Below are 45,707 nucleotides of genomic sequence, written 5' to 3' on the forward strand. Positions count from 1 at the left end.
AATCCTCTCGCCCCGACCATTTTTTTGATCAATATTGACTATTAAGCTGTGTTTTGTTAAAATTAATATCGGAGGAAGGGTGATGGATAAGAAAATAGTTGCTCAAAACAGAAGAGCTCGACACGATTATTTCATTCTTGAAACCTACGAGGCTGGTCTTGTTTTAACTGGTACGGAGATCAAGTCGATTCGTGCGGGGCGAGTTAACTTAAAAGACGGATATGCCAAGATAGAAAACGGCGAATGCTGGTTATATAATGTTCATATATCACCTTATGAAAAAGGTACCTACTACAATCACGACCCTCTGAGACCGAGAAAGTTATTACTTCATAATGACGAAATTAAAAGGCTCATCGGCAAAACTCAGCAAAAAGGCTTGACACTCGTCCCGCTTTCAATCTACTTAAAAAACGGAAAATGGGCAAAGGTCGAGTTGGCGTTAGCCCAGGGCAAGAAGGTTTACGATAAACGTCATGCCATAGCGGAAAGAGACGCCCGGCTTCAGATGGAAAGGGCACGAAAGATTACGAAAACTTAAACGGGGGCGAATGGTGTCGACGGCAGGTGGAGGGTCGTGAAGAGCGGGCCGAGGTCCCCGCAAACCTCGTTAAACAGGCGGGAAAACAATAATTGCCAACGAAAATTACGCACTGGCTGCTTAGTTAGCGGCCACGTCTTCGATGTCGCCGCCACCGCGATATCGACAGGCGTCACAATAGGTGGCTAGTTCTCAGGCAGCTCCTCCCTGTCTGAGGGGACACTTCAGGAGGATAGGCAAGCGCGATCCTGTCCCTGGGAGAGCGCTTAGCCGAAAACTAAAACAGGGACTATGCCCGTAGAACTTCACGGCTGGCCCTTGTCGGACGGGGGTTCGATTCCCCCCGCCTCCACCAGAAGACAACGAGCAGTCCCCAACTGGATATGGGGGCTGCTTTTTTGTTTGGTATGCATATGGTTTGTATATTTTGCTGTATAATACAAATTTGTTTGCCTCTAAGCGAGGCGTAAATTGCATTGGAAAGAAGGAATGGACAGAATTATGAATGATATCTCCAAGATACGCAATGTGGCCATTATAGCCCATATAGATCACGGCAAAACCACTCTACTTGATTCTATTTTTCGGGCAACGAGGCTGTTTAGGGAAAACGCGAAAGTCGAAGAGCGGGTGATGGACAACGATGAACTGGAGCGCGAACGGGGCATAACCATAAGATCCAAACATTGTTCCGTTCAGTGGAAAGATTATTTGATAAATATCATCGATACTCCCGGGCATGCAGATTTTTCGGGAGAAGTAGAGCGAGTGCTGTGTATGGTAGATTCGGTTTTGCTTTTGGTAGATGCCAACGAGGGGCCAATGCCTCAGACCAGATATGTCTTGATGCGCGCTTTGAAAGCCGGGCTTAAGCCCATCGTGGTACTAAACAAAGTGGATCGACCAAACGCAAATGTGCAAGCTGCTTTGAATGCCACCTTCGACTTATTTTTGGAATTAGGTGCCACGGACGAACAAGCGGACTTTCCCGTCCTTTATGGCTCGGGGCTTCACGGCTGGTTCGTCAAAGAGATGGAACATGAAGAGCGCGAGGGAATGGACGCTCTCTTTGAAACGATAATAAATTATGTACCCGCTCCCCTTGGCGACGTCAACAAACCATTTTTGATGCAGGCAACTACGTTGACCTGGAATAATTACATAGGAAGAGTCGGATGCGGAAGGATACTGCAAGGAAAAATAAGAAAAGGCGACACGATCGTCAGGACGAGCACCAGGTGGCAGGACAAGGATAAAGGCGAGTGGGAAATAACCGGTCGAGAATTGGCGAAAGTGAGCCATCTTTGGCTTACAAAGGGATTGAAACCAGTGGAGGTTGAGGAGGCATCTGCTGGCGATGTGGTCTGGGTTGCCGGCACTGAAGATATAATGATCGGCGACACCCTGTCCTTCGAAGAAAATGCGGATTCCGTGCTCGCTCCACTTGACATAGAAGAACCGACGGTCTCGATGTTCTTTCTCGTAAATAGCGGACCCTTTGCGGGCAAGGAGGGCAAAGCCGTCACCTTGAGACAAATGAAGGAACGGTTAATGCAAGAGGCAAGGGCAAATGTCGCCCTGAAAGTCGAGGATATCGGCAGACCTGACAGGCTGAAGGTATCGGGGAGGGGAGAGCTGCATCTCGCTATTCTGATCGAAGAGATGCGGCGCGAAGGGATGGAATTTTGCGTATCCCGACCCGAGGTAATTACTAAACACGACCATGACAACAATCTATTGGAACCTCTTGAGCAACTTATTATTGATGTGCCCGAGGAATATCAGGGAGCAGTCATAGAAAAGATCTCCAAAAGAAAGGGAGAATTCATGAGCGTTCAAAACCTTGGGACCGGTTTGCTTCGTTTGGAGTTCAACATTCCGACCAGGGGGCTTATAGGTTATCGGACTGAATTTCTTACCGATACCAGGGGTTTGGGAATAATGTCGTCCCGATTTATAGGTTACGATTTGTGGCGGGGGGAAATATCCGGTCGAAACAGAGGATCGATGGTCAGCATGGATACGGGAGAGGCTACGAGTTATCAGCTGGATAATTTACAGCACAGAGGTACGCTATTTATATCGCCTATGGATCAGGTTTATGAGGGAATGATCATCGGAGAGCATTCCAGGCCCAATGATTTGCCATGCAACCCTACAAAGAAGAAACACGTTACCAATCATCGTTCCGCATCTAAGGATACTCCGATAATTCTCGACGTCCCAAGGAAGCTTACTTTAGATGCAGCCCTTGAATGGATCGCCGAAGATGAGCTTGTCGAAGTGACCCCGCTTTCCGTAAGGGTAAGGAAGAGCATTTTACGGCAGGAGGATCGCAAAAAGGCTGCGAAGAAAGTGGCGGTAACGGTAAATTGATATTCACTTTTTAGCTGGTTCGGTAGTTTTAGTACTTGCGGCAGGTTATTTAAGTCTTATTATAAAATACTGCTTTAGATATATTGGCTTTGGGCTGGCTGAAGCAAATGAGTTGCGAGTCCTTCTTGAACTTTCATGGATAGTGGGGTATCCTTTCCAAGGAGATGACAATAAATTAAACGGGAGGGTGAGGGGTATCCATGAACATGTTCGGTAGCGCTTATAAAAAATTTATCCTACTTACATTTCTAATCGGTATTTCGTTTATGCTTTTTGCCGGTGTGGCGATTGCACAGCAGGGAGGATTTACTCTACACATACCCTTTACCGGCATCGAAATGGGTACTGAAGATGATGTCAACGTCGATGTAAATTTAAGGAACGCCACAAATAACGATGTTGAAGTAACGCTGAACCTGGAGAGAGATCCAAAGGCGAACAATTGGGACGTCAGGTTCATAAGTTCTCAATGGGGTGGTTTTGGCGTCAACAGGGTTCGTTTAGGTACTGGAGACGAAAATAGAGAAGTCGCAATTAATTTGCATATTAAGCCTGGAGAAAATGCCGAACCCGGAAATTACAAGTTCGTAGTGAAGGCTTCGGCTAACGGAATTACGAAAGAGTATCCTGTTTTTGTGCATCTAAAGGGTGGAAAAGTTGCCGTCGATTCGGGTGCGGGGAAATTGGAACTCGAAACTAAGTATCCCGTTTTAGAGGGCGCTGCAGGCAAATCTTTAAGTTTTGAGATTAAGGTGAAAAATAACTCCGATAAAGATGCGGTAGTAGATTTTGTTACTGTTGCTCCATCGGGTTGGAATGCCTATGTGACTCCCCGATGGGAGACGGAAAAGCGCGTAAATTCCATTAAAATTGCTTCAAATTCTAGCGAGACCCTGAACTTTACCGTCGTTCCTCCCATCGAATCCGAAAAAGGGGAGTATCCTTTGGAGTTTCATGCCAAGGTTGGAGACAGTGACGTTAAATTGGATTTAAAAGTTATCGTCGAGGGAACCTATAAATTGCAGATAGCACCGGAGAGCAGAAGGCTCAACTTCGATATGGTAGCTGGGAAAGAAAGCCAGCAGGTATTTTACGTCTGGAACGAAGGATCGGCACCAATAGAGAACATATCTTTCTTGGTGGCCAGTAAGCCTGAGGATTGGGAAATAACCTTTAAGCCCGATAAAATAGGCGTGCTGGAGCCCCTTGCAAAGACCGAAAAACCCGAAATAGTCGAAATCACTTTTAAAACACCTGAGAGGACGATCCCCGGGGATTATCAAGTAGTGCTTACGGCAGCAGGCGACCAAGACAGAAAGTCTATAGAACTGAGAGCCACGGTCAAAGTTCCCACTACGTGGGGATGGATAGGCGTAGGTGTTATCGTAATCGTCATCGCTTTGTTGTTTGGAATTTTTGCAAAGCTTAAGAGGCGATAAAGATGGAATTGGTGGTTGAGGCTCGGGATATCGTAAAAAAATATGGCGATTTCAAAGCGGTAGATGGCATTAGTTTTCACGTGGCTCAGAGCGAGATCTTTGGGCTTCTCGGGCCTAACGGTGCAGGAAAAACCACGACCATATTGATGCTTTTAGGAATGACAGAACCAACGGCAGGAGAAATAAAGGTTTGTGGATATGACCCAAATAAAGAGCCCCTCAAAGTCAAGCGAATTGCTGGTTATTTGCCGGAAAACGTCGGTTTCTACGAAGATATGACGGCGAGGGAAAACTTGCATTACCTTGCAAGGTTGAACGGCATCCCGGATGATGTTGCTATCAAAAAAATTGATGATATTTTAGAAACGGTGGGCCTTTCGGATGTGAGGGACAAGCTCACTGGCACATATTCCAAGGGAATGAGGCAGAGGCTGGGTCTTGCCTCTGTCCTTATCAAAGATCCCAAACTGGTTATCCTGGATGAACCCACTACAGGGATAGATCCAGAAGGAACAGAACAGGTATTAAGCCTAATTTATAAGATGAGCAAAGAAATGGGTGTCAGCATTTTGCTCAGCTCCCATCTTTTATATCAGGTTCAGCAGATTTGCGACAGGGTCGGCATAATGTTTAAGGGCAAGATGGTCGCCATGGGGAGCATAGAAGAAATAGGCCGGCAAGCCTTGGGCGAACGTGAAGGGATTATGAAGCTGTCATACGAGTATATTAACGAAGAGGCATTAGATAAACTCGACGGAATTGAAGGGATTGTAGAGAAGAGAATTGACAATCATTCGATCATCCTAAAATTTAACGAGGATAAAAAACTTGATATAGTGCGCGAAGTTGTAATGAGAGGCTTCCTACCTATCGAGGTCAAGGGGAGAGAGTATAGCTTAGAAGAGATATATATTAGATATTTTCGGGAGGAGTGATTCGGGATGGGCGGATTACTTCCCGTGTTTTTAAAAGAGCTCACGGATCAGTTTGGAAGTAAGAGGTTCATGTTGATAACCTTGATCATAGTTATCACAGGGCTCTTTTCTTCATATACAGCCTCTGAGGCGTTAAAAGAACAACAGTTTTTGAACGAGGAGTATTTATTCCTTGGTCTTTTTACTTCATCGGGTGGAGGATTGCCTTCCTTCTTGTTTTTCATCAGCTTCTTTGGGCCTTTGCTGGGCATCATTTTGGGTTTTGATGCGATTAACGGCGAACGAACAAGGGGCACCTTGAGTCTCATCCTTTCTCAGCCGATTTATCGTGATGCGATTATAAACGGAAAGTTTCTTGCCTCTTTAGCGACGGTGGCCATAATGATAGCCAGCATCATGGTCATGATTGCCGGTATCTCTATTGCGAAATTAGGAGTCGTTCCTAACGGACAAGAGGTAGTGAGGGCGATTTTGTTTTTTATTGCCTGTATTTTATATATTGCCTTTTGGATGAGTTTGGCGATACTTTTTTCCATCATTTTTGAAAAAAGTTCTACGTCTGCTTTGACCTCCATAGCCTTGTGGATTTTTCTGTCCTTCTTTGTATATATGATTGCAGGTGTTGTAGCCGATGAGATCTATCCTATCACGCAACAATCTACTCCGGAGCTTTTGGCAAAGCACGAGAGCTTGAGGACCATGTTGCTCAGGTTTTCTCCTGCCGTTCTTTTGGAAGAAATATCTGCTGCCCTTTTAAATCCTACAGTCAGAGTATTTGGTCCCATGTTTGAAACGCAGCTTAAAGGGTTGATTTTGACCCCTCTTTCGCTTGGACAGAGTGTGTTAGTGGTGTGGCCGCAATTTGTTGCGCTGATTGCTGCTTCGGTCATATGTTTTGCCGTCTCTTATTTGGCGTTTATGAGGAAAGAAATTAGATCCATATAGAGCATAGAGCATAGATTTCAAAGTGAAGTTTTATTTTTAGTTAATCATCAGATTAGATTTTTTAACTGGATTTATTGCTGTTAATATTTTAGAATGGCTTTTAAGCCATGGTCACATCTTTTCAGTCATCTCTTTATGCATGACTGAAAAGATGTTTGTGTGTCTAGCAAGTTTTTTATTAGAGATATACCCAGGGGGGTGTCTAATGAATGGTAATCTTTTTGGCTTCAGTCATTATGTATTTGTTGCTTGTTTGGTCAGGAGGGTCAATTCCCTTAAATGAAGTAGTCATCGCTATAGCCTTGGGTGGGATCATAACATATGCTTGTCGCTCTTGGAGCCCCGGGTTATACAGGATGACTGCGCTAAGGCCCGACAGATGGTTTAAATTGCTTGCCTTTATCTTTGGCCCCTTTCTCTGGGGAATGACAAAGGCAAATTTCGACGTTGCCTACAGAGTCATAACGGGGAAGATAAATCCCGGTATAGTGAGGGTTCAAACATCGTTAAAAAATGTCTACGCCATGACTATGTTGGCTAATTCAATAACCTTGACTCCAGGTACTTTAACCGTCGAAGTGGATCAGGAAAGCGGCACCTATTATATTCACTGGATCAACATTAAAAATGTTGAACCAAGCGGAAAAGATATTTATGGTTCCTTTGAAGATTGGGCTAAGAAGGTGGTTGAAGAATGAGCGTGTTTTCCTTTGCCTTTTTAATACTCAGCCTTGCTATACTCGCCATGTCGGGGCGTTTGATTATGGGCCCGACTGTTCCGGATAGGGTCGTTGCTTTAGATACGCTGAATACTTTTGTGGTTGCCACGATGGTAATTCTGGGGGCGTTGTTCGATTCAATTGTCATGGTAGACATTGCCATCGTTTATGCTGCCCTGTCCTTTGTTGGCACATTGTTCATAGCGCGCTATATCGAAGGGGGTTTCTAAAGTGGATGGCTCAACAATTTTTATAAAGATACTGTTGGGAATAGGGTTGGCTTTCAATGTCCTTGGCGTTGTTGCTCTTTATAGGTTTCCCGATGTATATACTCGTCTGCATGGAACCACGAAGTGTACTACCTTTGGTTCTATATTTACATCGGCATCGGTAGTGGTTTACTCGATATCCAAATACGTGACGACCGGAGATCCCAGGTTTATGACCTTTACCATTCACGTCATTATAGCAATATTTGCGCTTTTGATTACCAATCCTACGGCTGCCCACGCTATAGCACGTGCAGCACATAAAAGCGGGATAAAGCCAATTGGAATCGTCGATAAACTGTCGGAAGAAAAGGCGGGTGAAAAGTTCTCATGATGGATATTGCCCATATTGCTATATTGTTGATGATCGTGATATCCGCTTTTTTCGCAATCTGGTTTGATAATCTGTTGAATGCGGTGATTTCGCTTTGCGTTATGAGCCTGCTCATATCTCTGGAATTTTATATCTTGCAGGCTCCTGATGTAGCGATTGCCGAAGCGGGCATAGGAGCCGGACTTACTACAGCCATTTATATAATGGCCCTCAAAGCTTGCCGGTCATCTCGTTGGCCCGGAAAGGGGAACGATAAAAATGAAAGGTCCTAGGGTAATTTTTTTGATCTTCTTCGTCATATTTGTGGGGATTTTGTGTCAGGGGTTATATAATATCCATCCCTATGGAGAACCGCGTGTGTCGGCTATGGACGATTATTTCATAAACAATGCCCAGAGCGAACGGGCAGCCAACAATGTAGTGACGTCAATAGTGTTTGATTACAGGGGTTTCGATACTCTTGGTGAAGCGGCGGTACTTTTTACTGCGGTAATGTCTGTGGCCGCTCTCTTTCGGAAGGAGGAGTAGCAGCAATGAGGCCCTTATCAATAGTTGTTAGAACGATTTGCAATATTTTTGCCTGGTTTGTTGCAATCTTTGGAGCCTACGTCATACTGCACGGCCATCTCACGCCTGGCGGCGGTTTTCAGGGCGGAGCCATAGTGGCCACCTTTATAGCCCTTCTATTGGTTGCGCATGGAGGAAAGAGCTTCTTGGGATGGGTTAAAAAGGAAATTTTCTCCTCCTTTGAGGGCGCCGGGTTGGTTGCTTTCGTATGTGTCGGTTTTTTGGGCTTGTCTACGACCTTTCTATATAACTTTTTGGCTTTAAAAGGCGGCTTGTTCGGATCTGCCGTACCTATAGGGCCCAATGCGGGCGTTTTGAACAGCTCCGGCACCATAGCATTGGCCAATATAGCCGTAGGCCTTGAAGTCGTGGGTGGTCTTTCGGCCATTCTCATCTTTATGTTCTTAGGAATGCGTTATGTATCTGAAGGCGGCAAGGAGGGGGTAAAGGATGATAAATAACATTCCCATGTTAACAGTCGGAGCATTATTCGTCATTGGGTTATATGGAGTTTTGTTTAAGCGCAATATCATAAAAATAGCCATTGCCGTTAGTATAATAGAGTCGTCCACGAACCTTTTTTTGATAGTCCTTGGCTATCGGACGGGAGGTTCCATACCCGTTTACACATTGGCAGGCGAGTTCAAAAAAATGGTCTTGCCGACACCGCAGGCCTTGACGCTTACAGCAATAGTCATTGGTTTAGCTACTACTGCGCTTTTATTGACGTTGATCATGCTTCTTTACAAACATTACGGGACACTGGACGTCCACGAGATAAGGAGGCTTAGGGGATGAGTTGGCAGGTACACCTTCCCGCTTTGGTAGTGTCCGTCCCATTGCTTGGAGCCTTTATTTCTATTGCAATGGTAAAACCGCGCTTGCGTAATTTATGGTTTGCAACAATTTTAGTGGCTACGACAATTTTGGCCTTTCTTATGTGGAGATACGTCGCAATCAACGGTACATTGGTCTATGTAATGGGTGGCGAAAGATGGAACCTTACGCTTCCTTCGGGTATGACCTTGCCCATCAGGATAATTATGGAGGTCGATGCATTTGGGGCTTTTATGGCTCTTGCCGGGTCTATAGCCACCTTGGCCAGCGGTTTGTTCTCCGTAAGGTTCTTAGATCGTGTTAATGATGGAAATAAGTTTGTGGCCCTATTTTTCCTCCTTTTTGCCGGCATGCTGGGCCTTGAGGTGACGGGAGATTTCTTTAATTTCTTCGTCTTTCTTGAGATCGCTTCAGTGGCGTCCTTCGGGTTGATAGCCTTTTGGCGCGACAGACCCGAAGCGATAGAAGCGAGCTTTAAATATGCCGTATTGTCGACCTTTGTGGCTCTCATTTTTTTGATAGGCGTTGGTATCCTGTACGGTGTGTATGGGACGCTTAATATGGCAGCAATAGCCAAAAACATGCAGGTTGGTTTCCTGGAAAAACTTGCTCTGGTGCTTTTTATCGTTTCTTTGGCTATGAAAAGCGGGGCCGTTCCCTTGCATATGTGGGAGCCCGATGCATACGGTCAGGCGCCGGCAGGCGTTTCTTGTTTCCTCGTTGTGGTCGGACAAGCCTCGCTTTACGGGATGTTTAGAATTGCCTTTTCCGTTTACGGGCAGGCTTTTGAGGGCAACGTGCTTGCATGGGTGATAATAGTTTTGGGTTTGCTTTCCATGTTTATAGGGGTAATAATGGCAGTTATACAAAAGGAAGCGAAGCGCCTGATGGCATATCACTGCATTTCACAGACGGGTTACATGCTTATGGGCATAGGTTTGGGATTGCTCGCCCTTTCTAGTTCGCAAGCCATGAGCGAATACGGTTTTACGGCAATGAAGGGCGGTATTTTCCATATAATAAACAATGCAATGTATAAGGGATTGCTCTTTTTGACAGCGGGTTCCCTTTTTTACGCTACCGGGACGACGAATCTTAACAAGCTTGGGGGATTGGCCAGGAAAATGCCCTATACGACCTTCATGTTTGCGGTTGCGGCGGCTGCTATTGCAGGTTTGCCTCCTTTCAACGGTTTCGTCTCCAAGCTTTTGATATACGAATCCTCTTTTGTGGTTCATCCCTTTTTGGCTGTGGTCGCGATGGTAACCTCTATATTGACCCTCGCTTCTTTTGTCAAGGTCTTTCAGTCGGGCTTTTTGGGTCCGTCGAGGGATGACTTGAATAACGTCAGAGAAGTACCGTTGAGCATGGTTGTGGGTATGATGGTCCTTTGCGTCATGATAATTTCTCTTAGCATGATGCCGAATTGGGTGTTAGCTAATTTAATTGAACCTGCTGCCCGCGATTTAGTTAACCAAGCCAGTTATATTCAGGCAGTAATGGGGAGTGGTCTATAATGGTCCTCGGGACTGTATACACAGGATTTGGCTTTTGGAACGTATATGCTTGGGTTATGTTCTTTGCCCTTGGAGCTCTTATTGTTTTATTCTTGCGCTCGACAGGAAGAGGAGATTACGAGAAGGGCACATATCAGGATGAAGTATTTTACGGAGGAAATCCGGTTCCCCAAGACGGCGAGGATTTGGCCGTTCCCGCCAGTTCATCATACTGGGGTTTTACGAAAGCGCTTTCCCGTTTCTACGATGTGTTGGTGAGCATGCACACGGGAATATTGTCCGATTATATGGGGATTTTGGTCGTAACTGTTGCCGTCATTTCGATTTTGATTCTTTTATAGGAGGACGTGGATATGTTTAAGGTGGACATAAAGAAAGAACTTGGAATTTTGCCGAGGTCGATATGGGCCTTTCATTGCAACAGCGGGTCCTGTAACGGTTGCGATATAGAAATTGTTGCCCTGCTTACGCCCAGATATGACATAGAACGCTTTGGCATGAAGTTAGTAGGGACTCCAAGGCATGCCGATGCCTTATTGGTCACCGGACCGGTTACGAAATATATGACAGATAGGTTGAGGAGAGTTTATGCTCAAATGCCCAATCCTAAGGTAGTAATAGTCGTAGGAAATTGCGGTGCCTCCGGGGACGTGTTTTATAAATCCTATAACTTAGACGGTCCTGTGGATCAAATACTTCCCGTAGATGTCTATGTGCATGGCTGCCCGCCGAGGCCTGAGGCGATCATCGATGGCGTGACTAAGGCAATCGCAAAACTCGAGGAGAAAAGAAACGAGCTTCTTGGGACGGGAGGCATTGCCGATGTTTAAATACAGCCTGAACCCCCTTCCTAAAACGCCTGAGGAGATAAAAACTTTCTTGGAAGAAAAGTTAACTAATAACCTGGAAAGCTTGGAAATAAGAGAGATGGTGGCCGGAGCAGAAGAAAAGACGTCCTTTTATGACATGTGGATCACATGTGACAAAGGTGCCTTTATTGATCTTGTCGACTCCCTCTTTATGCTTGATTTCCCTATATTTCATGTGATATCCGGAGACGATGTGGGAGATTTCGTATTGCTGAATTACCATTTCTCTCTCTTTGCCAGTGCGGGACGAGGTAAAAGAGTGGGCGTTGTCGTCTCCGTAAAAGTTCAAAAGAATGATCTTACGATGCAGTCTCTTTATGATAAGATTCCGGGCATTGAATACAGCGAGCGAGAGATGCATGAGATGCTAGGCGTGTCTTTCGAGGGGTTGCCGGATCAATCGTTGGTATTTTTGCCCGAAAATTGGGATGAAAAGGTTCATCCCTGGCGGCGTGATGATTCCGGGTTATCTCCCAAACATATACGGGAACTTTCTTGAAAAGGTGATGAGCGATGGCTATTGGAGAGGGAAAAACTTATACTATTCCGATCGGTCCTGTTCATGTAGGCCTCAAGGAGCCGATTACCGCCTGGCTGCAAGTTGATGGCGAAAGAATTGTAGACGTGCGCATACGGCCTGGCGCAATACATCGAGGGATTGAATATATGGCAAGGGAAAGAAACCCCATTCAAGTCATATATCTGGCGGAAAGGATATGTGGTATCTGTTCATTTGCTCACATTATTTCCTTTGTGAGGGCTGTAGAAGATGCAGCCAGCATTCCAGTTCCTCCGAGGGCAAAGTATATACGCACTATCTTGCTGGAGCTTGAACGTATACACTCCCATATCCTCTGGGCTGGTGTGGCTTGTTATACCTTCGGATACGATTCAGCCTTCAATTTGGGTATGCTGCTTCGGGAAAAGGTCATGGACGTATTGGAGGCCATGACGGGCAATAGGGTAAATTATGGCGTCGGTACAATAGGGGGCGTTCGTCGGGATATAACTCCCCAAGTGGCTGGAGCAATAGAAGAAATGGTCGAATATTATAAGCGGGAGTTCTCGTATTTTTATAATGCCGTTACCGAGGATCCTATCGTCAAAGCCAGGATGCGAAACGTTGGCGTGCTTTCCGAAAAAGATGCCGTGAGATATTGTGCCGTTGGTCCTACGGCGCGTGCCAGCGGATTACGCGTTGACCTCAGATGGTCTTCCCCCTATGAGGCTTACGAGGATTTGAACGTAGAGCCAATTGTTCCGCAGGATTACTTCGGCAATGCTCAGGGCGATGTTTTCGACAGATTTTTCGTAAGGGTCATGGAGGTTTATCAGTCTTTGGAAATTATAGAACAGTGCATGGACGGCCTGCCGGAAGGGCCGATCATGCATGAGCCGAAACCAGCAAAACTGTTAAACCTGTTAAAGACAGCTGATGGTGTAGGTCAATCATCTATAGAAGCGCCTCGCGGAGATGATACTCATGTCATCAAACTGACTCAGGCGCAGGAAAACGTTACGTGGTGGAAGGTCAGAGCTCCAACCTATGCGAATGCTATGTCGTGGCCCATTATGTTTAAAGATCAGGAGATAGCTGATGCTCCGCTAATCATTAACAGCATAGACCCCTGCATTTCTTGTATGGAGAGGATGTTGATCGTTAATGAAAAAGGTTCATCTACTGTCGCGACCAAGGAGGAGCTGATAAGGATTTGTCGAGATAAGACGAGGAGGCTGATGCATAGATGAGCCCGCTGCTTACGAAGATTGTATCGGGTTTTGCGCTCTTTTGCCTTGTTATATTGATAGCTCTTTTGTATGAAGGAGTCGATAGGATCGTTCACGCTCGAATGCAGAGGCGCTTTGGACCGCCCTTGTTGCAGCCTTTTTATGATGTAATAAAATTGTTGGGAAAGGAGTCCATAATTCCCAGAAGGGCTGTCAGGGCCGTGTTTCAGGCATCTCCTTGGATGGCCATGACGTTGACGCTGTTGATCTTTTTATATATTCCCATCGGCTCCATACCGCCAATCTTGGCCGGAAATGGAGATATTATTTTAATACTCTACCTACTCGCAGCTTCCGCTGTGATGATGGTTATCGGAGGCTTTGCCAGCGGCTCCCCCTATGCCAACGTTGGGTCACAGCGGGAAATGGTCTTGATGATGAGCTATGAGCTTCCCTTGGCACTCGTAGTTTTGACTCTGGCATGGTTGGTATACAAGAGGGGAGTTCCGGGAGCTCCTTTTAGCTTGGAGACCTTTGTCTCCGTTCCTGTATGGAATACCGTCGGTTTGATTGGTAGCATGGGAATTTTTGCCCTTCTTCTCTCCTTGTTGGGAGTGGTTCCGGCAGAAGTGGGCAAGGTCCCGATGGATATTGCCGAGGCCAAGACGGAGATTTTGGAAGGCTTCTTGGCTGAATATTCGGGAAGGAATTTAGCGCTCTTTAAACTCACTTTTGCCCTACGATCCCTTGCTATGTCTGCATTGTTGGTACCGCTCTTCTTCCCTTTTTCGCTGGGCAAGTTGTTTGGCTTAAACGGAGCATCATTCGTGCTGGTGGATTTTATCTGGTTTTGGGTAAAGGTGTTTCTGGTTCAGATTGTGGCCATTACTGTAGTCAGAACGATGTACGGAAGGTTTAAAATATGGCAGGCCTCCCAATTTTACTGGTTTCAAATGGGAGGGTTGGCGCTGGCGGGGATGGTCCTCGTGACGCTAGATGTGATGTTTTTTTAGGAGGGACACAAAATGATAAATAAAATGTTATTTATCAACATCAAGCAATTCTTCAAAAAACCCTTTACCAATTTGTTTCCACTGGCGCACATACCGGATCACCTGTTGGCTGTCTTGAAAAGGGTTAAATCGGGCGAGGTAGAGCTTAACCCACCGGTGCCAACACCCGAGGGCTTTAGGGGAAGGATAGCATACGATAAAGATAAGTGCATTGGCTGCAGATTGTGCGTAAGGGTATGTCCCGCCAATGCTATATCCTATATAACGGAGGAAAAGAAAATTAAGGTACATGTTGACCGATGTTGTTTCTGTGCCCAATGTACCGAGATATGCCCTGTACAGTGTCTGTCGATGAGCAACGAGTTCTTGCTGGCCTCCTATAATAGAAAAGAACAGGTTGTAGTGGGGAATAATTAGAAATACGAATACAAAGAAGGGCCCGACCGGCTTATGATTAAAATGCCCGGGCCCTTTTGGAAAGTTTAATTTGAAAACTTATTCGGATACGTTGAGTATGCCCCAGTGGGAAAGCCTTTTTATCGTCTCGTCCTTTCCAAGAAGTTCGATAACTTCGAAAATTCCCGGGCTCACCTTGGTGCCCGTCAGAAGGACTCTCAACGGCATGGCTATCTTTTTTAAAGGCACTTCTCTTTTGTTGCTCCACTCTCGAGCGAAATCTTCCAAAGTCTTCGTCTCCCACTGGGATAGTTTTATCATATCCTCACAAAAGGGACCCAACACCTCCTTAGAAGTTGCAGCGTATTCCCGATCGACCCTTTCTTTGACGGGCTCGAAGGTCAAGAAATAATCAGTATATTCTGCCAGCTCCTTTAAGGTTTGTCCCCTTCCTTCCATTATCTCCAGGACCTTGGCCAGATAATCGGAGCTGTGGTTGTGATAAGGCAGTCCCAAATCTTCCCAGAATGGCTTGACGGCTTCCAGACGTTTGTCGGAATTCATTCGTTTGATATGTTCCTGATTGATGTGGCGCAATTTGTCCATATCGAATACCGCTGCCCTTTTGTTTACGTCCTTGATGTCAAACAACTCGACGGCTTCTTCTATGGTAAAGATCTCGCGGTCATCTCCCGGTGACCATCCCAGCAAAGTAAGGAAGTTGAATAACGCTTCTGGCAAAAAGCCCATATCTTTATATTCAAGCACGTTGGTGGCTCCGTGCCTTTTAGAAAGTTTCTTCTTGTCTTTACCAAGAATCATTGGCAGATGTGCAAATTGTGGGAGCTCGAAACCCAGGGCCTTATAAAGCAATATTTGCTTAGGTGTATTGGCGATGTGGTCCTCTCCTCTTATGACGTGGGTTATGGACATAGTGTAATCGTCTATGACAACGGCATAATTATAAGTTGGCATTCCGTCGCTTTTTATCATTACTATGTCCTTTAAGGTCTCGCTTTTAACCTCAATATGTCCGTAAACTATATCATCGAAAGACACTATCTCGCCGGGAACTACCCTGAATATAATGGCTTCGCCTTCACGATAGGCGAGCCCCTTATCCACCAGCTTGCCGGCATATTCCCTATATATCTCAAGCCTTTCGGATTGACGGTAGGGACCATAAGGACCACCGGCTCTGGGGCCTTCGTCCCACAGCAAGCCAAGCCATTCAAGGCCGGAATATATGCTTTCCTCATATTCCAGGGTTGACCTTTCTCTGTCCGAATCTTCTATGCGAAGCACAAATTTACCGCCCATGTGCCTTGCCCAAAGCCAATTGAAAAGTGCCGTATGGGCACCTCCAATGTGAAGATTTCCCGTCGGACTCGGGGCGAAGCGAACTCTGACTTCGTTCATGAATAATACCTCCTAATCAAGAGTAACGAGTAATGTGATATTGTAGCATTTAATAAACATTATGGCATTTTTAGACTTTATGATGGTACAAAAATCTGCCTTTGTCATCGGCTGTTGCATATATTACAATTGTATCAAAAACTAAAAGGGAGATGTCGCCTTTTGAAGGAAGAAAGGATACTTTTAGTGGATGGACATGCCTTGGCCTTCAGAGCATTCTATGCCTTGCCGGAACTTAACGCGCCCGATGGGATGCCCACCAATGCAATATTAGGATTTTTAAATATGCTGCTTAAGGTAATAAACGATGAAAACCCAGATCAAGTCATTGTCTTTTTCGATGCCAAAGGCGAGACATTCAGGCATGAAGCATACAAAGAATACAAAGAAGGAAGGCCTCCGACTCCTGAGGAGTTTAAGCCGCAATTGCTCCTCATAAAGGAGATAATGAAATACCTAGGTTATCCCGTCATAGAGATTGAGGGCGTTGAGGCAGACGATGCAATAGCCTCTGTCGTTCGTATTTTGGAGGGAAAGGGCAGCGCTTTAGTGTTGACGGCCGATAAGGACATGCTCCAGTTGATAAGGGCTGATGTCAAAGTCATGAGACCCATAAAGGGCGTTTCTACTTTCAAGGTATATGATGAAAAAACCTTTGAAGAGGAGTTTGGTTTTCCTCCCTCTTCCTTTCCCGATTATCTTTCTTTGATAGGAGATAAAGTGGATAACATTCCCGGCATTCCCGGCATTGGGCCCAAAAAGGCCTCGGCATTAATACAACAATATGGCAGTTTGGAAAATTTATATGAGCACATAAACGAACTGCCCCAAAAAATTGCATCGAGCCTGAAGGATAAAAAGGACGAACTATTCCAATGGAGAGAGCTCATTCGCCTGCGTGATACCTTGTGCATAAGCCCCGATGAATTTAAAGGCGGAGGAGAAAGAGACAAAGAAGCACTGATTGATATATTTCAAAGGCTTGGCTTTAAGCAGATACCCGAAAGGCTTGGCCTGAGAGTAAAGGATGTCGATTCCAGGGAAACTCGCTCTAAAGCGGGAGAGGACGAAGAGACACCCAACACTGAGGAAAACCAAGATTGGAGTAAAATCGTAGCCTTAGCCTTTGAAGGCAGGGGCCGTTATCCTCAGTCCTTTGCCCTTTCACGATGCGTCTTAGCCGAAAGGGAAGGGTCTTTTTATCTGTTAGAGCCCAAGGGCGATGACGATTACGATGCTTTGGTCGAAAAATTAAGGGAAAAAGAAATCCTGATCTGGGGGTTCAAGGAGTTTACAACTGCAATAAAGAAAGCACCCTTTAAAAAGGACAAGGTATGGGACGGCAAAATAGCTTATTATTTGCTTCATCCCGATAAATCGTCATCCAAAGAAGGTTTGGCCGAAATAAAAAAGATGCTGAAAAGCGAAGAAGGCCTGGATAAAGAGGCTTTGTCCCTTTTTGACCTGTACGGGAAGATATCTTCAGAGATGGACGAAGCATTGCATGGCCTCATGTATCGAATCGATATACCTCTGTCGGTTGTCCTTTCAAAGATGGAAAGAAAGGGAATACGCCTCGACCTGGACCATCTTTGGAAGGTAAAGCAAGAGCTGGAGAGAACACTCGATGACGTAAAGGCCTCCATAGACATGGCGGCCGGTTCCAAGGTAAACCTAAACTCGCCTAAGCAGGTAGGCTGGCTGCTTTTCGATCACCTGGGACTACCTGTCATAAAGAAGACTAAAACGGGATATTCTACCGATGTTACCGTTCTTGAGGAGTTAAGTCGATTGGATAGGCCCGAGGCATTGGTGGCAAAACTTCTCCTGGATCACAGGGAGCTTACTAAAATGCTTACCGGATTTGTACAGCCCTTGATCGACGCCATCGATCCCAAGACCGGCAAGGTGCATACCACATTTGAACATACGAGCACCGGTACCGGGCGGTTGAGCAGCCGAGATCCAAACCTTCAAAACCTCCCTGCCTACGGTGACTGGGCAACGAAACTAAAGGAGGCGTTTATCCCGGATCGAAGGGACGGCATATTTATTGCTGCCGATTATTCACAGATAGAGTTGCGCGTTCTGGCGCACATTTCAGGAGACAAAAAGCTATGCGAAGCCTTTGAGAAGGGTAGGGATATTCATGCAGAGACGGCAGCATGGATATTTGGTGTGGATACGGAAAAGGTTTCCCCAGAACTTAGGAGAATGGCGAAAATGATAAACTTCGGATTACTGTACGGAATGACTCCCTATGGCCTTGCATCTAGGTTAAATATAGGCAGAGAAGAGGCCAAAACAATTATAGATAGGTATTTTTCTGCCTTTCCTAAAGTGGGAGATTACATTGAAAAAAGCTATGAGGAGGCAAGAAAGAGAGGTTATACCCTATCGCTTTTTGGAAGAAGAAGACCATTGAACGAGGTTACTACAGTAGTGGGAAACAGCACGGCAGCTTTGAAAAGGGTCGCTATTAATACCCCAATTCAAAGCACGGCCGCCGACATAACGAAGATCGCCATGATACGCTTGGACGAAGCCCTACAAAGAGAAAATATTGATGCTGCGCTAATATTGCAAATTCATGACTCACTCATTTGTGAATGTTCCGCAAAGGACGAGGAGGTCGTTTCCGGGATCCTAAAAGAGAGCATGGAAAGCGCCGTAGAGCTTTCGGTGCCTCTGGAGGTTAACCTAAAGAGCGGCCGCACTTTGGCCGAAGTGTGAAGCGCAGCCGCTACCTTCTGACGAGAATAAGAGAGGCAAACAGCCACAGGGCAAACCAATATGGGTGAGCGCCCTGTGGTAAAGCCATGAAGCCGATGCCGAAAATCGACAGCAAGAAGGCCATGCCCAAAGCTGATGTATCGCTTCTTTTCTCCTGCTGTTTTCTGCTCGTTGATGTTGTGGTCATGGAAATGTCGAACAGGGCTTGTTTTACTTTTTCCTTCCCAAGCTCCATGAAGAGTATTGGCTGAAGGTGAAGTATGGAGGTAACTTCCTGGAAACTTTCGTTTAAAAGCTCCTCGAAGCCAATTTCGGGATCCAGCGTGTGGAGAGTGCCCTCAAGCATCGATAGGGCCTTGACCTGATATAACAAGGGCTTCGGTATCTTTATGCCCCAGATAGGGCTTTGGGCTATCATGTCTTTTAGCATGTCGGGCAAGGAAAGCTGTCCTAAGGGCCTGTGCAGGTAGTCCTCGAGAAAGTCGTATATTTCGTTTTCAATGGCCAAAGGATCCGATTGACCCTGAATTACTCCCAGGGACGCGAGGCTGCTGTAGACAAGGCTGATATCCCTGCGCAGCAACCCCCAAAAGAGCAACATGGATTTATGCCTTATCTTCTCAGATAAAAAGGTAGTGGCGCCGTAATCCAAAAGCACCAGATGCTCGTCTTCGTCCACCAATATGTTTCCAAAATGAGGATCCGTATGAACGAGCCCCTCTTTTAGAAATTTATATAAGTAGGTCTTTGCCAGAGAAAGAGCCATATGGTGACGCCTGAAACGTGACAAATGAGGCACGGCCCTGTCGAGTCTCTGGCCGTTGTGAAACGACATGGTGAGTATATGTTTGGTGCATAACCCGGGGTATCCCTTTGGGACTTTTACTTCCCATTCGGCAGGCAGTCCTTCGCCGTATTTTCTCATGCATGCCAGTTCCCTGAGAAGGTCCAGTTCCTTGATGATGTTGCTGGAGAATTCATCAACTGTATCCTTCAGATCGATGGGGAATGATTGAGAGTCGGGGAGTCTCTTGACCAAAAAGCGCATTATTTTTATATCTTCTTCGATGCGCTGCTCGACATCTGGTCTTAAGATCTTCATCGCGGCAACCCGCCCGTCTTTGAGATCGCATTTATGAACCTGTGCCAAGCTGGCAGCACCAATGGGCTGGGGATCCCAAAAGGATATCTCATCCAACTTGTCTCCCAGCTCGTCCTGGATAAGCTTAAACACCTTTGGCGGAGGAGAGGGGGGTAACTCGTCCAACAGATGGGATAAAGCTTCTGCTATAATGGGCGGCAGCACGTCGTAATGACAGCTCAACATTTGGCCGAGCTTGATGAACGAAGGCCCCAGATGTTCAAATCTGTTTTTTATATCGGAGACCTCGTCCTCAGGTATGGTTTTATAACTCCTTAAACTGAGCCTGCGAAGCTTGATGAATAGCGGTATCGCATTTAGCGTCAGCTCGCTACCTCTCGTTAAAATGCTCAAAAAGTATCACCCCTTTGCCCGTTGCCTCTATTATATACGGAGATATACTGATTTTGTTAAAATAACTGTTGTGATATATACTATGTGCTGTTATGTGTATAGAAAATATGTGAATGATTTTCGGGAACCATAATGAAAGGGGAAGGTTGTAATGATTTTAAAGGCGCTTCGAACGAGAACTAAGGTAATCATGATCGCAGTCGCAGTAGCATTCGTTATTTCCATATTTGCAGGGTATGGCATTTACTCCAGAAGAGAAGGTTCTTCCGCCACTACGGAGAAGGATAAAGTGGTGGCCAAAGCCAATGGAACCAACATCATGCTTTCTCAGATAGATATGGGTGTCAGGCAATTAATGGACCAGATGGGGATAAGCAACTTACCTCAGAGTCAGTATTATATTTTGAGAAAACACGTTTTGGACCAAATAGTCTTAGATATGGAGTTGGATAAGGAAGTCAAGGATAACAAGATCGAAGTCACAGATGATGAGATAAACGTGGCCATGGATAGGATAATTTCCCAGTTCCCGACAAAGGAAGCCTACCAGGATTATTTAAGCGCATATAACATCAAAGAGGAAGATCTTAAAAAAGAACTAAGAAGGCAGCTGGCTCAGCAGAAGCTATTGCAGACGGCGGTGAAAACGGACGATACGGTTACCGAGGAAGAAATGCAGGAGTTTTATGAGGCTAGAGGCAACGACTACTTCGTGCGCCCCGAAGGACTGTGGGTGAACTTTGCTGTTTTTTCTGACGAAAAAACAGCTCAAGAAGTCAGGGATATCCTTGCGAGTGGACAGACATGGGATGATGTAATGAGTCAGTATGGCGATAAAGCTTTGCACAGCACTTCCTACGATAAGCCTTTACTGTTGCCAATGACGACTTTGGAAGCCCAGGAAGAGTTGCTACCCCTGAAGGAGCTAAAAGAAGGCGAGCTTAGCCAACCAATCCAGCTTGATGAGGAGCAGTTTGGTATCTATTTGGTCAAAGGATACCAAAAACAGGAAAAGATCCCATATGATGAGGTTAAAGAAAATATTAAACTTGCTTTAAGCCAGCAGAAAGCCCAAGCGCAACGTCAGGAGTATTTGCAGGGTTTGGTAGATAGGGCTAACGTTGAAATAGTCGACTCTTCCGTATTTGAGGCGCCAAAGGTCGAAGAACCTGCACAACCTTCTGCGGAAGAAGAGGGTGGCCAAGGCAACGATGTTGGAGCAGAGGTCGTTGAAGAAGGCCAATCCGAAAATCAGGCAGAAAGCCAAACGGCGGAGCAGACAGAGACCGATGCCAAGGAAGAGGCTCAGCAGCAGTAATATAATCCTTGAAAACTGAAACCGTTCTTTTGAAAATAGCAGAGAGGACAACCTTTATTAAAGAAAGTCCTCTCTGCTATTTTTATTATAGTAAGTTAGTTATATGATAAAAAGAATTAATCTGCTAAAATTGAATGAAAGAGGTTTAAGTTCAATTCGAGAACCTTCCCGGACAACAGGTCCTCTAAGGCCATTTCGTAGTGTCTTGGTTCGACCGAATCTATCAGCCTTTCCCTTGCCAAGGTTCCGAGTATAGCTATGTTTTGCATTCGAGGGTCGGGCACTTCCCTTGAAACGGCGTATTCTTTGACAGATCGCATCTTGCATTCCCTGCTTATATCGTCAATAGTAACGGATTTTTCTTTGCCAAGCCGTACGTTCAGAGTTTGCAGTGATACGCTATAATAAACTAAGGTACCTTTATCTCTGAGATATGTGTTCAGCCCTCTTAAGGCTTCGTGAATTTCAAGGGCCAAGACCATATCGGCTAGCCCCGGCATTATCAAAGGAGAAAATGCATCCTCTCCTATTCTAATGTGAGAAGTTACCATTCCGCCGCGTTGGGCTAATCCGTGAGTGTCGACTCCTTTTACGGTCAGGCCAGCATGATCTGCGGCGCGTATAATGGTTTCGCTAAGCAATCCTATTCCCTGGCCGCCAACGCCGATCACGAAAATATCTAGCTTCATCTTAACCCCTCCGTTCCTTCGGGAAGCCTTATTTATCCTGATAACCTATTGCCCTGACAGGGCAGGTTTGAATACAAGAGCCGTCTCCTATACACAGCTCTTTGGAAGTTATTACGGATCCGTCGTCCATGAGCTGAAAAGTAGGGCAGGCAAAGACCTTAAGGCACTCATATATGTGTTCGCATTTTTCCTTGTCAACCGATACCTGTCTTTCCACACCTTTGCCCTTCCTGCGTTGTTCTCTGGTAAATTTAAGCATGCAAGGATGGGTAGCTATGACGACGGAAAAGCCCTCTTCGCTAACTGCTTCCTTGATGGCTTCGGTGAGTTTTTCCTGCGAGTAAGCATCGACAACTCTGACGGAGTTGACGCCAAGTCCTTCAAGCATTTTCTTTATAGATATTGCGTCTGTTGGGCCGTTGAAGTTCTTTCCCGATCCGGGATGATCCTGATGACCCGTCATTGCCGTCGTGCCGTTCTCCATTATTACGAGCGTCAGATTGTGGCGGTTGAAGACTGCGTTGATAATACCCGGTAGTCCGGCATGAAAAAGGGTTGAGTCGCCTATAAAAGCCACTACCTTCCGTTCGTCGTTGAACAAAGAAAGACCCGATCCCGTGCCCGTAGAATGTCCCATACACAAGAGGACTTGCCCCATTTCGTGAGGCTCAAGGTAGCCCAAAGTGTGACAACCTATGTCGGCAACAGTTATGTCGGTGCCCTTTAAAGCCCGTTTTACCGCGTAAAAGGCGGATCTGTGTCCGCATCCGGGGCAAAGCTGAGGAGGCCTCGGCGAAGGCAAAACTCCTTTGGGAGAAAAGTCCGTCTCAGGAAGCAGATCATTCCATGTTTTTTTCATTACCTGATAGACCTTTTCGGGTACATATTCGCCGATCCAATCTTCTGCGTCCTTTTTGCCTAAAATTTTCGTCTTCAGTCCATGATCGAAGGCAAGGCTTTTGATCTCAAGTTCTATGAAATTATCCAGTTCTTCAAGTATTTTTACTTCCTCATGGGAGGCCATGAAATCGACAATGGTTTTTTCCGGCAGAGGATATACCATGCCAAGTTTTAACACATCTGGTTTGCTATCGGCAAACTGAAGTGTGTCCATTAGCGATAAAAAGGGCAGGCCTATCGTTATAATACCCCTTTCTTTATTGCTGTTATCTACGGTAGTGTTGAAGGGCGAGTCTTCGGCATATTTTTTGACGGCATCTATGTTTTGGAGAGCTCTTCGCTTCATGGGGTATACAGTCGCCGCGGTCAGGGGAATATAACAGCCAGTTTTAGGATCGAAACGTGACGTTTTGTCCAAAGGCCGGGGCTCCCAGTGGCCAAAACCAACTTTTTCCTTTGCGTGGCAGACGTGAGTAGTAAGCCTTACGATAATCGGCATGTGGTGTTTCTTAGCCAGATCGGCTGCCTCCAAGAACATTTCATATGCTTCCTTTGGCGTGGCGGGCTCAAAGATGGGGACATAAGCCAGGCGAGCAAGATGTCTGTTGTCCTGCTCGTTTTGAGAAGAGTTGGCTCCGGGGTCATCTCCCAGCACTATCACCATGCCGCCCAAAAGATCCATCATGGAAAGTTGAACGAAGGAATCGGCTGCGACGTTTAGGCCTACACTCTTAAAGAATGGACATGATAAATGACCGTTTATGCTGGCTCCGAAGGCTACCTCAAGCGCTACCTTTTCGTTCGTCGAAAATTCGAAGTAGAAAGGGCGCTGATCAAAGGGTACGGAGGCTATTGCCTCGGCGATTTCAGGAGTGGGAGAACCCGGATAGGATGTTGCAACCCTTACCCCTGCCTCTATCATAGCTCTCACAATTGCAGTATCTCCCATGACAATCTCGCTGAAAGGTTCCTTTCTTAAAAGCATCTCTCCTAAGCTCTTCAAGATTGCCACCTCGCTTACCAGATAAATTGAATTAAATTTATTTTAGCACATATAAGAATTTATTCGAGTATCAAAAGATCATGTAAAATATTTGTAGGAGATTTTAATAAGAGATAAGAATAAAGGATCACTCCTTTTGGTACACGGCTGGTCTCTTTAATCCCCTTAATGAAAGTATTGTCCAAAAGGGATTGTCAGGATGGTTGCCTTCTTTGTCAATTTTTGAGGAAGATCGGGATTGACATAAAGCTGGTTAATTTCTAGAATGTCTATGCGGGGTGGGATGGCCGAGTGGCTGAAGGCACTCGCCTGCTAAGCGAGTAGGGTGGCTAAAACCGCCCTCGAGGGTTCGAATCCCTCTCCCACCGCCATAGTTTTTTGCGGTGCGCCGGTAGCTCAACTGGATAGAGCATCGGACTACGGATCCGAAGGTTGGGGGTTCAAATCCTCTCCGGCGCGCCAAATATTAATTTTGACACGTGGCGCAATCTTTATTATAGATGCCCCCAGGACAAATGGCTTGGGGGCAAATTTGTTGGCATATCGAAATACAAAGTCGCACCCTTCGTAGGACTAGTGCAAAATCAATTATTCATTACGATATAGAATTGTGTCACAATTGCCATTTTCCATCCTTTTTTGCTATTCTGGTAAACGCCTTGAAAAATCAGTCTTGTCTGTATTGGAGTGTTTGTGGAATGGAAAAGTTAAAGCGCATTTTATCTCAAATAGATGGCAGAGGTTATAAAGCATACAAGGAGCTTCAGGGTAAGACCTTTCGTTTCCCTCGTTATTCGCTCTGCTTTCAGTACATACAGGGAGATCCCTTTGCTCCGCCGTCGCAGGTTGCTTTGTCCATACCTTTAAAATCGACGGGTTTCCGAGAGGAGTTGTTTTCGAATAAGATCAGACGTATAGCCCTTGAGGACTTTTTGGCCCGTTCAGTTGACAAAGCCATTGAAAAAGCTAATGGCAAGCGTCGCGGATCGGGCAAAAGCGGCTTGACAGCCATAGATGTTCCTAAACAGGAGGTCATCGAAAGGACTTGTATGCGGATCTTGCAGGAGCGCATTGAAGCCAGGTTGTTTATCGGTCTTCCGGCAAGGGGAAGACGAATAGCCGGAGATGAAGCAATGGAGATGTTTTTTGAGGATCTTCCCGAGATTGCCGAGGCATCTCTTTTTATCGAGGTGCTTTCGAGAAGCGATATCCGGCGACACGTTTGTGTAGTGGAAGATCAGGATGCGCTAAGGTCGCAGCTGGAAGAAAGAGGGCTCGTCGCCTTTATAGCTAATGGCTCTTTGCTTCCGAGGCGAAGCGGAGTCGATCAAAGACCTCTGAAAAAGTACGAGGTTGTGCTTTTTGAAAGTCCTCCCTCTATGGAAGTGGAACTTAACGCCCCTAACGCCGGCAAAATAAGGGGAATGGGAATACCTAGAGGTATAACTTTAATTGTGGGCGGTGGTTTTCGCGGCAAGTCCACCCTTCTTTCGGCCATTGAGCGTTCTGTCTACGACCATATTCCCGACGACGGAAGGGAGTATGTCGTAACATTGCGTTCAGCTGTCAAAATAAGGGCGGAGGACGGGCGCAGTGTAGAATGCGTTGACATTTCTCCCTTTATAAGTAATTTGCCCTTTGGTAAGGATACCCTTCGCTTCAGGACCGACAATGCCAGCGGCAGTACGTCGCAGGCCGCCAATATAATCGAGGCCATCGAGGCAGGGGCGAAGCTTCTGCTACTCGACGAAGATACATCGGCTACTAATTTCATGATACGCGATGCCAGAATGCAACGGCTGGTCGCAGCAAACAGAGAGCCGATTACGCCCTTCATCGATCGGGCTCGTCAGCTTTTCGAGATTCTCGGGGTTTCGACGGTTTTGGTCATGGGAGGATCGGGAGATTATTTCGACATCGCGGACCGCGTCGTTTTGATGGATCACTACCGGCCTCAAGACGTCACTTCAAAGGCGCGTGAGATTGCCGGCGAATTGCCAAGCCAAAGGGTTCCCGCGGAGTCCGAACTTCCAAAGTTATCCAACGCTCGCATACCTCTGCCCGAAAGCTTTAATCCCATGATCGGCAAGAAAGTGACGGTTCGCTCCAGAGGAAAAGATCGCATACAATTCGGCAGGACTACCATCGATTTAACTTATGTCGAACAGATTGCCGAGGAAAGCCAAACCAGGGCTATAGGCGGCTTACTTCTTTATGCAGTTAGAAATGGCATTATCGACGGGAAACGTTCTGTACATGAAATTGTTAAAGCCTTGGAAGAACGCATCGACGCCGAGGGGTTGGAAGTCGCATCACCCTTCGCAAGGCCGTCGGCGGACTGTGCAAGGCCAAGGCCCGAAGAAATTTGCGCTGCCATCAATAGGCTAAGGACGCTCGTCGTGCGATAGAAAACTCTATCTTTTGCTTCTGGTCTCGTGCATTATCCACGTTACAATGCCGAAAAACACTTCTTGCATCGGAGCGCCTTGTAGGTTTGCATTAGTCCACGATCGTATGGCTAGAGAGGTAACTTCCTTCAGATGAAGTTCGTTATCCTCTACGACTATGGCGATATCTCCCTCCCTTGGGTTTAAGGAACGATCTACAATTAATACGTCGCCTTTTGCTATGCCCAATTCGGGGCGGTCGCCCGAAGCGCGTAAGAAATATGTCGATGGGCGGTTACGTATGACTAATTCGTTTAAATCTAAGGAGTGGGCCTTTTCTGCGGCGGGCGTGGGAAAGCCTGTGGTGGTATTGAAACGTCGCATTTAGACACCTCCGTCATGCCTTTACCAAGGGGATTTCGTCCCAGTAAGATGTGTAGCGAGGTGAGCGCATGGAAGCGCTGGCTACCCACTTTTGGCTGTCCGGCTTGCCTCCGGCGGCGAGCCAAATCATGGGTTTGTTGGCTTCAAAATTTATTTTGTCGATAATATGCATTAAGGCGTTTAATTTGACGGACTGACCTGCGTCACAAAAAAGTCCCCTCTGTTGCGCCTCGTAAGGAGTAATCTCGGTAAGCAGAACACCCACTCTTTTGTATTTCTTTCCCTCGATATAAGCTAGCTTAAGCCCTTCTAAGGCTGCTTTGACAAGCGAGGGAGTGTCGTTTTTTGGAGTTTCAAGGCGTATTGTCCTGGTGCCCCAATAGAAGTCGTCGGTATGAAAGCTCGTGGCTATGTAGGTTGTGACGGTATCGGTCAGCGACCTTTGCGCTCTCAGTTTTTCCGAGGCCAAGGATGCATAAAAGGCCACGGCCTGACTGAGTTCGTCGTAACTTGTCAAATAGACCCCAAGCGACCTTGAAATGCAGATGCTCTTTCTGTTGTCCGGAACTTCCCGAAAACCGAAACATCTCAACCCGCGGAGCTCATATACCGTTTTTAAGCCGACGACGGATAGGTGCTTTTTTATCCACCCTTCTTCGGCGTATTTCAGGTCGCAGGCTGTGCGTATACGAATCGCACGCAGCTTTTTGGACTGGCGACGCCCTATTCCCCATACGTCTTCCACATCTATGCCTGCCAAAACCGAGTCGGGGTCTTTTTGTGCGGCGATATCATATACGCCTTCCTTGGCCTCTTTCGCCAACTTGGTGGCGATTTTCGCTAATGTCTTTGTCTGGCCGAGGCCAATGGATACGGGTATTCCCACAGATCTTTTTATCGAGCGACGCAGCCTTTTAGCAAAGGCGATCTCATCGCCCGATTTCAAAGAGTCGAGCACTAAGAAACTTTCGTCGATGGAGTAGGGCTCTACTTCGGGACAAAAATGCCGTATCGTCTCCAGGACTCTGCTTGAAATGTCTTGGTAAAGGGCGTAGTTTGAGCTAAAGACTGCCACGTTGTTTTTCGCGATCGTTTCTCTGACTTTAAAGTACGGCACGCCCATGGGTATCCCTAAGGCTTTGGCTTCTCGCGATCTGGCTATTACACATCCGTCGTTATTGGACAGGACGACCACCGGTTTGCCCTTTAAATCCGGCCGAAATATCCTTTCGCATGAGGCGTAAAAACTATCGCAATCCACTAGCGCTATCATCTCGAAGACCTCCCGCAAATTCGGCAGTTATTAACAAATATATTCGCTACTGGTAAAATATCAATGAGTCTTAAGAACTATTTTCGCTTAAAGAGAATATATTTTCGCACAAGGTGTATTATGTAGGATGGGGGTGAAAGAAAGATGTTGGGCGAACGCATAAGGACTTTGAGGAAGAAGATGAGAATGACCGCCACTGAATTGGCGAGGCGAGTAAAGACCAGTCCGTCTCATATCAGCGAAATAGAAAGAGGAGAGAAGACTCCAAGCCTTAATTTATTAGTTAAAATTGCGAAGGAATTGCAGACCAGCATAGATTATCTGACAGGGCTTGAGGGTTTTTCAAAAAAGGCTTTAGATGTGACTGAAGTAGCATTATTGGATCAGGCCTCGGTGACAGCTGCGGGAAAGGCCCTGGATCAGACGGGGGTATATCCCATCGTGGAAGAGATGATTTATGTTCCCGAAGATGCCCTGGGGTCTGTTGGCGATATTCCTCCATTTGCCGTCAGAATCTCCGGCGAAAGCATGATCGGGGCAGGAATAACAGATAACTCTATAGTCGTCATCAATCCCAATGCCGAAGTTGGTCAGGGAGATGTGGCCCTCGTGTCGATCGGCAACGAATGGACGGTGAAATACATATACACCAAGGCCGACGGTTCTCTGGAATTAAGGCCAGCCAACCCTTCTTACAACCCCATATTCTTCGATAAAGAAGACTTGATCTCAGGTTTGGTGAAAGTGATCGGAAAAGTCGTATGGATAATAGGAAAACCCAAGAAGGAGTTTTGACGTTTTATTGACGCTGTCGTGCTAGGTTAATAAAAATGCGCATGAGTTTGGGGGAAGTACATGGTGAATATCGAAATCAAGATTAACGGAAAGATTAAGTGCATTGATGTAAACCCAAGGATGCGATTGATCGACCTTTTGAGAAATTTAGGACTGACGAGCGTAAAAGAAGGTTGCAGCGAAGGAGAATGCGGCACTTGTACGGTTTTGTTGGACGGAAAGGCAGTAACTTCCTGTACCGTTTTGGCCTTTCAAGCCGACGGGCACGAGGTTACGACTGTCGAGGGTTTGCAGACAAACGGAGAGTTAGATGTCATCCAGCAGGCATTTATTGAAAACGATGCAGTTCAATGTGGTTTCTGTACTCCCGGAATGATAATGGCTGTCAAGTCGCTGCTCAACGAAAATCCTCATCCTACAAGAGAAGACATAATCGTTGCCATAGAGGGAAACCTGTGTCGCTGCACAGGCTATTTACCCATCGTCAAGGCGGTAGAACAGATAACAAAAGAAAGTGTTGATTTACAATGAGCATTGAAGCCATATCGCTTATGCCAAAAAATAAAGAAGAACTCGTAAAGTGTCTTTCTCACGCAGACGAAAGGACATGTTTTGCAGCAGGCTGTACAGACCTGATACCTTCGCAGAGCTATCTTAAAGGTTTTTCCGCCTTTGTTGACCTTACGCATGTATGTAATATGAACCTCATCGAAATAGCTGAGGATTGTCTTGTAATTGGAGCTACTGCAACATTTGCGGACATCGCCAAAAATCCCTACGTGCAGAGTTATGCTAATGCATTGGCTTTAGCTGCCTCTCAAGTTGGATCTTCTCAGATTAGGAATCGGGCGACTATTGGGGGCAACGTAGCCAACGCTTCTCCCGCTGCCGATTCTCTTCCCGCTTTGGTATCGTTGGATGCAACGGCGGAGGTTTTAGGTTGCGATGAAAGTTCCAGAATGATTCCCGTTATGGAGATGATAAAAGATATTAATGTCAGCGTATTAAGACCACGGGAAGTTATCTGGGCCTTCCGTATCCCCCTGCGTCCTCATGTTCGTTCGGCTTTCGTGAAAGTCGGCGGCCGAAAGCGCGTCACAATTTCTAGGCTGAATTTGGCAATGTCCGTGGAAGTAACTCGAAATCGCTTGAAAAGGGCGAGGATTTACCTTGGTACTTTGGGCCCTCGACCCCTTCTTGCCGATAAAGCCTGTCAGGTTTGCGAGAATGCTGTTTTGGAGTCCTTTCCGCTAGATTTATTTCTTGACGCCTTAGCAGATAAGGTGGATGAGGCCATACCGACTCGGCCCTCCAGGGCTTATAAGCGTGTTGCCGTCAGGGGTCTGGGCCAAGATATATTAAACCTGATAGCAAGTTGGGAGTGTTTGCATTGAAACCATCAGCAGAGATCGTCAAAATTGCCGATAAACCAGATCTTAAATATGTTGGGAAAAACGTTACAAGGATAGATGCGAAGGAAAAAGTTACTGCCGCAATCAAATATCTGGATGACTTTGAGATGAAGGGAATGTTGCACGTTAAATTACTCCTTTCACCTCATGCGAATGCAATAGTCAAATCGATCGATTCCAAAGAGACCGAGGCAGTGCCCGGAGTTATCAAAGTGTATACTTGGTGCAATACACCTGAAATAAAGTATAACAGCGCGGTATTCTATCCCGGGCAAAATGACTTGGAAGACGAAAAGCTGTTCACGGATCACCCCAAGTACGTGGGCGATAGGATAGCTGCCGTGGTAGCAGATTCCGAAGAGGCCGCCGAAGAGGGTCTGAATAGACTGAAAGTCCTTTACGAGGAATTGATTCCCGTTATAGATCCCTCTGAAGCTGTAAAGAAAGAATGTGAAACGCCTTCTGGCAAACCTCTCGAAATACATCTTTCCTGCGGCCAATTTGAAGAAATTGAATGCGGTACAGATGGCTTAATAATCGTAGAAGACGAAGTCTCTACGCAGAAAATTCATCACGCCGCATTGGAGCCCCATTCCTGTGTAGCCTATGTTGAGCCTGGAGAAATTGTGACCATTTTATCGCCTTGTCAGCTGATCTTTGGCGTGAGATACATTGTATCCAAAGTTTTAAATCACCCGCTTAGCAAAGTGCGAATAATCAAGGCACCTATGGGAGGGACTTTCGGAGGCAAGCAGGAGGTAATACTTGAGCCGATTTGCGCTTTCATAGCTAAAGATTTGGGTCGCCCCGTGAAGCTTGTCTTAAACAGAAAAGAGACCATCATTTCGACACGCACTCGTGCAGCCACTAAGGGAAAGGTTAGGACAATAGCAACCGGAGATGGCCGGTTTGTTGGTCGGGAGGTAGATGTCTTAACCGATGCTGGCGCTTATATGACGGGAAGCCATCGCGTCACTACAGCCATGGGCAAAAAGCTTTTCAGGTTGTATCGGATACCAAGTCAAACATTTCACGGAACCACGGTACGAACGAATACGACTCCTTCGGGTGCATGTCGGGGATATGGATCTCCTCAGATACACACCATCACCGAAATTAACGTCGACCATCTTGCGAAAAGACTCAAAATGGACCCTGTTGAACTGAGATTGAAGAACCTGGTAGCTCCCTTTGATGATGATCCTACGGGAGGGCCTAGCTTAGGAAATGCCAGGATTATAGAATGTGTCAACCGTGGTGCTGAAGCTTTTAATTGGAAAGAAAGATTTTCTTTTACTCCTAAAAAAGGCAGATACAAGCGTGGCGTGGGAATGGCCTGTTCCACCCATAGCAACGGTTACGCGGGATCCATATATCCTGATTTCACGGCAATGTATATGAGGATTGCCGAGGATGGCAGTGTCCTGGTCAACGCAGGATTACATGAATTAGGTACAGGTACTTTAACGGTTATAGCTCAAATTGTCGCAGAGGTTTTGGATGTAGATATCAACAAGGTATTGGTAAGCGAAGGAGATACTCTCTATACTCCCTACGATGTCGGTTGCGTGGCAAGCAGGGTTACCTACGTTTGTGGCAGCTGTGCCAAAGAGCTTGCGGAGGCCGTTTTGGATAAGTTCAAGAGACTGTCTTCGATAGTGCTGGAGATTCCCTATGACGATCTGCAGCTTGCCAACGGTATTGTGGCAAGCGTCTCAAACCCTGCCATAAAACTTTCATATGGCACCTTGATTGCAAGAATAGGGACAATTTTACAGGAAGAAGTTGGGGGTTATCTGTCATACAGATCCGTGACCAATCCAGGGTCGTATGCTGCACATTTTGTGGAAGTCGAAGTAGACACTCTTACCGGATTGACTGCAATAACCGATTACTTGGCCGTTCACGATGTAGGGAGGGCGATCAATCCAAGGATGGTTGAGGGCCAAATATACGGGGGTGTTCAAATGGGCATTGGTATGGCTCTCTTCGAGGAGCTTGCTTACGATTCCAGGGGGATCCCGCAAAACGCATCCCTAAGCCGATATCACGTCGTCAATGCTCCGGAGATGCCCCAGGTAAAGGTCATGTTGATCGAAGAGGACGAACCTACAGGACCCTTCGGCGCAAAAAGCGTTGGTGAGATTGCTGCAGTTCCCGTTACACCGGCAATAGTCAATGCTGTAAATTGGGCTATAGGGGTATCCATTAATGTTTTGCCTTTAACGCCTTCAAGGATAATCTCAGCTCTCGGTGCTTTATAAACAATCAAGAAAGGAGAGGGAATTAATGAGTAAAAAGAAAATTTTTAATGCCTTTCCCCACGCCTACGTCCTGCTTTTTGGAATAATTATCTTTATGGCGATCATGACATGGATAATACCTGCGGGTGAGTATGCTCGAATTCAGGTACAGGGACGTACGGTAGTTGATCCGGCCAGCTTTCATTTAATCGATAAAAATCCGGTGGGTCTTTTTCAGACATTTGTTGCAATTCCAAAGGGAATCAACTCGGCGTCGGCTTTGCTGTTTATGATAATGATAATAGGAGCGGCGATTCAGCTTTTCGACAGCACAGGTGCTATCAGAGCTGCCGTGTTTAAATTATTGAATATAATAGGACAGGAACGAAAGCCCTGGGTTGTTGCTGTAATAATGCTGTTCTTTGGCTGTCTGGGCGCCTTTCCCGGTATGCTTGAAGCTGCTATTCCCTTTGCGCCACTATGCATTGGAATAGCTTTTGCCCTTGGGTACGATGTATTCGTAGGCATTGCCATGCCTGTAGTCTCGATCGTCGTAGGATGGACGGCGGGCCCGACTAATCCATGGACTGTAGGGATCGGACAATCTTTGGCGGAGTTGCCCCTTTTTTCAGGTCTTGGTTATCGTTTAATCGTTTTTATAGCCTTGATGATACTGTCTATCGGTTTCGTTGTATCCTACGGCAAAAAAATCCAAGGGAATCCCAACTTAAGCGTTGCAAAGGATCTTGACACATCTCACTTGCAGGATCTCCAAAATGTCAAAGATGAAACCTTTACTACAAGGCACGGATTCATTTTGTTTACTTTTGCTTTAACAATTTTCTTCGTAGTTTACGGGGCTTTAAAATGGCGCTTCGGTTTCTTTGAGATGTCTGCCACCTATATTATTGGATCGATAATTGGGGGTCTTATCGCGGGATATAATGGCAATAAAATAGCGGAAAAGCTTATATCGGGAGGTCAATCTATATTCGTCGGAGCTATGGCGGTCGGACTTGCCAGAGGAATCAGCGTGGTGATGGAAGAGGGAAAAATAATAGACACAATTGTTATGGCTCTCGCTCATGTAATGAATCTTCTTCCTTCATGGTTGACCTCTATTGGAATGTTCATAATGCAGTCGTTTATTAATTTTTTCATCCCCTCGGGAAGTGGCCAGGCATTGGTTACACTGCCAATAGCTTTACCCGTTGCCGATATATTAGATCTCAAAAGACAAATAGCTATTTTGGCGTTCCAGTTTGGGGACGGGCTTTCCAACCTCTGTTATCCCACCGTAGGCGTTTTGATTGCCTACCTTATCTACACTAAAGTCCCCTTCGATCGTTGGTTGAAGTTCATCATGCCCTTTATGTGGAGATCTTGGTTGGTCGCCGCCATCTTTTTGCTGATCGCGACTTGGATTGGTTACGGTCCGTTTTAGGCTTTATGGCAAATAATATATTTTATACAAGGGAAGTGAAAGGGATGCGAGGAAAGGGTTTGATCCGTGTTGCTTTTTTGGTATTCATTGCCGTTGCGTTTTTTGCCTTGCCGTCAATGGCTGCCACGAAAGTAAAGCTTGACGGTCATAGTTTAACGATCGAAGAAGTGCTAAGCGTTTCTAAAGGAGAAGCCGAGGTTGAAATAACGGCCGAGGCGATGAAACAGGTTGAAGCCGGATTTGCGGTGATAATGGAGGCGGCCCTTCAAGGCAAGCCGGTTTACGGTCTTACCACTGGAGTTGGTTGGAATAAGGATAAACCGGTCTTTGAGGAAAAGAACGGAAAAAGAGTGCTATCAGAAGAGCTTTTAACACGTTCAAAGGAATTCAATCTCCTTTCCCTGCGGGCGCATGGAGGAGGTGTTGGTCCAGACCTTCCTGCAGATGTGGTCAGAGCTGCCATGTTGATACGGCTAAATACCTTTCTCTCTGGTATTCCCGGTGTACAGCCTGCTGTTGTCAACCAATATCGGGACTTTCTCAACAAAAAGATTACGCCTGTAGTGCCCTCTAGGGGTTCTGTGGGAGAAGCCGATATCACCATAGCTTCTCACATTGGACTTGCGATGGTTGGGGAGTGGCAAGTGGACTACAAGGGAAAACGTATAGCGGCTGCAGATGCCTTGAAAGAGGCGGGCCTTTCGCCCATCGAGCCGGTTGGAAAGGACTTTTTGTCTATGCTCAGCACCAATGCTGTAGCAGCAGGGCAAGCAGTGCTGGCCGTTGAGGAGGCCAAGAACTATGTAGACAAGGCCATTGCGGTCTTTGGCTTGACCTTAGAAGGCCTTAACGGAAATGTGGCTCCTTTCTTAAAGGCTACGACGGAAATTCGTCCCTTCCCAGGGATGCTTAAAGCATCTCAGGCTATTCTCGATGTGCTGAATGGAAGCTATTTGTGGCAACCGGCCGAAGGAAGGCCTCTTCAGGATCCTTTATCCTTTAGAACAATGGGATATGCCCTGGGCAACGTATTGGAAGCAATCGAAGAGGCAAATAACGCCTTGATCATTCAGATAAACAGCACAGATGATAACCCTGCGGTTATCCCCGGTGCTACAACGATCGAACGAGCGGACAGCAAATATGTCTCTAATTATCTTGTGAAGGGCGAACAAAATGGAGCTATCTATCCCACGGCAAATTTCGACATGTTGCCGGTCGTTGCAAGGATTGAGAGATTATCACAAGCCTTGGCTCGTTTGTCTCAAAACATAGTCATGCAGACGATAAGATTTGAAAATCCTAATATTACCGGGTTAAGCCGATTTCTGGCCTCGGAGGAAAACACCCTTGGGCATGCCTTCGGCGCAATCCAAAAGCCTTTGGTGGAGCTTTATGCCGAAAACGAACAACTGGCGATGCCCGTTTCGATGGCAGGTTTTGCCCTAGCTGGCAACATCGAAGATACTTTTGTTAACAGTTTGTTGGCCATACGTAACTTGGAAAAAATAACCGACAACATGTACCATATTTCTTCTATCCAGATGTTACATACCGCTCAAGCTATCGATCTCCGAGGTAAGGTTCGTCTGGCAAATAAGACTAAAGCTCTTTACGATGGATATCGAAAGGTCGTTCCCTTCGTTTCGCTGGACAGGATATACACTTCTGACTTTGCCAAAGGATACGAATTTCTGAAGTCCTACACTGTTAAGTAAGGCGAAATATCTTTATCCGACAGAAGGCATGCTAGCAAGTCGCAGGCCTTCTGTCTTTCATGTTCGATGTGAAGATCTTCGAAAATCGAGACGGCTTTCCCGGCGTATTCGACAGCTCCTTGAGGAAGATCGTCTGACCATAATCCTTTAAACTCATCGCTATGATCCATTGCAGTTCGCATCAGCGCCTTTACATACAGCAATAGGCCGATCCAGTATTTCTTTTTCAGGGTTTCGCAAATTTTGTCTGCTTCACGGAGGTGAGCGATCGCTTCCCGGGGATTTCTTTTTAACGTCCAATACAATGCCAGAAGGGTGTGGGATAGGGCGGCGCCTCTGCCTCCGTGATAATATTGATGTAACTGTAAAGATTTATTAAGATGGTAGAGCATCAAGGATTTATCATTCAAATCGTAGGCTACATGGCCGGCGTTTGCGTGAAATAAGCTTAACCCATGATATAGGCCTCGTTTATTGCATAATGATATGCACGATTCATATAAAATAAGCGATTCTTTGAATTTCCCCTCCCAATGTTTTATGTCACCGAGGTAGTTTAAAGCTGCGATAATGCCCATGCTATGTCTTGGTCTGGTGGAGTTAAATCTCTCAATTGCTCTGATCGATGCCTTTAATGAGGCTTCAGCCCTTATAAGGTCCCCAGTCAACATATATCCTAGGCCAAGGAATCTGAGCGAGGTGCCTATATAATGATCTAAAAAATTCGATTGAGCCGTTTTGAGCATGTCTAGGGAATACTTTTTCAGCATGGGACCATTTTCAGTTTGTATTCCAAAATAACATAACCCGGCAAGACAATCCAATTCCAGTTTGAATTCTCCTTTGTTTTTGGCCCAACGAAGGGAATCATAAATTTTCTGCAATCCTTCGTGGTATCGTCCATACCAAATGAGGTAACTTCCATTTAGCCATAAGTAAGTGTTTTCCAGTACCTCATGCTTTGGGTTTTCCGCCGTTGATTTGTGAATTTCGCAGAGCAATTCGCGAATGTTTTTGCTATATATTGTAGTGGATTCCATTTCAGAGAAGGGTACTCTGGCTGACTTTAATGTTTCATCGCTTAACATGGGGAATAACTCGTGGTTGAGGCTCAAGTGTAATTTGAGCAATTGCAATCGAACTTCGAGCTCTTCCGTCAATAGTCCTGCTTGATGCAGGTGATGCGCTAAATTCATACCCTCTCTCCATCCGATATTTGACCAATCGTTCCCTTCTTTTTTAATAAGCGAAGCCAGTTGCTCATGGAGTGATCGTCTTTTTTTCCTATCGATCAAATCGTATATGATTTCCTTTATCTCAAGATGTGAGAATGAGTAGCAGAGTTGGCCTTTGTCGTCTACTTTTTCGACTATAAATCCCTTTCCTGTCAGAGCGTTGATTGCATCGCTGAATATTGATTCGTCGGTGTTGAATATTGATTTGAGTAAACTTCTGCTTGCATCGAAGTTGAAGATTGATATGGTTTGAAGGAGTTTTCTTTCGAATTTGGACAACAAGGCTAAATGTTCCCTTACTACATCCTTTAATTTTCCGGGAAATAGATCGAGGTTCTTGCCTTCGGCGATTAAACCGAGTATTTCCTTTAGAAATAATGGCAACCCCTCTGTATAATGGTAGATTTTCTCGAACTCCTCCGGGCTTATGCGATGGGAGGGAAGCAAAAAATTACAAAAGCTCCACGTGTCCTCCTTTGTAAAGGGATGGATTTTTATGTGCATATAACTCAAGCTGCCGCTTCTGTGCAAATTTTTGAGCAAGGCATCGATGTTGTAGGCATCATCGCTGCGTGTCTCGATTATTATCATGAGACCTGTTGGCAAATGACTTAAGAAGTACCGGAACAATTCTATTGAAGCCTGGTCGAAGTCGTACAAATTTTCAATGTATAAAATGATCTTTCCGCTCGACTTGATCTTGTGCTCCAGGTTTTTGGACAAAATACCGGAAAGTGTGGCAGGAGTATGAAGCCCTATCGGCATAGGGTTTGAATCGGTTAACTCAGCCAACAACTCGTGCCAGGGACCAAGAGGATAGTTGGAACTGCTTTTCCCTGTTGCTTTGCACGACAATAACATGTCGCTTAAGCCCAAGTTTGTTTCTATAAAATGTCGTATTAAGAAGCTTTTGCCGACCCCCGGCACTCCCGTCACTAAGACACATTTAGGTCTTTGTGTTAAATTGGGTGAGATGCAAAAAGCGTTCAGCATTGCAAGCTCATCTTCCCTACCAAAGATCGAATCGGAGGAAGCAACCATAAGTTTGTTGTTCAACCTGCTGGCGATATTGCTTTGATGTAATGAAAGGACGTCATTATAAAGCGACTCGGTCAATGAGTCAGGGTTCGCTTTTAATATATCGCGGACCCTGGATTTAAAGGTTTTGTAGGTCTGCAAGGCCTTTACAATTTGCCCTAAAGAGACATAGATGTGCATTATAGATCGAATGGCCTCTTCGTCAAATTCGTCGAGCTTTATCGCTAACTTGGCGACTTCTAGAGCTGTATCGTAAGATTTACTTTCGCAGCACGACATTATGCGAGATTTCAAAAGGTCTATGCATATATTTCTAAAATGCATCCTTTTGGAGACAATCCATTCCTCGTATTCGGGACATGTAGGAGCGCTAAAACCGTCGAGAAATTCACCCACGAGATCCTTAAGTGAATATATTGGGAGCTTGTCTAAGTCGTTAAGCGTTTTAATGTCAACATATATTGGTGCAGAATCTTTGATGCGGATCCACTGAGTGTCTTGAATTATGAAGTCGGTCGGCAATGACTTATGGAGCACGTAAAGAGCGTTCCTCAAATTTTTTAAGGCATAAAATTGATCGTATTCGCCCCATAACATACCGGCTAATTTATCTCTAGAGACAGCGCCTTCAACGATTAAATAATAAAAGAGAGCTTCAGCTTTTCGGAAGGGAAAGCGAATAATTTTATCATTAAATTGTACCCTGGGAGGTCCTAGAAGTTTAACTCGTAGACACATATATTTGCCCAACTCCAAAGGTAAGTTTACTTATTATTATAGCATTACGGAAAGCATTAGCTTATAGGGAGGAATAAAGATTAGGTATTCCTAAAATTATTGCTTCTCCATAACTAGGTTCGGATGATAAAATAATAGAAAATAAGGGGGGTCGGGCCAAATGGCGAATGCTATTGTTAATACTAAAGAAATGGTTTGGGTGTTAGATCCTAGCAAACCCTTTGCAGGACCTGTTAAAGATGGCGGCATAATTGTGGCCAGGGTTAGCCCTGGTTGTTGGGGTGCTATGATAACGCCGGATTATCCGAGCGGACACGAGGTTACGCGTCCCATTGAAGTTGAGGGAGCCGAGGTCGGTGATGCCATAATAATTAAAGTGAGAAGGATCAACGTGCTTTCTCTGGCCACAACATCGGGTACTGACGTTCCGCAGGAAGGGCACTTCGTTGGCGATCCTTTTGTGGCTAAGAAATGTCCCTCCTGCGGTACAGTAAATCCTGAGACATACGTAGAGGGAATTGGCGAGGATGCCATACGCTGTAAGAAGTGTAAAGCTCCCGTTCACCCTTTCCTTTATGGCAATACTTACACCATACTTATGGATGATGAAAGGGAGGTTGCGGTTACCGTTCCTCCTGAAGTGGCTAAAGAAATTGCCTGCGATGCGGCTCATTTCAGCGCCCTGCCACCCGAGTCGAGGCAATATTCTGCAAATATTATGGCAAGGGGCGATCTGCCCGGGCTAATAGCACCCCTCCGTCCAATGGTCGGGAATCTTGGCACATGCCCTGCTGTGGCAATGCCTTCATCTCACAACGCCGGCGACTTTGGAAGCTTTCTTGTCGGTGCTCCACACGAGTACGCCCTTACCGAGGAGCAGCTTAATATGCGCACCGATGGGCACATGGATATCAACGAAGTTGTGGAAGGTTCGGTCGTAATAGCTCCCGTTAAGGTGAAGGGAGGAGGTGTATACGTTGGGGATGTTCATGCCATGATGGGGGATGGCGAGATTGCTGGCCATACCACTGATGTAACGGCTGAAGTGGTATTGGAAGTCAAGTTGATAAAGGGACTTTCCTTGGAGGGGCCTATTGTTTTACCTAGAGCATGTGATCTCCCGGTGATCGTTTCGAAGCGAAGCGAGAGGGTTTTATGCAAAGCAAAACAGATCGCAAGCTTGTATGGCTTTGAACTGGAAAGCGAAGCGTTGCCTATTATGATAGTGGGTACCGGCAAGAACCTGAACGAAGCTTGCGATAACGGCCTTGAGAGAATGTCCTCTTTAACCGGTCTTTCCTTACCGGAGATCAAGAACAGATGTACCATTACAGGTCAGGTCGAGATCGGGCGGCTTCCGGGAGTCGTTCAGGTATCTATGCTTGTCCCTCGGAAGATCCTGGAAAAACTGAACCTCTGGGATGTAGTTTCATCGCAATATGAAGATTGGTTTTGCGATTAAAGATCCGTCCCTTTCAACGTGCCTTAAAATTCAAGTATGCAGCCGGACCGCTTTCGTCGAAGTTGACGATTCAAAAAGGTCGTGGTATCTTTCTATAGCGTCGTCGCTATGCTCGTGTTAGGAAGTGTGGCTGACAAATGCGGGATCGATCGATTCAAGAGAAGTTTATGAGGATTGCGCTCGAGGAGGCCAAAAGAGCTTTCGACGAGGGAGAGATTCCCGTAGGGGCTTTGATAGAGCTGGATGGCGCAATAGTTGCAAGGGCCCATAATACCAGGGAACGCGATGGTGATCCTACAGCGCACGCGGAGATCGTGGCTATTAGAGAAGCGGCCGGCATTTTGTCCAAGGGAGATTTTAGCAAATGCAATTTATATGTGACGCTGGAGCCATGCCTGATGTGTGCAGGCGCAGCTTTGCAGGCCAGAATAAAGAAGGTCTTCTTTGGCGCTAGAGATCCAAGAGCCGGAGCGTGTAGATCGCTGTATAGAGCACTTGAAGACAAAAGGCTCCCGTGGCGGTGCGAGGTAGAGGGCGGCATACTTGCGGCCGATTGCAAGAAAATATTAGATAATTTTTTCTTGATGTTGCGAAACAGGAGGAGAGATGGCCGAGCGGTCGAAGGCGGTCGACTCGAAATCGACTAGGCGGTGATGAGCCGCCTCGTGGGTTCAAATCCCACTCTCTCCGCCATTTTATAAACAGTTCACAGAATATGTGATATAATCGCGATGTCCGAATCGAGTGGAGAGGTGGCCGAGGGGTCGAAGGCGCTCGCCTGGAGAGCGAGTAAGCGGCAAAAAACCGCTTCGTGGGTTCAAATCCCACCCTCTCCGCCATAATTTATCAGGGAAGGTTGCGGTCCTCCGCAAAATTCAGTTCCATGCGGCGGTGTCCTGCGAACCCCGCCAGGCCCGGAAGGGAGCAACGGTAAGCAGTGAACATCGGGCGCCATGGATAAGCTGGATTTTGTCGGAGGGCCGCTTGTCTTTGACTGGTTACAAATTGGTTGACGGGGCCAAGTTTATGAGTGCGCTGACAAGCTTTTCTAATTCCTCGATATTTTTATCTGTGTTCGTGCTTTCTCTAATGCACTTGTACATATTCTTCTTTATAATCTCGACGCAAGCCTGCTGCATCGCGTTTCTCACAGCAGATAATTGTGTCAATACCTCCACGCACGGTTTTTCTTCGATGATCATTCGCTGGATTCCCCGTAACTGTCCTTCTATTCTCCGGAGCCTGTTTATAATTGCCTTGCGTTCCTCCGGAAGTTCGTCGATGTGTTCGGTTAGCTTTTTTGCCATGACAAATCCTCCTTTGCTGTGCTACATTCGTAAAAATACCCTCTTGTACGTATTTTAACATATCTGGCGCTTGAAGGCCAAATGCCTTATATGCTATACTCGCCTGTGGCTTATAAAGCACATAGCTGGACGACGTCGGTGGTGCCATTTTGGTTCCGGCTCGGTCGAAGGCTATGGAAGATCAAAACCATGGGAGGGATTAGCTTGTCAGTAGTTTCAATGAAGCAACTTTTGGAATGCGGAGTTCACTTCGGGCATCAGACTCGAAGATGGGATCCGAAGATGAAGCCCTACATCTTTGCAGAGCGCAACGGCATATACATTATAGATCTGCAAAAGACCGTTAGGGCTATTGAAAGAGCCTACGATTTTCTCAGAGAGGTCTCCAAAGGCGGAGGCACGGTGCTTTTTGTGGGCACCAAACGTCAGGCACAGGAGACAATTAAAGAGGAAGCGGAACGTTGCGGCCAGTTTTACATCAATCAAAGATGGCTGGGCGGACTTCTGACCAATTTCTCTACCCTATCCAAACGAGTAAGGCGCATGATCGAACTTCAGGAGATGGAAGAAAAGGGAGAATTCCAAAAATATCCCAAGAAAGAAGTTATTAAGCTTCGCAAGGAAAAGGAGCGCCTTGAAAAATATCTGGGCGGAATTAGGAATATGAGGGATTTGCCGGACGCTTTATTTGTGATCGACCCTCGTAGGGAATATATTGCTGTAGCCGAAGCGAGGAAACTCTACATTCCCATAATATCCGTAGTAGACACAAACTGCGATCCTACCCTGATCGATTTTCCCATACCGGGAAATGACGATGCCATCCGTGCTATTAGATTGATCACTTCATTGATGGCCGATGCTGTGATAGAGGGACGTCAGGGCGTAGACAGCATGGGCGGACAAAAGGAAGCGGAACTGGAGGGCTCCGAAGAGGGCGAGTCGTCGGATGAGATCGAGGTCAGGGAAAAGTTGCACGAAGTATACGGAGAAGTTGAAGAAGAATTGGTCGAAGAGGAGCTTGAAGAGCGAAAAGGTTGGAAGGAGGAATAAGAAATGGCTGTCGATACAACACTTGTCAAAGAGTTAAGGGAGCGCACGGGTGCCGGCGTCCTTGATTGTAAAAAAGCCCTGGAAGAATGCAATGGAGATGTAGAGAAGGCTATAGATTATTTGCGCGAGAAGGGAATTGCCAAGGCAGCGAAAAAAGCGGGAAGGGCTGCCACCGAGGGGCTTATATTCAGCTACATACACATGACCGGTAAAATTGGTACCTTGCTTGAGCTGAATTGCGAGACCGACTTTGTCGCCAGGACCGATGAATTTCAGACCTTGGGCAAAGAGATAGCGATGCATATAGCTGCTGCAGCGCCTTCATATATCTCCCCCGAGGATGTCCCTGCCGAGGATTTGGAGCGAGAAAAGGAGATCTACCGCAAACAGGCCCTGGAAGAGGGCAAGCCTCAGCACATAGTAGAAAAGATAGCCGAGGGGCGCGTTCAGAAATTTTACGAGACTGCCTGTTTGCTCGAACAGGCTTGGATCAGGGACCCCGATAAAAAGATAAAGGATATCATTACGGAAGCAATAGCGAAGTTGGGTGAAAATATCGTTGTAAGAAGGTTCGCCCGATTCGCGATTAAAGAATAGTTAGGCGAGTATAGTGAGGGGTTGGGATTTCCTGACCCCTCTTTAATTTAAAAAATGAAGTTCGAACGCTGGAGGATTGATTGGCTTGGAAGACGGTAATTTTAGATACAAGCGCGTATTGCTAAAGTTATCCGGCGAGGTGTTGGCCGGGGATAAGCCCTTTGGTATCGATTTTGATGCCGTCTCTAAAATTTGCAAAGAAATACTGGAAGTTGCTCAACAGGGGGTTCAAATTGCGATGGTGGTGGGCGGCGGAAACATACTCCGCGGCACTCAGGCTGTCGCAATGGGGATGGACAGGCCGCAGGCCGACTATATGGGCATGTTAGCTACAGTTATAAATGCCCTTGCACTTCAGGACAATTTGGAGCGTCTGGGTTTGCCCACGAGAGTGCAAACTGCTGTAGTAATGCAGGAGATTGCAGAGCCTTTCATTCGAAGACGGGCATTAAGACACCTGGAGAAGGGGCGAGTCGTGATTTTCGCTGCCGGGACGGGATCCCCCTATTTTTCCACCGACACAGCCGCTTCCCTTCGAGCGGCGGAGATAGGAGCAGATTGTTTGCTAAAAGCTACAAAGGTCGACGGAATATACGATAAAGATCCTATGAAATTCGAAGATGCGAAAAAACTCAACTTTGTCACATACCTTGAAGCATTGAGCAAACAGCTGAAGGTCATGGACGCTACGGCCTTTTCGCTTTGCATGGAAAATTCAATCCCCATAATAGTTTTTGATATACTTCAAGAGGGAAACCTAAAAAGGCTATTGATAGACGGAGAGCCAATAGGGACTTTAGTATCGACAAAAAGGGGGAGTAGCGGCTATGGTTGTGGATAAAAAGACAATTCTAAAAGATATGAGGGAATCTATGAAAAAAGCTGTAGAGCATTTTAAGTCAGAGATGACGGGCATCAGGGCGGGGAGAGCCCATCCGGCGCTGGTAGAAAACATCAAAGTCGATTATTACGGAGCTCAAACGCCGATAAAACAGATGGGAACGATCTCTATCCCTGAACCGCGCCAGATTTTAATTTCCCTTTGGGATAAAACTGCCATTAAAGCCGTCGAAAAGGCTATTCAGGCTTCGCAATTGGGCGTCATGCCCCAGGTCGACGGCGAAAATATACGAATCACCCTGCCGGAACTGACTAAAGATAGAAGAGTCGAACTGTCGCGATTGGTCAAAAAATATGCAGAAGATGCCAGGGTAGCCATAAGAAACATAAGGCGCGACGTGCTGGATGAATTAAAAAAGCAGGAAAAGGACAGCGAAATCAGCGAAGACGAATTAAGGCGATTGCAGGATGAGATACAGGAAATCACAAATGAGTACATTGAAATGGTAAATAAGGCATTGGAAGAGAAAGAAAAGGAAATTTTAGAGGGCTAATCACATTTATTTGTCATTCCAAACGCAGGGTGCTATAAACTAATATGAGCGGATATAACCCTATCGCTCATATTAGTTTATTTTTTTTAAATGGCCGATGGACAAAAACCCCAGAGGGAGTATAATGTTTGCGTCCTATCTTGACAGTATTTAAAACCATTGGGCAATGGAGGGTTCATGATGGCAGAAAAAGTGGTAGTCGCTTTAGGGGGAAACGCAATTCTCCAGAGCGGGCAAAAAGGCACCTTTGAAGAACAGATGGAAAACGTCATGGCAACGGCAAGGCAGATAGTGAGGATGCTGGAAGCTGGATATGAAGTCGTTGTCACCCACGGGAACGGGCCACAAGTGGGGGCGATCCTGATACAGAATGAATTAGGAAGCAGTTTGGTACCGTCAATGCCAATGGATGTCTGTGGAGCAGAAAGCCAAGGCATGATTGGCTATATGTTGTGCCAGGCCCTAAGGAATTGCATGCTCGGGAAGAGCCTGAATGATTGGCAACCATGTTGTATGGTGACGCAGGTGGAAGTTGATCCCAACGATCCTGCCTTTGCTAAACCCACGAAGCCGGTAGGGCCCTTCTACACAGCTGAAGAGGCAAAAAAGAGAATGAGCGGAAAAAACGAAATATGGATAGAAGATTCCGGAAGAGGATGGAGGCGCGTAGTCCCTTCCCCGGATCCTAAGAAAATTGTCGAAGGAGCGGTCATTAAACATCTCTCCGATGAGAGATATCTGGTGATAGCATGCGGTGGCGGCGGCATTCCCGTAATTAAAGACGAAGACGGCACTTACCGCGGCGTAGAGGCAGTCATCGACAAGGACCTTGCCGGAGAAAGGCTTGCCCAGGAAGTCGGCGCTGACATATTCATGATACTCACCGATGTTCCCAAAGTTGCCATAAATTACAAGAAGCCCGATGAGAAGTGGCTTGATGTTGTAACTCCCGAGGAGCTTAGGGCATATGAGGCAGAGGGGCACTTTAAGGCGGGAAGTATGGGGCCGAAGGTTAAGGCTGCCCTCCGATTCGTAGAAAACGGCGGCAAGAGAGCGATCATCGCCAAGCTCGATTCTGCCCTGGAAGCCCTTGAGGGCAAGACGGGTACGCAGGTGGTTCCTGTCAAGGAAAAAATATGCTGCCGGTAAAATAAATAACTTTAATATATATAAACAAAGGCAGGG

Annotated in this window: 43 protein-coding genes, 4 tRNA genes and 2 other RNA genes; 41 read left to right on the forward strand and 8 right to left on the reverse strand. The window is 46.2% G+C overall.

All coding sequences use genetic code 11. The features are described 5' to 3' along the window. Positions 1-82 precede the first annotated feature (82 nt). The 20 genes from smpB to B3N34_RS02980 all read left to right on the forward strand — a co-directional run bounded on the left by smpB (position 83) and on the right by B3N34_RS02980 (position 14,506). Positions 83-541: an SsrA-binding protein SmpB gene (gene smpB / locus B3N34_RS02885; RefSeq protein WP_286974801.1), complete on the forward strand. Its 459-nt coding sequence runs from the start codon at positions 83-85 to the stop codon at positions 539-541. Between the two features lie 2 nt (positions 542-543). Further along, positions 544-896, forward strand: a transfer-messenger RNA (tmRNA) gene (gene ssrA / locus B3N34_RS02890). A gap of 146 nt (positions 897-1,042) precedes the next feature. Next, on the forward strand, positions 1,043-2,917 hold the full coding sequence (gene typA / locus B3N34_RS02895) for a translational GTPase TypA (protein ID WP_286974934.1): 1,875 nt from the start codon (positions 1,043-1,045) through the stop codon (positions 2,915-2,917). A 200-nt stretch (positions 2,918-3,117) separates the two neighbouring features. Beyond that, on the forward strand, positions 3,118-4,356 hold the full coding sequence (locus B3N34_RS02900) for an NEW3 domain-containing protein (protein ID WP_286974803.1): 1,239 nt from the start codon (positions 3,118-3,120) through the stop codon (positions 4,354-4,356). Between the two features lie 2 nt (positions 4,357-4,358). Then, positions 4,359-5,291 carry an ABC transporter ATP-binding protein gene (locus B3N34_RS02905; protein ID WP_286974804.1) on the forward strand — a complete coding sequence of 311 codons (933 nt, stop codon included), beginning with the start codon at positions 4,359-4,361 and terminating at the stop codon, positions 5,289-5,291. A gap of 6 nt (positions 5,292-5,297) precedes the next feature. Then, positions 5,298-6,236 carry an ABC transporter permease gene (locus B3N34_RS02910; protein WP_286974806.1) on the forward strand — a complete coding sequence of 313 codons (939 nt, stop codon included), beginning with the start codon at positions 5,298-5,300 and terminating at the stop codon, positions 6,234-6,236. A 209-nt stretch (positions 6,237-6,445) separates the two neighbouring features. Continuing rightward, on the forward strand, positions 6,446-6,934 hold the full coding sequence (locus tag B3N34_RS02915; RefSeq protein ID WP_286974808.1) for a Na+/H+ antiporter subunit E: 489 nt from the start codon (positions 6,446-6,448) through the stop codon (positions 6,932-6,934). Next, entirely contained in the window at positions 6,931-7,185 is a 255-nt protein-coding gene (locus tag B3N34_RS02920; protein ID WP_009200517.1) for a monovalent cation/H+ antiporter complex subunit F, read from the forward strand. Before B3N34_RS02915 ends, B3N34_RS02920 begins: the two co-directional genes overlap by 4 nt. Position 7,186: 1 nt before the next feature. Beyond that, positions 7,187-7,558, forward strand: a complete 372-nt coding sequence (gene mnhG, locus B3N34_RS02925) for a monovalent cation/H(+) antiporter subunit G (protein WP_213698788.1) — start codon at positions 7,187-7,189, stop codon at positions 7,556-7,558. Beyond that, complete coding sequence (locus B3N34_RS02930; protein WP_009200519.1) at positions 7,555-7,830, forward strand: Na(+)/H(+) antiporter subunit B; 276 nt, start codon at positions 7,555-7,557, stop codon at positions 7,828-7,830. Before mnhG ends, B3N34_RS02930 begins: the two co-directional genes overlap by 4 nt. Continuing rightward, entirely contained in the window at positions 7,817-8,086 is a 270-nt protein-coding gene (gene mbhE, locus B3N34_RS02935; protein ID WP_213698789.1) for a hydrogen gas-evolving membrane-bound hydrogenase subunit E, read from the forward strand. Before B3N34_RS02930 ends, mbhE begins: the two co-directional genes overlap by 14 nt. A gap of 5 nt (positions 8,087-8,091) precedes the next feature. After that, positions 8,092-8,586: an MnhB domain-containing protein gene (locus tag B3N34_RS02940; protein ID WP_213698790.1), complete on the forward strand. Its 495-nt coding sequence runs from the start codon at positions 8,092-8,094 to the stop codon at positions 8,584-8,586. Further along, positions 8,576-8,923, forward strand: a complete 348-nt coding sequence (locus B3N34_RS02945; RefSeq protein ID WP_213698791.1) for a sodium:proton antiporter — start codon at positions 8,576-8,578, stop codon at positions 8,921-8,923. Before B3N34_RS02940 ends, B3N34_RS02945 begins: the two co-directional genes overlap by 11 nt. Then, entirely contained in the window at positions 8,920-10,479 is a 1,560-nt protein-coding gene (locus tag B3N34_RS02950) for a proton-conducting transporter membrane subunit (protein WP_286974814.1), read from the forward strand. Before B3N34_RS02945 ends, B3N34_RS02950 begins: the two co-directional genes overlap by 4 nt. After that, positions 10,479-10,820, forward strand: coding sequence for a hydrogenase (locus B3N34_RS02955; protein WP_091460260.1), 342 nt, complete (start codon positions 10,479-10,481; stop codon positions 10,818-10,820). The genes B3N34_RS02950 and B3N34_RS02955 overlap by 1 nt, the downstream gene beginning before the upstream one ends. 12 nt (positions 10,821-10,832) lie before the next feature. Then, complete coding sequence (locus B3N34_RS02960) at positions 10,833-11,309, forward strand: NADH-quinone oxidoreductase subunit B family protein (RefSeq protein ID WP_091460258.1); 477 nt, start codon at positions 10,833-10,835, stop codon at positions 11,307-11,309. Next, a complete protein-coding gene (locus B3N34_RS02965; RefSeq protein WP_213698794.1) occupies positions 11,302-11,847 on the forward strand; it encodes an NADH-quinone oxidoreductase subunit C in 546 nt (181 codons plus the stop codon). Before B3N34_RS02960 ends, B3N34_RS02965 begins: the two co-directional genes overlap by 8 nt. Positions 11,848-11,861: 14 nt before the next feature. Further along, positions 11,862-13,097 (forward strand): nickel-dependent hydrogenase large subunit, encoded by a 1,236-nt coding sequence (locus tag B3N34_RS02970; protein WP_286974820.1) that lies wholly within the window; start codon positions 11,862-11,864, stop codon positions 13,095-13,097. Next, a complete protein-coding gene (locus tag B3N34_RS02975; RefSeq protein ID WP_286974822.1) occupies positions 13,094-14,089 on the forward strand; it encodes a respiratory chain complex I subunit 1 family protein in 996 nt (331 codons plus the stop codon). Before B3N34_RS02970 ends, B3N34_RS02975 begins: the two co-directional genes overlap by 4 nt. 12 nt (positions 14,090-14,101) lie before the next feature. Then, entirely contained in the window at positions 14,102-14,506 is a 405-nt protein-coding gene (locus B3N34_RS02980) for a 4Fe-4S binding protein (RefSeq protein ID WP_286974824.1), read from the forward strand. Between the two features lie 78 nt (positions 14,507-14,584). Here B3N34_RS02980 and gltX read toward each other — a convergent pair whose 3' ends face one another. Continuing rightward, positions 14,585-15,904 carry a glutamate--tRNA ligase gene (gene gltX, locus B3N34_RS02985; RefSeq protein ID WP_286974827.1) on the reverse strand — a complete coding sequence of 440 codons (1,320 nt, stop codon included), beginning with the start codon at positions 15,902-15,904 and terminating at the stop codon, positions 14,585-14,587. A gap of 162 nt (positions 15,905-16,066) precedes the next feature. Between gltX and polA the strand changes: the two genes are divergently transcribed. After that, complete coding sequence (gene polA / locus B3N34_RS02990; protein WP_286974829.1) at positions 16,067-18,637, forward strand: DNA polymerase I; 2,571 nt, start codon at positions 16,067-16,069, stop codon at positions 18,635-18,637. Positions 18,638-18,647: 10 nt separating this feature from the next. Here the strand turns inward: polA and B3N34_RS02995 are convergent, their stop codons facing one another. Continuing rightward, on the reverse strand, positions 18,648-20,132 hold the full coding sequence (locus B3N34_RS02995) for an ABC1 kinase family protein (RefSeq protein ID WP_286974831.1): 1,485 nt from the start codon (positions 20,130-20,132) through the stop codon (positions 18,648-18,650). Between the two features lie 151 nt (positions 20,133-20,283). Between B3N34_RS02995 and B3N34_RS03000 the strand changes: the two genes are divergently transcribed. Continuing rightward, positions 20,284-21,450 carry a SurA N-terminal domain-containing protein gene (locus B3N34_RS03000; protein WP_286974833.1) on the forward strand — a complete coding sequence of 389 codons (1,167 nt, stop codon included), beginning with the start codon at positions 20,284-20,286 and terminating at the stop codon, positions 21,448-21,450. 116 nt (positions 21,451-21,566) lie between these two features. Here the strand turns inward: B3N34_RS03000 and B3N34_RS03005 are convergent, their stop codons facing one another. Both B3N34_RS03005 and B3N34_RS03010 read right to left on the reverse strand, forming a co-directional pair. Beyond that, on the reverse strand, positions 21,567-22,139 hold the full coding sequence (locus B3N34_RS03005; RefSeq protein WP_286974835.1) for a 2-oxoacid:acceptor oxidoreductase family protein: 573 nt from the start codon (positions 22,137-22,139) through the stop codon (positions 21,567-21,569). 28 nt (positions 22,140-22,167) lie between these two features. Further along, positions 22,168-24,042 carry a thiamine pyrophosphate-dependent enzyme gene (locus tag B3N34_RS03010; protein ID WP_286974836.1) on the reverse strand — a complete coding sequence of 625 codons (1,875 nt, stop codon included), beginning with the start codon at positions 24,040-24,042 and terminating at the stop codon, positions 22,168-22,170. Between the two features lie 277 nt (positions 24,043-24,319). Here B3N34_RS03010 and B3N34_RS03015 point away from each other — a divergent pair. From B3N34_RS03015 to B3N34_RS03025, 3 genes are all read left to right on the forward strand, one after another. After that, a tRNA-Ser gene (locus B3N34_RS03015) sits at positions 24,320-24,413 on the forward strand. Positions 24,414-24,427: 14 nt separating this feature from the next. Then, positions 24,428-24,504: transfer RNA gene (locus tag B3N34_RS03020), tRNA-Arg, on the forward strand. Between the two features lie 236 nt (positions 24,505-24,740). Continuing rightward, entirely contained in the window at positions 24,741-26,450 is a 1,710-nt protein-coding gene (locus tag B3N34_RS03025; protein WP_286974838.1) for an ABC-ATPase domain-containing protein, read from the forward strand. 6 nt (positions 26,451-26,456) lie between these two features. On the opposite strand, the gene B3N34_RS03030 is transcribed toward B3N34_RS03025, so the two are convergent. Together B3N34_RS03030 and B3N34_RS03035 are read right to left on the reverse strand one after the other, a co-directional pair. After that, complete coding sequence (locus B3N34_RS03030) at positions 26,457-26,813, reverse strand: S24 family peptidase (RefSeq protein ID WP_286974840.1); 357 nt, start codon at positions 26,811-26,813, stop codon at positions 26,457-26,459. Between the two features lie 13 nt (positions 26,814-26,826). Further along, positions 26,827-28,086 carry a Y-family DNA polymerase gene (locus B3N34_RS03035; protein ID WP_286974841.1) on the reverse strand — a complete coding sequence of 420 codons (1,260 nt, stop codon included), beginning with the start codon at positions 28,084-28,086 and terminating at the stop codon, positions 26,827-26,829. Between the two features lie 144 nt (positions 28,087-28,230). On the opposite strand from B3N34_RS03035, the gene B3N34_RS03040 reads away from it, so the two are divergent. Genes B3N34_RS03040 through B3N34_RS03065 form a run of 6 tightly spaced genes read left to right on the forward strand, consistent with a single transcriptional unit; the run spans position 28,231 to position 35,698 of the window. Continuing rightward, positions 28,231-28,881: a LexA family protein gene (locus tag B3N34_RS03040; protein WP_286974843.1), complete on the forward strand. Its 651-nt coding sequence runs from the start codon at positions 28,231-28,233 to the stop codon at positions 28,879-28,881. 60 nt (positions 28,882-28,941) lie between these two features. Next, complete coding sequence (locus tag B3N34_RS03045) at positions 28,942-29,412, forward strand: (2Fe-2S)-binding protein (RefSeq protein ID WP_286974844.1); 471 nt, start codon at positions 28,942-28,944, stop codon at positions 29,410-29,412. Further along, the gene (locus B3N34_RS03050) at positions 29,409-30,275 is read left to right on the forward strand and encodes an FAD binding domain-containing protein (protein WP_286974845.1); all 867 of its coding nucleotides are present in this window, start codon (positions 29,409-29,411) and stop codon (positions 30,273-30,275) included. The genes B3N34_RS03045 and B3N34_RS03050 overlap by 4 nt, the downstream gene beginning before the upstream one ends. Further along, on the forward strand, positions 30,272-32,557 hold the full coding sequence (locus tag B3N34_RS03055; protein WP_286974847.1) for a xanthine dehydrogenase family protein molybdopterin-binding subunit: 2,286 nt from the start codon (positions 30,272-30,274) through the stop codon (positions 32,555-32,557). Before B3N34_RS03050 ends, B3N34_RS03055 begins: the two co-directional genes overlap by 4 nt. Before the next feature lie 25 nt (positions 32,558-32,582). Further along, positions 32,583-33,980, forward strand: a complete 1,398-nt coding sequence (locus tag B3N34_RS03060; RefSeq protein ID WP_286974849.1) for a YfcC family protein — start codon at positions 32,583-32,585, stop codon at positions 33,978-33,980. 59 nt (positions 33,981-34,039) lie between these two features. Then, positions 34,040-35,698 (forward strand): HAL/PAL/TAL family ammonia-lyase, encoded by a 1,659-nt coding sequence (locus tag B3N34_RS03065; RefSeq protein WP_286974851.1) that lies wholly within the window; start codon positions 34,040-34,042, stop codon positions 35,696-35,698. Here the strand turns inward: B3N34_RS03065 and B3N34_RS03070 are convergent. Beyond that, entirely contained in the window at positions 35,683-38,709 is a 3,027-nt protein-coding gene (locus tag B3N34_RS03070) for an AAA family ATPase (RefSeq protein WP_286974853.1), read from the reverse strand. The genes B3N34_RS03065 and B3N34_RS03070 overlap by 16 nt on opposite strands. Before the next feature lie 160 nt (positions 38,710-38,869). Here B3N34_RS03070 and B3N34_RS03075 point away from each other — a divergent pair, with 160 nt between their 5' ends. From B3N34_RS03075 to ffs, 5 genes are all read left to right on the forward strand, one after another. Next, positions 38,870-40,171, forward strand: coding sequence for an acetamidase/formamidase family protein (locus B3N34_RS03075; RefSeq protein ID WP_286974855.1), 1,302 nt, complete (start codon positions 38,870-38,872; stop codon positions 40,169-40,171). Between the two features lie 137 nt (positions 40,172-40,308). After that, complete coding sequence (locus tag B3N34_RS03080) at positions 40,309-40,818, forward strand: nucleoside deaminase (protein ID WP_286974936.1); 510 nt, start codon at positions 40,309-40,311, stop codon at positions 40,816-40,818. Next, a tRNA-Ser gene (locus tag B3N34_RS03085) sits at positions 40,772-40,864 on the forward strand. The genes B3N34_RS03080 and B3N34_RS03085 overlap by 47 nt, the downstream gene beginning before the upstream one ends. A 53-nt stretch (positions 40,865-40,917) precedes the next feature. Continuing rightward, positions 40,918-41,010, forward strand: a tRNA-Ser gene (locus B3N34_RS03090). Between the two features lie 33 nt (positions 41,011-41,043). Then, an RNA gene (gene ffs, locus B3N34_RS03095) (signal recognition particle sRNA small type) lies at positions 41,044-41,143 on the forward strand. Between the two features lie 26 nt (positions 41,144-41,169). On the opposite strand, the gene B3N34_RS03100 is transcribed toward ffs, so the two are convergent. Then, a complete protein-coding gene (locus tag B3N34_RS03100; protein ID WP_286974856.1) occupies positions 41,170-41,478 on the reverse strand; it encodes a metal-sensitive transcriptional regulator in 309 nt (102 codons plus the stop codon). 204 nt (positions 41,479-41,682) lie between these two features. On the opposite strand from B3N34_RS03100, the gene rpsB reads away from it, so the two are divergent. From rpsB to arcC, 5 genes are all read left to right on the forward strand, one after another. Beyond that, positions 41,683-42,531: a 30S ribosomal protein S2 gene (gene rpsB / locus B3N34_RS03105; protein WP_286974857.1), complete on the forward strand. Its 849-nt coding sequence runs from the start codon at positions 41,683-41,685 to the stop codon at positions 42,529-42,531. A 3-nt stretch (positions 42,532-42,534) separates the two neighbouring features. Continuing rightward, on the forward strand, positions 42,535-43,128 hold the full coding sequence (gene tsf / locus B3N34_RS03110; RefSeq protein ID WP_213698204.1) for a translation elongation factor Ts: 594 nt from the start codon (positions 42,535-42,537) through the stop codon (positions 43,126-43,128). Positions 43,129-43,204: 76 nt separating this feature from the next. Then, positions 43,205-43,969: a UMP kinase gene (pyrH, locus tag B3N34_RS03115; protein WP_286974858.1), complete on the forward strand. Its 765-nt coding sequence runs from the start codon at positions 43,205-43,207 to the stop codon at positions 43,967-43,969. Continuing rightward, the gene (gene frr / locus B3N34_RS03120; protein ID WP_286974859.1) at positions 43,956-44,522 is read left to right on the forward strand and encodes a ribosome recycling factor; all 567 of its coding nucleotides are present in this window, start codon (positions 43,956-43,958) and stop codon (positions 44,520-44,522) included. Before pyrH ends, frr begins: the two co-directional genes overlap by 14 nt. A 180-nt stretch (positions 44,523-44,702) precedes the next feature. Then, positions 44,703-45,671 (forward strand): carbamate kinase, encoded by a 969-nt coding sequence (arcC, locus tag B3N34_RS03125; protein WP_349679684.1) that lies wholly within the window; start codon positions 44,703-44,705, stop codon positions 45,669-45,671. Positions 45,672-45,707 lie beyond the last annotated feature (36 nt).

This window comes from Acetomicrobium sp. UBA5826 (assembly GCF_002433005.1).
GTDB lineage: Bacteria > Synergistota > Synergistia > Synergistales > Acetomicrobiaceae > Acetomicrobium.

Excerpts from the sequence above, each read along its gene's own strand:
- B3N34_RS03030 (WP_286974840.1), bottom strand. The coding sequence starts at position 26,813 with ATGCGACGTTTCAATACCACCACAGGCTTTCCCACGCCCGCCGCAGAA.
- typA (WP_286974934.1), top strand. The coding sequence starts at position 1,043 with ATGAATGATATCTCCAAGATACGCAATGTGGCCATTATAGCCCATATA.
- B3N34_RS02900 (WP_286974803.1), top strand. The coding sequence starts at position 3,118 with ATGAACATGTTCGGTAGCGCTTATAAAAAATTTATCCTACTTACATTT.
- B3N34_RS03070 (WP_286974853.1), bottom strand. The coding sequence starts at position 38,709 with ATGTGTCTACGAGTTAAACTTCTAGGACCTCCCAGGGTACAATTTAAT.
- B3N34_RS02905 (WP_286974804.1), top strand. The coding sequence starts at position 4,359 with ATGGAATTGGTGGTTGAGGCTCGGGATATCGTAAAAAAATATGGCGAT.
- B3N34_RS03060 (WP_286974849.1), top strand. The coding sequence starts at position 32,583 with ATGAGTAAAAAGAAAATTTTTAATGCCTTTCCCCACGCCTACGTCCTG.
- B3N34_RS03000 (WP_286974833.1), top strand. The coding sequence starts at position 20,284 with ATGATTTTAAAGGCGCTTCGAACGAGAACTAAGGTAATCATGATCGCA.
- B3N34_RS02950 (WP_286974814.1), top strand. The coding sequence starts at position 8,920 with ATGAGTTGGCAGGTACACCTTCCCGCTTTGGTAGTGTCCGTCCCATTG.
- B3N34_RS02930 (WP_009200519.1), top strand. The coding sequence starts at position 7,555 with ATGATGGATATTGCCCATATTGCTATATTGTTGATGATCGTGATATCC.
- arcC (WP_349679684.1), top strand. The coding sequence starts at position 44,703 with ATGGCAGAAAAAGTGGTAGTCGCTTTAGGGGGAAACGCAATTCTCCAG.
- B3N34_RS03035 (WP_286974841.1), bottom strand. The coding sequence starts at position 28,086 with ATGATAGCGCTAGTGGATTGCGATAGTTTTTACGCCTCATGCGAAAGG.
- smpB (WP_286974801.1), top strand. The coding sequence starts at position 83 with ATGGATAAGAAAATAGTTGCTCAAAACAGAAGAGCTCGACACGATTAT.
- B3N34_RS03050 (WP_286974845.1), top strand. The coding sequence starts at position 29,409 with ATGAGCATTGAAGCCATATCGCTTATGCCAAAAAATAAAGAAGAACTC.
- B3N34_RS02940 (WP_213698790.1), top strand. The coding sequence starts at position 8,092 with ATGAGGCCCTTATCAATAGTTGTTAGAACGATTTGCAATATTTTTGCC.
- B3N34_RS02920 (WP_009200517.1), top strand. The coding sequence starts at position 6,931 with ATGAGCGTGTTTTCCTTTGCCTTTTTAATACTCAGCCTTGCTATACTC.
- B3N34_RS03080 (WP_286974936.1), top strand. The coding sequence starts at position 40,309 with ATGCGGGATCGATCGATTCAAGAGAAGTTTATGAGGATTGCGCTCGAG.
- B3N34_RS02965 (WP_213698794.1), top strand. The coding sequence starts at position 11,302 with ATGTTTAAATACAGCCTGAACCCCCTTCCTAAAACGCCTGAGGAGATA.
- B3N34_RS03100 (WP_286974856.1), bottom strand. The coding sequence starts at position 41,478 with ATGGCAAAAAAGCTAACCGAACACATCGACGAACTTCCGGAGGAACGC.
- gltX (WP_286974827.1), bottom strand. The coding sequence starts at position 15,904 with ATGAACGAAGTCAGAGTTCGCTTCGCCCCGAGTCCGACGGGAAATCTT.
- frr (WP_286974859.1), top strand. The coding sequence starts at position 43,956 with ATGGTTGTGGATAAAAAGACAATTCTAAAAGATATGAGGGAATCTATG.
- B3N34_RS03025 (WP_286974838.1), top strand. The coding sequence starts at position 24,741 with ATGGAAAAGTTAAAGCGCATTTTATCTCAAATAGATGGCAGAGGTTAT.
- B3N34_RS02915 (WP_286974808.1), top strand. The coding sequence starts at position 6,446 with ATGGTAATCTTTTTGGCTTCAGTCATTATGTATTTGTTGCTTGTTTGG.
- B3N34_RS02955 (WP_091460260.1), top strand. The coding sequence starts at position 10,479 with ATGGTCCTCGGGACTGTATACACAGGATTTGGCTTTTGGAACGTATAT.
- tsf (WP_213698204.1), top strand. The coding sequence starts at position 42,535 with ATGGCTGTCGATACAACACTTGTCAAAGAGTTAAGGGAGCGCACGGGT.
- B3N34_RS03005 (WP_286974835.1), bottom strand. The coding sequence starts at position 22,139 with ATGAAGCTAGATATTTTCGTGATCGGCGTTGGCGGCCAGGGAATAGGA.
- B3N34_RS02970 (WP_286974820.1), top strand. The coding sequence starts at position 11,862 with ATGGCTATTGGAGAGGGAAAAACTTATACTATTCCGATCGGTCCTGTT.
- B3N34_RS03075 (WP_286974855.1), top strand. The coding sequence starts at position 38,870 with ATGGCGAATGCTATTGTTAATACTAAAGAAATGGTTTGGGTGTTAGAT.
- mbhE (WP_213698789.1), top strand. The coding sequence starts at position 7,817 with ATGAAAGGTCCTAGGGTAATTTTTTTGATCTTCTTCGTCATATTTGTG.
- B3N34_RS03040 (WP_286974843.1), top strand. The coding sequence starts at position 28,231 with ATGTTGGGCGAACGCATAAGGACTTTGAGGAAGAAGATGAGAATGACC.
- B3N34_RS02980 (WP_286974824.1), top strand. The coding sequence starts at position 14,102 with ATGATAAATAAAATGTTATTTATCAACATCAAGCAATTCTTCAAAAAA.
- B3N34_RS02960 (WP_091460258.1), top strand. The coding sequence starts at position 10,833 with ATGTTTAAGGTGGACATAAAGAAAGAACTTGGAATTTTGCCGAGGTCG.
- B3N34_RS02910 (WP_286974806.1), top strand. The coding sequence starts at position 5,298 with ATGGGCGGATTACTTCCCGTGTTTTTAAAAGAGCTCACGGATCAGTTT.
- B3N34_RS02975 (WP_286974822.1), top strand. The coding sequence starts at position 13,094 with ATGAGCCCGCTGCTTACGAAGATTGTATCGGGTTTTGCGCTCTTTTGC.
- B3N34_RS02945 (WP_213698791.1), top strand. The coding sequence starts at position 8,576 with ATGATAAATAACATTCCCATGTTAACAGTCGGAGCATTATTCGTCATT.
- B3N34_RS03045 (WP_286974844.1), top strand. The coding sequence starts at position 28,942 with ATGGTGAATATCGAAATCAAGATTAACGGAAAGATTAAGTGCATTGAT.